Origin of the sequence: Chitinimonas sp. (assembly GCF_036568685.1) — a bacterium.
GTDB lineage: Bacteria > Pseudomonadota > Gammaproteobacteria > Burkholderiales > Chitinimonadaceae > Chitinimonas.
On sequence record NZ_DATCSC010000087.1, the window covers coordinates 1 to 57,671 of the forward strand.

Genomic DNA, 57,671 nt, shown 5'->3' on the forward strand with positions numbered 1-57,671 from the left:
CCTTGCGCGAGGTGCTGCCCGTCTCTGCAGCGGCCTACTATCGCCATCGCCCTATTCGAGGCTCCTCGCACTCACTGCTGCTGCTCAAGGAAGCCAGGCGAACAACGGCTTTTCGCTTCCATGGTTCAAAGCTATTGGACCTGGATGTAGAACCCGTGACGCTAAGTACCTCGGAGTCCGGAAAGCGCTTGCTGCGTCGGGTATTGCCAGATGAGGTGGCAACAAGCCACGTCTTCGAATGGACCTCCCAATCTGCCGAATCGGCCAAACTGAGCCCGGTGGTTTCACAAGTCTTGCCGCAGGCAGCGCACATCGCGGTGGATCGCCATGCCTGGAGCTGATATGAGACCGTTGAACCATCTACTCCGCCCGCGAGCCAGACATGGTGCTTGGATGTTGGTATTGCTGGGTATCAGCCTTGTGGGTGCAGGTTGGCTGCTTTGGCAAGCTTATGGCGTACATCTGCGCAACCAGAAGGCTGCAGAACAGAACGCTGTCTTATCGCAAAGGCTGGAGCGCGAAAAACACCTCGCCACCCTACCGGCACCGAGCGTCGACGCCAAGCATTGGGACGCCATCCAGTCTGAGCGCCGGTTTCCGTGGCCCAATCTGCTGCAGGCGATCGAACAAACCGCCAGCAAAGACATTGAGCTGCTCGAGTTTGTGCCGGATAAGTCGGGGCGCCAGCTAGTCCTGAAGGGTGAGGCCAAGGATCAGAAGGCTTTGGTGGTCTATCTGGAAGCACTCAATGAGCAGCCGGAATTACACGTTGTGCACCTGGCCCATCAGCAGACGCTGGTTCGGGACAGGCTGGAGACGGTGGAGTTTGAGATAAGAGCAAAACTGTAGGGCAGTCAGATCTTATCGGTGTGAAATATTAGGGTACTCGAGGAAATCGCAGTAGGAGCTAAATGCCCAGTCAGCTGGGGGTGATGCAGCGAATGATCACGTAACTCAGCAGGACGTTGCACTTTGTGCACACCACTCGCAGGCCCCAACAGGCGGCCTAATGTGTAGGTAGGCCTTTGTCATATCAGCATATCGTCATGCAGCTTTGCGGCCGAATGGATTGATGCATAATCCGCCGAATATTTCTGGCCGGTCCGGTACCACCCCCGCCGGATGGCCGCTTAACCGGCCGGCCTTTACGGTAGGCCGGCCTGCCAAGGCATGCATTTTGAAACGACTGTTCGCCCTGCTGAGCCCCAACACTGCCCGTACCAAGATCCTGTGGGTCTTTCTGGCGGTCAACCTGCTCGCCACTGCCGCCTATACGCTCTATATCTGGGACCTCAAGTCCACCAGCGTGCGCGAGGCGATCGATGCCAGGCTGGTGGCCGGCGTCAGCGCCGCGCCCAAGATGGTGGGCAAAGATTACCTGCAGGCGGCAACCGGTCCGTCGTCCATCGACCCGCAGCACTACCTCTCGCTGGTCCGCCTGCTCAATGACTACTGTCAGCGCACCGGCGTGCGCTACGTCTATATGTTTGCGGAAGTGAATGGCCAGCTGGTCTACCTGGCCGATACCGCCAACGAGAGCGAGATTGCGGCCGAGAACTACGGCCACTACTACCAGCTCTACGAGATCGCCCCGCACCCGGCGATTCTCGACACCCTGCATACCGGCCGTACCAACACCGCGGAGTATCGCGACCGTTTTGGCTATTTCCGTTCGGTCTTCCAGGCCCTCACCCGGCCTGACGGCAGCCGCATCGTGGTCGGCGCCGACGTGGACATCAGCTATGTGCAGGCCGAGCTGAACAAGGCATTGCAGCAGTCGTTGGGTATAGGTGCACTGATTTTCCTGATCGGTGTGGCTTGCTCCTTCTGGCTGGCGCGTATTCTCTCCGCCCCGCTCAGCCGGCTGGCCGAGGCGGTTGATAAGGTGGCGGCGGGCGACTACCAGACTCGCGTGGGCGTGGCCGGGCAGGACGAGCTGGCCCGCCTTGCCACGGCGCTCAACGCCATGAGCCAGGCGATCGCCGAGCGTGACCAGGAGAAAGACCGGCTGCTGGCTGAGCTGGAGCAGAACGAGGCGGTGCTGGAGGCGCGTGTGCGGGAGCGCACCCGTGAGCTGGCCGAGGCCAACGACGCGCTGCTGGCCCATGAGCTGGAACTGGAGGCAGCGCGCAGCCAGGCTGAGCAGGCTTCGCGAATGAAGTCGCTGTTCCTGGCCAATATGAGCCACGAGATCCGCACACCGATGAATGCCATCATCGGCATGTCGCACTTGGCGGCAATGACCGAGCTCAACAGCAAGCAGCGCGACTATGTAGACAAGATCCAGCGCTCGGCACGGCATTTACTGGGCATCATCAACGACATCCTGGACTTCTCCAAGGTCGAGGCAGGCAAGCTCAGTCTCGAAGCGACCCACTTCCCCCTGCAGAACGTGCTGGACCAGGTGGCCAACCTGGTGACCGAGCCCTGCGCCGCCAAGGGGCTGGCGCTGCACTTCGAGGTAGACAGCGCCCTGCCCTGCCATCTGCAGGGCGACCCGCTGCGCGTGGGCCAGGTGCTGATCAATTTCGCCAACAACGCGGTCAAGTTCACCGAGTGCGGCAGCATCCATGTACGGGCGAGCCTCTTGGCGCGCGAAGCAGACGGCGTGATGATCCATTTCGAAGTCGAAGATACGGGCATAGGCATGAGCGCCGAACAGCAGGCACAGCTGTTCCAGTCCTTCCAGCAGGCCGACGCCACTACCACTCGCCGCTATGGCGGCACCGGGCTGGGCTTGGCTATCTCCAAACAGTTGGCGCTCTTGATGGGCGGCGACGTGGGGGTACGCAGCGTGCCAGGCCAGGGCAGTACCTTCTGGTTCACCGCTCGGCTGGGCTATGGCGTGGCGCCACAGGCCAGCCACGACGTTCCGGCTGTGCGCGACTTCGGCCGCGTGGCCGGCCGCCGCGCCTTGTTGGTGGAAGACAACGAGATCAACCAGGAGATCGTGGCTCACCTGCTGCACAAGGCTGGCATGGAAGTCGCCATTGCCGGCGATGGCGAGATGGCGCTACAGATGCTGGCGCGCGAGCGTTATGACATTGTGCTTATGGATATGCAGATGCCGGTCATGGATGGCCTGACCGCCACCCGCTTGATCCGCGCCCAGCCCGGTCTTGCCAACCTGCCCATCGTGGCGCTGACCGCCAATGCCATGGCGGGCGACAGGGAGCGCTGCATGGAGGCTGGCGTGAGCGACCACCTGAGCAAGCCGGTGGAGCCGGACCAGCTCTTTGACATGCTGCGGCGCTGGGTGCCGGCCTGCGAGGGTGCGGCGTTGACCGGGCAGTAAGCGGTCCACGCGCAAGGCATATTCGTTGCGGGCTGGTTTGGGGCATAATTGACGGCTGTTTCCCGACTTCCCGCACGGATCAACCTCGTCATGCGCACTGCAGAAATTCGTCAGAAATTCCTCGGCTTCTTCGAAAGCAAGGGCCATCAGGTCGTGGCCTCCAGCCCGCTGGTGCCGGGCAACGACCCGACCATCATGTTCACCGTGGCGGGCATGGTGCAGTTCAAGGACGTGTTCCTGGGCTTCGAGAAGCGCGCCTACACCCGCGCCACCACCAGCCAGAAGTGTCTGCGTGCCGGCGGCAAGCATAACGATCTCGAGAACGTGGGCTATACCGCCCGCCACCATACTTTCTTCGAGATGCTGGGCAACTTCAGCTTCGGCGACTACTTCAAGCGCGACGCGATCACCTACGCCTGGGAGTTCCTGACCAGCCCCGAGTGGCTGGGCCTGCCCAAGGACAAGCTGATGGTGACGGTCTACGCCAGCGATGACGAGGCCTACCAGATCTGGAACGAAGTCGTCGGCGTGCCGGCCGACAAGATCGTCCGCATTGGCGACAACAAGGGCGCGCCCTACGCCAGCGACAACTTCTGGACCATGGGCGACACCGGTCCCTGTGGCCCTTGCACCGAGATCTTCTTTGACCACGGCCCGGAAGTGGCCGGCGGACCTCCCGGCTCGCCCGATGAGGATGGCGACCGCTTCATGGAGATCTGGAACAACGTGTTCATGCAGTTCAACCGGGACGAGACCGGCACGCTGCATCCGCTGCCCAAGCCCTCGGTCGATACCGGCATGGGCCTGGAGCGCCTCTCCACCGTGCTGCAGCACGTGAAGTCCAACTACGAGACCGACATCCTGGCCGGCCTGGTCCGCGCCGCCGCGCGTGAGACCGGTGTGCCCTACAGCCAGGACGTGCCGTCCTTGAAGGTGATCGCCGACCATATCCGCGCCTGTGCCTTCCTGGTTGCCGACGGCGTGCTGCCCTCGAACGAAGGCCGTGGCTATGTGCTGCGTCGCATCGTGCGCCGTGCCATCCGCCACGGCTACAAATTGGGCCAGAAAGGCCTGTTCTTCCACAAGCTGGTACCGGATCTGGCCGCGAGCATGGGCGACGCCTACCCGCAGCTGATCGAGGGCCAGGACCGTATCATGGCCGCACTGCGCGCCGAAGAAGAGCAATTCGCCCGTACTCTGGACAACGGCATGGCGCTGCTGGACAAATCGCTCGAAGGTGGCAAGAAGCTGCTGGACGGCAAAACGGCTTTCACCCTGCACAGCACCTATGGCTTCCCGATCGACCTGACCGCGGACATCTGCCGCGAGCGCGAAGTCGAGCTCGATACCGCCGGCTACGAGCGTGAGCTCGCAGAGGAACAAGAGCGCGGCCGTGCTGCCGGCAAGTTCAATGCCGCCGCCAATGTGGAATACGAAGGCAGCGACACCACCTTCGAAGGCTACGACAAGGCCGAGACCCAGGCCCGTGTGCTGGCCCTGTACAAGGACGGCGTGGCCGTCGAGATCCTGAGCGGTGGTGATGAAGGTGTGGTGGTGCTCGACAACACCGCCTTCTATGCCGAAGGCGGTGGCCAGGTGGGCGACACCGGCCACATCACCGCCGCAGGTGGCGAATTCCTGGTGACCGACACCCAGAAGGTCAAGGCCGCCGTATTCGGCCATCAGGGCAAGCTGGTGGCTGGCAGCCTCAAGGTAGGCGATACGGTCAAGGCCGTGATCGACACCAGCAAGCGCAGCGCAACCGCCCGTAACCATTCGGCCACCCACCTCCTGCACGCCGCCCTTCGCGCCGTGCTGGGTACCCATGTGCAGCAGAAGGGTTCGCTGGTGAACAGTGAGCGTACCCGCTTCGACTTCGCCCACACCCAGGCGGTTACTGCCGAAGAAATCGCCAAGATCGAGCAGCTGGTAAACCAGCAGATCGTCGCCAACACTGCGGTCAGCGCCAGCATCATGAAGCAGGACGACGCCCTCAAGGCCGGCGCCATGGCGCTGTTCGGTGAGAAGTACGGCGACGAAGTGCGCGTGCTGAAGATGGGCGAATTCTCGACCGAACTGTGCGGTGGTACCCACGTGCAGCGTACCGGTGATATCGGCTTCTTCAAGATCGTGGCCGAAGGTGGCGTGGCCGCCGGCATCCGCCGTGTCGAGGCCGTGACCGGCGAAGGCGCCCTGGCCTATGTGCAGGGCCTGGAGCACGAGGTCAAGACCGCGACCCATCTGGTGCAAGCCCAACCGGGTGATCTCGTTGGCAAACTGGAGAAGCTGCACGCCGAGCAGAAAGCACTGGAAAAAGAACTGGCCAAGCTCAAGGGCAAGCTCGCCGCCAGCGCAGGCGACAGTCTGGCCGACCAGGCAGAGGATGTGGGCGGCAGCAAGGTGCTGGCCGCCAACGTGGACGGTGCCGACGCCAACGCCCTGCGCGAGATGATGGACAAGCTCAAGGACAAGCTTGGCAACGCCGCCATCGTGCTGGCCTCGGTCAGTGACGGCAAGGTGGCCCTGGCTGCCGGCGTGACCGCCAACCTGACCGGCAAGGTCAAGGCTGGTGATCTGGTCAACTTTGTGGCCCAGCAGGTGGGCGGCAAGGGCGGTGGCCGCCCCGATATGGCCATGGCCGGCGGTACCAACCCGGCCGGTCTGCCTGCCGCGCTGGCCGGTGTGGCCGATTGGGTCAAGGGCAAACTGTAAGCTCAGTCCCTAGCGCCAAAACAAAGAGCCGACCATGAGGTCGGCTTTTTGTTGGATGCGCGAGTTGTTACAGCCACCCTACCCGCTTGAACTTCCACCATAGCGCCACATCCAGTACCACCATGCTCAGCAGCGCCACCGGGTAACCATAGGCAAACTTGAGCTCGGGCATATGCTCGAAGTTCATACCGTATACGCCGGCGATCATGGTGGGCACGGCAAACAAGGCGGCGTAGGCAGCCAGCTTCTTGCTCACGGCAGATTCGTCGAGCGAAATCATGGCCAGGCTGACCTGGATGGCAGCCGCCAGCATTTCTCGCACCGACTCGACCGACTTTACGATGCGCTCCAGGTGGTCATACACGTCGCGGTAGTATTCCTGCATGCCCACGCACACGCCGGGCACGCGGCCACCATAGAGGTGGGCGATCGCCTCCAGCAGCGGTACGGCGGCATGGCTCACCGTCACCAGCTTGCGCTTGAGGGCGTAGAGCTCCTCGATATTGAGGCGGGCGCTGTTGTTGGCCGAGAAGAGCCGCTCCTCGATGCCTTCCAACTCTCCCTCCAGGCGGTGGACGATCTCGAAGTAGCGGTCCACCACGGCATCCATCAGGGCATAGAGCACAAAGCCGGACCCGTGTTGCAGCAGGTGGGGCTCACGCTCCGCGCGGGCACGTACGTTCAGAAAGCCGATACGTGAACGGTTGCGCACCGAAAGCACGAAATTGGCACCAACGAAGATGGCGACCTCGCCCACCTCCAGTTCGCCGGCTTCATCCATGTCCAGCGCGTGCAGCACGCAGAACAGCATATTGCCGTACTCTTCCACCTTGGGTCGCTGGTGACCCTTGCGGGCATCTTCCACCGCCAGTTCGTGCAGGCCGAATTCCACCTGCATCTCTTGCAGTTCTTCCGGCGTCGCATCCTTGAGCGCCACCCAGACAAAGCAGTCGGGGTGGCTCACATACTCGCTGATGGCCTCTACCGGCAGATCGGCGATCTTGCTGCCGGCCTGATAGGCGGCGCAGTTGATCAACATGGTCCGTCTCCTTGTTATGCGTGGGCCGCTCGTAGTCCCGCAATTCACCCTACCGGCACCATAGCCGGGTAATATCTTCGAAAGCGCGCCAGCTCTGCAATAGCGGGCGCCGAAGATCGGGAAACAAGGTCATGAACTACACCCATATTTTCATGCAGCCCAGCAAAAAGATCGCGCTGGTGGCCCATGACAACATGAAAGCCAATCTGCTCGATTGGGCCAAGTACAATCGCGGCTCGCTCGCGAAGCACCACCTCTTTGCCACGGGTACCACCGGCGGCCTTCTGGAGCGGGAGCTGGGCATCAAGGTAAGCCGTTACCATAGCGGTCCCTTGGGTGGCGACCAGCAGATCGGCGCCGCCATTGCCGAGCAGGACATCGACTTCCTGATCTTCTTCTGGGACCCGCTGGAGCCCCAGCCTCACGACCCGGACGTGAAGGCCCTGCTGCGCATGGCCGTGGTCTGGAATATCCCCATGGCCTGCAACCGGGCCTCGGCCGACTTCCTGATCTCGTCCAGCCTGATGGACAAAGCCTACGAACGGCAGGTTCCGGACTACCAAACCAACCGGCCCGCCAGTGCCCGTACCGGCAATCCCTGACCTCTTTGCTCCGTAATGGATAGGACATCACACCATGCGACTCCGCCCCCTGCTGCTCACCCTTCCGCTGCTGCTTACCTTGCAGGCGGGTGCGGGTGATCTTGACCAGATCGCCACCAAGGACGCCAATGCCGGCCTCAAAGAGGCACTGACCCAGGCCGCCAGCGTCGCCGTGGGTAATCTGGGCAAGGCCGACGGCTTTCTGGGCAACGGCCAGGTAAAGATTCCTCTGCCAGACAGTCTGAAGAAGGCCGAGAAGCTGCTGCGCGTGGCCGGCCTGGGCCCGCAGGCGGATGAATTGGTGGTGAGCATGAACCGCGCGGCCGAGAGCGCCGTGCATGAAGCCAAGCCCATCCTGGTCGATTCGATCAAGAAAATGAGTCTGCAAGATGCCAAAGGCATTCTGACCGGAGGCGATACCGCCGCAACCGAGTACTTCCGCCGGACCACCAGCGAGGCCATCTCGGCCAAGTTCCGCCCCATCGTGCAGAAGGCCACCGCCAAGGTGAAGCTGGCCGAGAAATACAACGCCTATGCTGGCAAGGGCCTGGAGCTGGGGCTGGTGAAGAAGGAAGACGCCAATATCGATGACTACGTGACCCGCAAGGCGCTGGACGGCCTCTACTTGATGATCGCCGAGGAAGAAAAATCGATCCGAAAGGACCCACTGGGCCAGGCCAGCAAGCTCTTGCAGAAGGTGTTTGGCGCACTTTGATCAGATCGTGACAAGGGGCCAGACAAGCGCTCGCTCGTGCATCGCTTGTCTGGCTCTGGTATCATACATAATTGTTTGCTGAAATAGCCTGCCACGCCCCCTCAAGGAAGGGCATTGGCTGTCTCCGAACTTTTGCCCTGTCGATTTTCCCTCCAAAGAGGGATTGCCGCGGCGGGGACCTGCAATAGACTATGCCTCGCCCCTGCTGCGATACGGCCCTTAACATGACCGCCACACGCTCCACTCTGCCTGCTGACCAAACGCTCTCGGCTGAACGCCTTGAGCGCATCGATACGCTGACCGTTGAATTGCAGCACGCCATTACCGAATACCAGGCGGAGAAGAGCCAGTTGCAGCCACCGGCCGAGCCGGAGGCGCCACAGGCCGACAACTAAAGTCTGCCCGCTTTCCGCCCAAGCTGATCGCCGCATTGCCCAGACGCATGCGGCGATTTGTCTCTCTGGCGGCCACTATGCGGCCTGCAGCCTGGCCCTCAGTCCGTTCTTTGTCACACCAATTGCATCAAACCGTAAGACAGTCATCACGAAGCTTTCACAAGCGGCGACTAGCATGGCGCGGCCAAAAAATATGCCGTACCACCCGATCGCACCTAGGAGAGTAGAGAGATGTCCCAGACCCATGACGAATCCCGCCGCCGCCTGCTGAAGCTGATGTCCGGCGCCCCGCTGCTGCCGCTCGCCACCTACGGCAGCGCTTCGGCCCTGCTGGCTGCCTGTAGCGGCAGCGACGATGTCGTCGTCGCCCCGGCCAAGCCCTCCATCAGCTCGGTCAGCTTCTCGTCCATGGCTGCGCCCGACCTGAGCAACGCTGCCGCAATGGCTACCACCACCGTCAATTCCAGCCTGGTGGCGACCTACAGCGACGGTAGCAAGCAGACCTTCGCGCTGAAGTACGAGCCCTTCTTCCAGACCGGCGACCTCGTGCCCAACGGCAACGGCGGCACCATCCTTGCCGGCGGTTACTACGACATCAACAAACAGCCCATCATCGACAAGTCGGTGGCCGGCAAGGAACGTCCTTTCTATTCCGATTGCCCGGATGGCTCCTCCATCCTGACCCTGGCCAATGCCAACGTGCCTGGCATCAAGGGCAAGGCTGTGTTTGCCGTGGTGCAGTTCGAATACACCACCCGCGACCAGAGCCTGGCATCGACCTACGGCCAGCTCCCCTCGCCCATCGCCATCTTGACCCTGGACCAGGACCAGACCACCGGCAAGCTAAGCCTGGTGAAGTACCACAATGTGGACACCACCTCGGTCAACGGCCTGTGGATTACCTGTGGTGCCAGCCTCTCGCCTTGGGGCACCCACCTCTCGAGCGAAGAGTACGAGCCGGATGCGAACACCATCGCCACCAACACCCAGTTCCAGGCTTTCAGCCGCAACCTGTTCGGCGACGCCAGCAAGGCCAACCCCTACCACTACGGCCACCTGCCGGAAGTGACCGTCAACCCGGACGGTACCGGTTCGATCAAGAAGCACTTCTGCCTGGGTCGCATCTCGCACGAGCTGGTGCAGGTCATGCCGGACAAGCGCACCGTGCTGATGGGTGACGATGCCACCAACGGCGGCCTGTTCATGTTCATTGCCGACAAGGAAGCCGATCTCTCGGCCGGTACCCTGTACGTAGCCAAGTGGACCCAGACCTCGGGCACCGGCCCTGGCGCCGGCAACCTGAGCTGGATCAAGCTCGGCAGTGCCACTAGCGCCGAGATCAAGGCCCTGGCGGATACCCTCAAGGCCGCCGACATCATGGACATCAAGACCAGCGATCCGGCCGACACCAGCTTCACCAAGATCCCGTTCTCGGGCAAGAGCAACTGGGTGCGCGTCAAGCCGGGCATGGAGAAGGCTGCCGCCTTCCTGGAAACCCATCGCTACGCTGCATTGGCCGGTGGCAGCCTGGGCTTCACCAAGATGGAAGGCACCACCGTCAACGCCAAGGACAAGGTCGCCTACTCGGCCATGTCCTATATCCAGAGCACCATGCTGGACGGTTCGGGCGGCATCAAGGTGGAAGGCCCGCTGTCGGGTGCCGTGTACGCCCTGAACCTCAAGGGTGGCCAGAAGGACCTCGCCGGTAACGCCATCAACAGCGAATGGGTGCCGGTTGACATGGCCCCGCCTGCAGCACTGATCGGCGAAGACCTGAAGACCGCCGACGCGCTGGGCAACCTGTCCAATCCGGACAAGATCGCCAACCCGGACAACATCAAGTTCTCGGAAAAGCTGCGTACCCTGTTTATCGGTGAGGACAGTGGCCGCCACGTCAACAACTTCCTGTGGGCCTACAACGTAGATACCAAGGTGCTGTCGCGCATCCTGTCGGTGCCGGCTGGTGCCGAATCGACCGGCCTGCACGCTGTGGACGAGATCAACGGCTGGACCTACATCATGAGCAACTTCCAGCACCCCGGTGACTGGGAGAGCCCGCTGCACGACAAGGTCAAGCCCACGCTGGATTCGCTGGTCCGCGCCAACTTCAAGGATCGCTTCGGCGCCTCGGTTGGCTACCTGACCGGCCTGCCTGTCATCGGCTAAGCCCCCCTGGTATGCCGCCCCAGCTTGGAGCGGCAAGCCTTCCAACCCCCAGGGCCTTCTCGCCCGGGGGTTGTTCTTTTTGTCCCATCAGAACGTCGCTGCCATCTCGCTATCGCTTGTTTGGCCTCTATTGAGGTAGATTTGCGAGGTCATCCCCAAAGCAAGCAAGGAAATACTGTGACCGACACCCTTATCATCGAAGACATCCAGACCGGCGAAGGCGCCGAGGCCCAGGCTGGCCAGGAAGCCACCGTGCACTACACCGGCTGGCTGACCGATGGCACCAAGTTCGATTCCAGCAAGGATCGCGGCATTCCCTTCTCCTTCCCGCTGGGCGCCGGCCATGTCATCAAGGGCTGGGACCAGGGCGTGCAAGGCATGAAGGTCGGCGGCGTACGCAAGCTGACCATCCCGCCAGCCATGGGCTACGGTGCCCGCGGCGCAGGCGGCGTGATCCCCCCCAATGCCGTGCTGGTGTTCGAGGTGGAACTGCTGAGCATCGACTAAGCCCCATCTGGCGACCATCCGGTCGCCATTTTTTTGTTCGTTCCAATCACCGCCCACAATAACGAGGAGACACCTTATGGCGGAATTGCTCGAAGAAACGGCCCCGGCGCCGCTGAACCCGCGCGTGCGCGACCTGCCCTGGTACACGCCCTTTTCCTGGCTCAAGCTGGGCTGGGGCGATATGCGGGCCATGCCGCATGGCAGCCTCTTCTATGGCATCGCCTTCGTGGCCATGGGGTGGGCAATCAAGCTTTTGTTCGCCCATTCGCCGGAAGAAACCATCACCCTGATCACCACTTTCTTGCTGGCCGGGCCCTTCGCCTGCCTGGGGCTGTATGAAATCAGCCGCCTGCACGAGACGATCGAACGGGTGAGGCTGCTGCCCACCTTCACCGCCTTCCGCCACAACGTGGGCGGTATCGGCCTGTTTGCCCTGCTGTTGACCTTGCTGGTGGCGGGCTGGATGCGGGTATCGGTGGTGGTGTTCGCACTCTTCTTCACCGAGAACCTGCCGAGCCTGGACCTGATCCTGTCGCCGCGCTTCCTGACCGAAGAGAACCTGACCTTCCTGGTAGTCTGGCTGGGTTCGGGCACGGCCTTCGGTGCATTGGCTTTCGCGCTGTCGGTCGTTTCCATCCCGCTCATGTTGGACCGCGATACCGATACCTTTACCGCCCTCTTCGCCAGCGTACGGGTGGTACTGGCCAACCCCGTGTGCATGCTGGTCTGGAGCCTGTTGATCGTCAGTCTCGTACTGCTGGGCTTCGCGCTCTGGGGCTTGGGCATCATCATCACCGCGCCACTGGTCGGCCATGCCACCTGGCACGCCTACCGCGCCTTGATCGAGTAGTGCAACCCGCCGCCAGGTCCGACATGGACGGGCCTGGCGACGCTGTCTGATAATGTCGGCCTTCTTCTGCCACCCTGCCACCTCATGCTCAATATCGTCTTCCTCGACCGCGCCAGCCTGCCGGTGGCCGTGCGCCGCCCGAGCCTGCCCCATGCCTGGCATGAATACGATGCAACCGCGCCGCAAGACGTGGTGGCGCGCTGCCGGGAAGCCGACGTGGTGATCAGCAACAAGGTGGTGCTCAATGCCGAGGCGCTGGCTGCCCTACCCAAGCTGCGTCTGATTGCGGTGGCGGCAACCGGTGTAAACAACGTGGATCTGTCGGCAGCGCAGGCGCGCCAGTTGCCGGTCTGCAATATCCGTGGCTATGCCGAGCATGCGGTGCCCGAGCACGCGATGATGTTGATGCTGGCGCTGATGCGCAGCCTGCCAGCCTACCGCCGTGAACTGGCGGAGGGGGCCTGGCAGCAGTCACCACACTTTTGCCTGTTTGGCACGCCGATCCGCGACCTCAATGGCCGCACGCTCATGATCGTGGGTGCCGGCACCTTGGGGCAGCGTACGGCAGCACTGGCCCAAGCCTTTGGCATGCAGGTGCTGTTTGCGGAGCGCCGCAGCGCCACCGAGGCCCGCCCCGGTTACGTGCTGTTTGAGGAAGGCTTGCGCAGGGCGGACGTGATCAGTCTGCACTGCCCGCTGAACGATGAGACTCGGGGGCTGATCGGTGCCAAGGAGCTGGCCGCGATGAAGCCCGACGCAGTGCTGGTCAATACCGCCCGCGGCGGCATCGTGGATGAGGGGGCCTTGCTGGCGGCGCTGCAGTCTGGCCACCTGGGTGGTGCAGGCATGGACGTGCTGCGGGAAGAGCCGCCCAAGGCGGACAGCCCCTTGCTGGGCGTGCAGCTGGATAATCTGATCGTGACCCCGCACGTAGGCTGGGCCAGCTACGAAGCCATGAGCCGGTTGGGTGAGCAGCTGATTGGTAATATCGAGGCTTGGGCCAGGGGCGAGCCGCGCCACCTTGTCGGCTGAGCGCCGCTTACAAAGCCCTTCTGGCGTTGTTGCGCAAACTTGCCGTACTACTCGTACTGTCTGCGTTTGCGCGCCTAGCCAGAATCGCTTCGCTTGGCTTTGTTAGCGGCGCTGGGGCTTACTTGCTGACGGTTGGCTCGGACTTGAACTCGGCTACGCCGGTCGGTGGTGGCGGCGCGTTACGTAAACCGGCAAAGAAGGTATCCATCAACCATTCCGAACGATCGGCCAGGTTGAATTCGCGGTATTCCAGCCATTCACGGATACAACCGATCATAAAGCTGTTCAGCGCATAGGCGCCCAGGCCGCAGTCCACATGGCCAGGCAGTTGGCCCTGGGCCTTGGCGGCGCGCAACACCTCGGTCAGTTGCACCCGGCAGTGCTGGCCCCGTTCCTTCTCGGCCTGCAGCACGGTCTGCACCACGTCGTTGAGCTCAACGCGGAACATCAGGATCTCGAACACCCGCATGGTGCGCGGGTCTTCCGATACCTGCCGCAGAATACGGGCACCGTCGCGGCTCAAGCGGCCCAGCGGGTCGCTGCCGGGTTCCAGCACCGTGGCGTCCAGCATCGCCTGCATGGGCAGCGAGACACGGTCGCACATGGCCGAGAACAGATCGGTCTTGTTCTTGAAATGCCAATACAGTGCGCCGCGGGTCAGCCCCGCCTCGCGCGCAATATCGTCCAGCGTGGTCTGTGCCACGCCCTTGCTGCAGAAAACCCGTTCAGCTGCATCTAGCAGTTGTTCGCGGGTTTCCGCTGCTTGTTCCTTGGTTCGCCGTGCCATTTTGCGATTTTACGTTGTCCTGCGCAGTGAGGGTTTAATAACCCTTGCGTCAGCAGTGTTTACAAACATACGTGTATGTATCTAAAATCTCTGGCAACGTCAAATCCGGCAGGTTCCCGATCCCGGAGCCACTGCATTTTCTGACACAGAATCTCCCCATACTGGCGAGCTGTCACAAGGCTTTCTATGCTGGCAGTCTGCCCGGGACGATCAGGTCACCTGCCGGGCCACGCGCCCTACCCCCTTTTCTGTATCGCGAGGACTCATCCATGCCCGCCTCACGCCTCACCCCTGTCCGTACCCATGCCCTGCGCCTGGCTCCGGTCCTGATCCTCCCCGCCCTGCTGGCAGCTTGCGGCAAAGGCGAACAACACGGTGGCGGTGGTTTGCCACCGGCCCAGGTGACATTCCAGACCGTCACTCCGGGCGATGTACACGTCGACTTTGAATACCCCGGCCAGACCAATGGCTCGCGCGAGGTAGAAATCCGCGCCCGTGTGACCGGCATCATCGACAAGCGCCTTTATGAAGAAGGCGGCCATGTCAAAGCCGGCCAACCGCTGTTCCGCATCGACCCGGCGCCCTTTGCCGCGGCCGCTGCAGCAGCCGATGCCAATGTGACCACCGCCGAAGCACGCCTCAAGCAGGCCGAGCGTGATTTCAACCGGCTCAAGCCGCTGATCGAAGCCAAGGCCGTCAGCCAACAGGAATTCGACAACGCCGCCTCGGCTTACGACGTCGCCAAGGCAAGCCTGAAGGCCGCCCAGGCGCAAGCCCGTACCGCCAACATCGACCTCGGTTATACCGACGTCCGTGCGCCCATCAGCGGCATGGTCGGCCGAGCGCTCAAGGTTGAAGGCAGCCTGGCCAATGCCCAGGGCGACAGTCTTTTGGCCACCATGGCTCAGACCGACCCGATGGAAGTGAACTTTGCGCTGTCCGAGGCCGACCGCGCTCGCGTGCAGAGCGAAGTCGAGGCCGGCACCCTGAAGCTGCCCGAGAGCGGCTACACCGTGAAGCTCAAGACCAGCGCAGGTCAGGTCATCAAGGAAAACGGCAAGCTGAACTTCGGTGACTACAAGGCTGACGCCAACACCGGTGCCTACGCCAGCCGTGCCCTGTTCGCCAACCCCAAGAACGAGCTCACCCCGGGCATGTTCGTGCGCGTGATTCTGACCGGCGCCATCCGCCCGAACAGCATCGCGGTGCCGCAACGCGCCGTGCTGAGCAACGCCGACAGCAAGTTCGTCTACGTGGTGGGCAACAAGGACGGCAAGGCAGTCGCCATTCCCAAGCCAGTCGTACCGGGCGAATGGGTCAAGCTCGACGGTCCGGACCAGAACGGTTGGGTCATCAAGCAAGGCCTCGCCGCGGGTGACAAGGTGATTGTGGACGGCATGGCCCGCATCTTCTTCCCCTTCGCCCCCATCGTGCCCATGACGCCCGAGGAAGCCGCCAAGGCCGCTGCCGCCCCGCAAGGCGCACCGGCCGGCAAGTAAGGAGCATCGCTACATGTTCTCCCGTTTCTTTATCGACAGGCCCATCTTCGCCTTTGTGATCTCCATATTCATGGTGCTCGCGGGTCTGGCGGCGATGCGGACCCTGCCTATCGCGCAGTACCCCGAAATCGCGCCCCCGGTGGTCACGGTTCGGGCGTTCTACCCCGGTGCTTCGGCAGAAACCATCGCCGAAACCGTGGCAGCACCGCTCGAAAACGCCATTACCGGCGTGGAAGGCATGATGTATATGTCGTCCACCTCGACCTCCAACGGCGCGCTGGAAATTACCGCGACGTTTGAGATCGGCACCAATGCCGACCAGGCCGCGGTGAACATCAACAACCGTGTCAAACAGGCGGACGCCCGCCTGCCGGAAGAAGTACGCCGGCAAGGTGTGAGCGTGGAGAAAGGCTCTTCGGCCTTCCTGACGGTGACGGCGTTCTATTCGCCGGATGGCCGTTACTCCGACCTCTATACCTCCAACTACATCACCCTCAACGTCCTCGACAACATCAAGAAGATCCCCGGCACGACCAACGTGCAGATCTTCGGTGCCAAGGACTACGCCATGCGCATCTGGATCAGGCCGGATCGCATGACCCAGCTGAAGGTGACCGTACCCGAGGTGGCCGCCGCGCTGGCTGAGCAGAACGCCCAGTTTGCCGCCGGTAAGATCGGCCAGACGCCTAACGGTGGCAACCAGGAAATGGTCTACACCGTGACGGCCAAGGGCCGCCTGTCGACCGAGAAGGAGTTCGAGGATGTCATCATCCGCTCCAACCCGGATGGCAGTCAGCTGCGCCTGAAGGACATCGCACGGGTCGAGCTCGGTTCCAAGGATAACGATTTCAACGGTACCTACAACGGCAAGCCCGCGGTGCTGATGGGCGTGTTCCTGCAACCTGGTTCCAACGCCCTGGACGTGGGTGACGCGGTCAAGGCCGAGATCAAGCGACTGTCCGAGCGTTTCCCGCCCGGCATGACCTATTCCGTCGCCTACGACACCACGCGCTTTGTGAAGGTATCGATCAGTGAAGTGATCCATACCCTGGGCGAAGCCATGGTGCTCGTGTTCCTGGTGGTGTTCCTGTTCCTGCAGAACTGGCGTGCGACCCTGATCCCGACCCTGGCCGTACCGGTGTCGCTGATCGGTACCTTTGCCGGCCTGCACCTACTGGGCTACTCGATCAACACCCTGACCCTGTTCGGCATGGTGCTTGCCATCGGTATCGTGGTGGACGATGCGATCGTGGTGCTCGAGAACGTCGAGCGGATCATGCACGAGCAGCATCTGCCTGCTCGTGAAGCCGCCTTGCAGGCCATGAAGGAAGTGACCGGCCCGGTGATCGCTATCGTGCTGGTGCTGTGTGCCGTGTTCGTGCCCATCGCCTTCCTGGGTGGCCTGACCGGTGAGCTGTATCGCCAGTTCGCGGTGACGATCTCCATCGCCGTGGTGCTGTCGGGTATCGTGGCCCTGACCATGACGCCGGCGCTGTGCGTGCTCATGCTCAAGCGTGAACACAAGCAGACCGCCCGCTTCTTCCTCTGGTTCAACGACTGGTTCCATCGCATCACCGGGCACTACATCAGTGGCGTGACCTTCTTCATGAAGCGCTCGCTGCTGGGTATCTTCCTGTTCCTGGGCATGGTGGTGCTGACGGCTGGTCTGTTCAAGATCACCCCGACCTCGCTGGTACCGGATGAAGACCAGGGTTACTACATCAGTGCCATCTTCCTGCCGGACGGTGCTTCGCTGCAGCGCACCGACAAGGTAGTGGCCGAGGTCATCAAGGCCATCCAGTCCAACCCTGCCAACGAACACGTGCTGGCCTTCTCCGGCATGGACTTCATCGGCGGTGGCTTCAAGAACAACGCCGCCACCATCTTCGTGACCCAGAAGCACTGGGACGAGCGCAAGGTGACCACCCAGCAACTGGTGGGCGAGCTGTTTGGCAAGACCATGGGCATCAAGGAGGCGCTGGTACTGGCCTTCAACCCGCCGGCGATCTTTGGCCTGGGTAACACCGGTGGCTTCGAGGTCTATCTGCAGAACCGCGGTGAAGGTGGTGCCCGCAAGCTCGCCGAAGCCATGGGCCCGCTGATCGGTGCCTCGCATGCCGACCCGGTACTGGGTGGCGGTGGCGGCCTGCAGACCCTGTGGAAGCCGAATGCGCCGCAGCTGTATGTGAACGTGGACCGTGACCGTGCCAAGGCGCTGGGTGTGCCGCTCAACGACGCCTTCAACACCCTGGCCGGCACGCTCGGTACCTACTATGTGAACGACTTCAACAAGTACGGTCGCGCCTGGCAGGTACTGATGAGTGCGGAGGCCCCCTTCCGCAAGCGTCCTGAGGATATCGGCAACCTGTACGTGAAGAGCCAGCGTGGTGCCATGGTGCCGCTGTCGGCCTTCGCCAAGGTGGAATACACCGCCGGTCCCGATACGGTCGATCGCTACAACAACCTGCCGGCTGTGAAACTGCTGGGTAACGCTGGCCCGGGCTACTCGTCCGGCCAGGCAATCGCCGCGTTCGAAAAACTGGCGAAGATGCTGCCCAAGGATGTGGACTACGAATGGACCGGCTCGGCCTTCCAGGAAAAGCGCGTAACCAGCGCCTCGATCATCGCGCTGGCACTCGCTGCCGTGATGGTGTTCCTGATCCTGGCCGCCCAGTATGAGAAGTGGTCCCTGCCCTTCTCGGTGCTGCTGGCCATGCCCTTCGGTATCTTCGGCGCCCTGTTGGCGGTGAAGCTGCGCGGCTACACCAACGACGTGTACTTCCAGATCGGTCTGGTCACCTTGCTCGGCCTTGCCGCCAAGAACGCCATTCTGATCGTGGAGTTCGCGGTGATGAAGCACCACGAAGGCTACCCGGTTGCGGCAGCGGCGATCGAAGCGGCACGTCTGCGCTTCCGTCCCATCATCATGACCTCGATGGCTTTCATCCTGGGCGTGCTGCCGCTGGCGATCAGCCACGGAGCCGGCGCCGGTGCGCGGACTTCGGTGGGTACCGGTGTGGTGGGCGGCATGATGGCGGCGACCTTCCTGGCCATCTTCTTCGTACCGCTGTTCTACAAGCTGATTACCGCACTCAAACTGTCGACCACGCCGGATGAACTGGCACCGCCGAAGTCTGAGAGCGAATACGGCATCGTCGAGGGAGTCCATCACGATGAAAAGTAAGCTGTTCCAACCTACCCTGCTGGCACTGCTGGTGGCGGCCGGCCTGGCCGGTTGTGCCACCACGCCACCGCCCACCTTCGAATTGCCGGCGCACCAGACCGACAAGGCGCCGGCCGAACTGGCCGACTGGTGGAAGCGCTTTGAAGACCCGACGCTGAACGCGCTGGTCGACGAAGCCCTGGCGCACAACGCCGATATCATGACCGCGCTGCAGGACGTCAATCAGTCCCAGTCTGTGCTCTCGCAAGCACGTATTGCATTGTTGCCGGACGTCGACCTGAACCTGAATGGCACACGACGCAATCCCAGCGACGTGACCAGCCAGCCGGGCCAAGGTGGCACGACGACCGTCTACAAGGGCGGCGTGGCCATCTCTTATGAGGTGGACCTCTGGGGCCGCGTCTGGAAGGCCAAGGATGCTGCCTTGGCCAACCTGCTGGCCAGCCAGTATGCCCGGGAGACCACCCGCGCCGCTGTGGCCGCCCAGACCGCCAAGAGCTACTTCTCGCTCCTGGCCCTGGATGCCGACGAAGCGCTGCTGACCCAGACCCTGGCGACCCGCAACGAAGCCCTGGCCCTGCAGCAGAAGCGCTACAAGGCCGGTGCTTCGGGTGACTATGAGCTCAAGCTCGCCGAAGTCGAGCAGGCTGCGGTTGCCGCCAGCCTGCCCCGTACCGTGGCGGCACGCGAACAGGCAGAGGCCGCCCTGGCGGTGCTGCTGGGCCGCACCCCCAAGGAAGTGGTGGATGGCCACGTCAGCCGTGGCGCAGGCCTGGCCGAGCTGGCCAAAGCCCAGGAGATTCCGCCCGGCCTGCCGGCGGACCTCTTGACCCGGCGGCCGGACGTGCGTCGCGCCGAGGCGCAGCTGGCAGTCGCCGAAGCCAGCCTCAGCGAGACCAAACGACGCTATTTCCCGACCTTCTCGCTGACCGGCTTCCTGGGTGGCGAGAGCACCTCGCTGGGCTCGCTGTTCAACGCGCCGGCCAAGACCTGGAGCCTGGGCGCGGCATTGGCCCAGCCTATCGTCGGCCTGGCCCGCATTGGCGCCCAGGTAGATAGCGCGAAGGCCAGTCGCGACCAGGCAGAGATTGCCTACGCCCAGGCCGCGCGCGCTGCCTACGGCGATGCTCGTTCTGCCCTGGCCGGCCACCGTGCCGCTCGCGACGCGCTGATTGCCACCCAGCTGCGCGCAGACAGCCAGAGCCGCGTCAAGGAGCTGACCGAGAAGCGCTACCAGGCCGGGGTGAACAGCTATCTCGACCTGCTCAATGCCGAACGCGACCGGCTCTCGGCCGAGCGTGATCGCGTCAGCGCGCTGGAGCAGCGTCTGGATTCGCTGGTCACGGTGTATCAGGCGCTGGGCGGTGGCTGGAGTTCGGACAATCTGGTCAAGGCCGACTAGCCCCAGCTTTTGTAGTGGAGTAAATCAAAGCCGCACACCTCATGGTGTGCGGCTTTTTTCTTGCCATGGCGGTGATGGACTCAACTGGGGCCGCAGCCCCCGCCTAATTCAGAATGTCGCCGGATCGGATTGCGCTGACCGGCGCGGGCCTTAACGCATAAAGCCCAGATTGGCCTGCGGAAAGGCGGCGATATTGGGGAACACCTTGGGCAGATCCGTTGCCTGCACGCCCAGCCAACTGGCCAGGGTGGCGCCATACTGCTGTACCGCGGTAGTAGGCAGCCAGCGCCCTTCGTTGGTGACATCGTCCGCGCCACCCAACACCAGGCTGGGGAAACGGCCATAGGTCCCCCCTTTGACCGAGCCCCCCATGACAAAGTGGTGGGCACCCCAGGCATGGTCGCTGCCACCGCCTGAGGCGGGCTTGAGGGTACGGGCGAAGTCGGCCTGGGTGAAGGTGGTGACCTGGCTCAAGGCGCCAAGCTGGTTCAAGGCGTCGTAGAAGGACTTGAGCGCCGTACCGAGCTGCCCCAACAGCGTGGCCTGGCGGTTGAGCTGGTCGGTATGCGTGTCGTAGCCGCCGTGCGAAACGAAGAATATCTGCCGACCGGCACCGAGGGTTTGCCGCGCGCCGATTACGCGCGCGACCTGGTGCAGCTGCTGGGCAACGCTATTGTTCTGGCCGGCAAACAGGCTGGCTACGGGCGAGGTACCGGTCAGCACCGGCGCCAGGGCCGAGCTCGCTGCAATGGCTCGGTTCATGGTGCCGGCGGCTGCCTGGACCAGCTGATTGCCGGCATCGAGTCCGCGAAGCTGCGTCATGGCGCCAAACAAGGGGCTGCCGGTCGGGTTGGAACCGAAGCCATTGAGACCGATACCGCCGTTGGCGGGAATGGCCAGCGGTGTCGTGGCATTCCCTACGGCAAAGAGATTATTGCCGCCGGTAGAAATAATCAGGGGCAAGGCACCGTTGCTGCCGGCGAGGTCGGCAATGCGGCCGGCCCAACCGCTGCGGCTAGGGCCGCTGCTGACGGCCGACTGCCATTGCGCCTGCTGGTCGGAGTGGGAGAACAAACTCTCCGGCCGGTTGGCCGCGTTGGCATACTCGGCTTTGCTGATGGGCCGATTGAGCGTGCCCACGTTGAATTGCATGGCCAAGTGGCCGGCGTTCCAGATCGGCAGCAAAGGGGCGAGACCAGGATGCAGGCCGTAATTCACGCCTGGCAAGGCAATCAGACTGCTCTGTGCCAGGCCAAGCCCGCCTGTAGCAGGGTTGCCGCGCGCCTTCAGGTAGTCGGCGTAGCCGCTGGCATCCGTGGGGACGATGGTGTTGTTGCTGTCGTTTCCGCCAAACAGGAAGACACAGACCAGCGCCCGATAGTCGCTGCCCGCCAAGGGGGCTGCCAGGGCGTCGAGCCGGCTGATTTGTTCCAGCAGCGCCAGCGCGGCGGAGCTCTTCAGGAATTGTCTACGCGAGATCGTCATGGCTATGCCTTAGCGCTGTACCAGAAATTGTGGCGACGTCAGCGCCAGATAAAGTGCGGCCCGGGCCCGACCGTAGCTGTCGGTCGCGGCCACGCTGTCCACCCCTTGCTTGATTCCGGCGCGCACGTCGTCACGCAGGGCGCCGTGAAACAGCAAGAGGTTGATGCGATCGAGCAACTTGTTGCTGTCACCTCCCAAGGCCAGCCAGGGCGCCCAGTCGATGCGGGTACCGACCGCGCCGGGCACCGAGGCATCCGCAGCAATCCCGTTCTGGGCCAGGACCGCATTGACGAAATTGGCTCGGGCAAAGGCAGTCGTCGCGTCGTAGATACCGAACGGTGGCGCTTGCAGGCTGCTCTCCGGCAGGGGGTAATCGGGCGGGTAGTAGTTGAAGACCGAAGGCGGGCTGTAGACATCCTGCGCCATGGTCGCGCTCTGGGCGCGCAGGTAGACGCCATCTGAACTGCCACCTACGCTGCGCAGCAGATTGACGGCGAAGAGCGCGGGTTCCCGCAGCTTGCCGTAGCTCACCTCGTCATGCCGATCGCCGCGGGCCTCGCTGTCCAGCAAGATGGCGCGCAGCACGGCCTTCATATCGCCACGCACACCCTGACCATTATTGTTGAAGGCTGCGCTGACGCGGCTGACGTAGGCCGGGCTGGGATTGCTGGTAACCAGCTGCTGTATCAGCTGCCGACCAATGAAGGGACCGACATTGGGGTGGTTGAACAGGCTGTCTATGGCATCGCTCAGGTCCTTCTCCGCCCCCTGCCCGGCTGGCAGCTGGCGGCCGTCAAGCAACGTCTTGGCGGCGACGTCGTGATGGTCAGCAAAGGCCACCATGCGGCCTTCGTAGTTGCGGGGATTGGTCCATTTGCCGTTGACGCCCGGCCGCGGTGGGTAGGTCCAGCCGGTAAAGGCATGGGCAAAGCCTTCGACCACATCCTGGTCATAACTCGGGATAGGCTTGCCTTTGCCATCAAGCTGCTGGCTGCCATCCGGGTTCAACTTCCAGACACCGATGGAAAACAGCTGCATGACCTCGCGGCCGTAGTTTTCATTGGGCTCAGTGCCACGTGCCGGGTTGGGCTTGTCGTTGTTCACCATGTCGAGGTAGTCGCCCATCGCCGGGCTCAGGGTGACCTCGTACAAGATGTCGCGGAAGTTGCCGAAGGCCTGGTTCAGCAGAATGTTCTGGTAGGCCGCCATGGCATAAGGCTGGCCGATGTCGCGGCCCGAGATCACCAGAATCTGTGACAGTGCGAAGGCAACCCGCTGACGGAGCTGGTCCTTGCCGTTGATGGTGTTCTGGAAGAAGCGTTGCTGCAGGTAGAACGGCGTGTAGTTGTCCCGGAAGCAGTTGCTGGCCGAACCGGTGGGACAACCGACATTGGAATTGGCGTCAAGAAAGGCAAAGCCCTGGTAGCCCGTAGCAGGCTGTGCGAACTGGTCTTCCACAAAGCCGGCAATGCCCAGTTGCTTGACTGCAGCCAGGCTGGCATCGGTCGGACCAAAGCTGCTTTGCTCCAGCAAACGCAAAGCATCCGGTTCACTGACGCTGGCACCTGGCGGGGGGGGCGCTGGTGGCGGTGTGGTACCGGACGACGGGGTAGTGCTATCGCCGCCGCCACCGCCGCAAGCAGCGAGTGCAAGCGCGATCAGGGCGCTGCTGATTCCATGCCATTTCATTGCCCCGCCCACCTTTCCGATTTGATAACCGGGCTAGCTTACCGCAGGACAATGGAATATCAATGACAAATGAATAGTCAGAATGGCCGACAGGGCGAGCGGCGAGCATCAGCCCACCCGCTCATCCTTGCAAATCGGCGCATCAGGCACCTGCGATCGTCATGCGCTCCACCAGGATGGAACCCACTCGCTTGCTGCCACGTAGGTCGATGTCGGAGCCAATCGCAACGATATCCTGGAAAATCTGCTTCAGATTGCCAGCAATGGTGATCTCCTCCACCGGATGCACAATCTTGCCGTTTTCCACCCAGAAGCCGGCGGCGCCGCGTGAGTAGTCTCCGGTGATGCCGTTGACGCCCTGCCCCAGCAGCTCGGTCACAAAAAGGCCGGTACCCAGTTGCCGCAGCATGTCATCCAATCCGCCGGCCGTGGGCCGAACCAGCAGGTTATGGCTACCGCCGGCATTGCCGGTAGTGCTCATGCCCAGCTTGCGGGCGGAGTAGCTACCCAGGAACCAGCCGTTTAGGACCCCGTCGGTTACCAGTTCGCGGCGGACGCAGGCCACACCTTCAGCGTCGAAGCTGGAACTGGCCATACCACGGGCCAGGAAGGGGTCCTCGACAATCTGCACGATGGGCGAGAACACTGGCTTACCCAACGAGTCGAGCAGAAAGCTCGCCTTGCGATAGAGGCTGCCGCCCGAGGCGGCCGACACCATATGGCCAATCAGACCAGATGCCAGGGTCGGATCATAGAGCACACGGTATTCACCGGTTTTGATGCGGCGGGCGCCCAGCCGGGCAATGGCCCGCTCACCCGCCTTGCGGCCGATCACGACCGCGTCCTCCAGGTCGGCAGCGGCGCGCGCCACGCTATACCAGTAGTCGCGCTGCATGGCTTCGCCCTCTTGGGCGATGATGGAGGCAGAGATCGAGTGCCGTGAGCTGACGCTGGGGCCGATAAAGCCGTGCGAGTTACCGTATACCGATTGGCCGATATGGCTTGATACGGTGGCCCCCTCGGAATTGCTGATCCGGCTATCCACGTCGCGCGCCGCACTTTCGCAGCGCCGGGCCAGTTCAATAGCTTCTTCCACCGGCAGGGACCAAGGATGGAAGAGGTCCAGGTCCGGGAAGACCGTAGCCAGCCGCACCGGGTCAGCCAGGCCGGCGGCATCGTCCTCTGCCGTATAGCGGGCAATCGCCAGGGCCGCGCTGACCGTCTGGCTCAAGGCCTCGGCGGAGAAATCGGAAGTACTGGCGTGGCCTTTGCGTTGCCCCAGGTAGACCGTGATGCCCACGCCCTTGTCACGGTTGTATTCGATGGTCTCAACCTCACCCAATCGCACACTGACGTTCTGGCCTACACCTTCCGATACATCCACATCGCAACTGGTGGCGCCTTGCCGTTTGGCATCGGCAAGCACCTGCTCCACCAGGCTGCGCAGCGCAGGCTGGCTATAGGAAAAACCGGATTCGACGGATGAGTTCACAGGCATCTCGATGGTCTTGGCAAAGGTTGGACAGCGACGACAAGCCGGATCTGCACTTTCAGCATAATTCGGCGGCGGGGAAGTTGCCCGGCTGGGTAGGTGGCGCCGGGTCCGGTATCATAACAGTCCGTACTACAAAACCTGTTCCTGCCATGTCCCGCACGCCGCACTCCGACTCCGACTTTGCCGATGACTTCGACGGCGAAGAGATTGAATATGTTTCCAAGTCGCAAATGAAGCGCGAGATGGAGGCACTGCAGGACCTGGGCGTGCAGCTGATCAGCCTCTCCAAGCTCCAGCTCAAGAAGCTGGACCTGCCGGATGCCCTGCTGACTGCCATCAAGGACGCGCAGAAGATCACCTCCAACAGCGCCATCAAGCGGCAGCGCCAATACATTGGCAAGCTGATGCGCGACGTAGACCCCACCCCCATCCAGGCCCTGCTTGATAGCCTGAAGGGTGACAACGACCGGCAGAGCGCCTGGCTGCACCAGCTTGAGCGCAGCCGTGATGAATTATTGACCGACGACAAGGCGGTGGCCGCCCTGATCGCCGAGCATCCCAGCATCGATATCCAGCAGTTGCGCCAGTTGGTGCGCAATGCCCGTGCCGAACGCGCGGCGCAGAAACCGCCCAAGCACTACCGCAGCCTGTTCCAGTTCCTCAAGGAGATCTACCCGGAACCGGCCCTGACAGGCCAATCCGCAGCTGAGGACGACGCCGAGGAAGATGAGGATGAGTGAGGCTCTGCGCATCGGCCTGGTCTCGGTCAGCGACCGGGCCAGCAGTGGCGTTTACGAAGACAAGGGCTTGCCCGCGCTTAAAAGCTGGCTGGAGGAAGTACTGCAAACCCCGTTCACGGTGGTGGAGCGGTTGATCCCGGATGAGCAGCCCCTGATCGAAACCACACTCAAAGCCCTGGTGGACGAGGATGGCTGTGGTCTGGTGCTGACGACCGGCGGAACTGGCCCTGCCCCACGTGATGTGACGCCGGATGCCACACTGGCTGTGGCCGACCGTGAAATGCCGGGCTTTGGCGAGCAGATGCGGCAGATCAGCCTGCGTTTTGTACCGACCGCCATCCTGTCGCGGCAGGTCGGCGTGATCCGGAAGCAGGCGCTGATCCTTAATTTGCCGGGCCAGCCCAAGGCGATCAAGGAAACCCTGGAAGGCTTGCGTGACGCCGACGGCCAAGTGGTGGTGCCCGGCATCTTCGCAGCCGTGCCCTACTGCCTTGATTTGATCGGCGCCGCCTATATCGAAACCAACGAGCATCGCGTCAAGGCTTTCCGACCCAAGAAATAACATCGCGCACAGCGGCGGCCCGTCATCGGCCGCCCCATGTGCCAGCACGCTGCAGGCCGGGAAGTTGTTCGTCATCCGCCAACGATCGAGGAGATTCAAGGTGTACGAAACAGGTCTGGACAAGAACCCGGCAAACCATGCGCCGCTCAGCCCTTTGGGCTTTATCGAGCGGGCGGCGCAGGTCTACCCCGACCGTACTGCCATCGTGCATGGCACTTTGCGGCAGAGCTGGCAGCAAACCTACCGCCGCTGCCGGCAGCTCGCTTCTGCGCTGGCCAAGGCCGGCATCGCCAAGGGCCACACGGTTGCCGCCATGCTGCCCAACACGCCACCCATGGTCGAGGCGCACTTCGGTGTGCCCATGTCAGGTGCGGTGCTCAATACCCTCAATACCCGGCTCGATGCCGAGGCCATCGCCTTCATGCTGGACCACGGCGAGGCGCGCGCCGTGCTGGTGGACCGCGAGTTTGCTCCGGTCATCCGCCTGGCGCTGGCGCGCAGTAAGGTGCAGCCGCTGGTCATCGATGTGGACGACGTGCTGTACCAGGGCGACAACCATCCTATTGGATCGCTCGAATACGAGGCCTTTCTGGCCAGCGGCGACCCTGACTATGCCTGGTGCCCCCCGACGGATGAATGGGACGCCATCTGCCTCAATTACACCTCGGGCACCACCGGCAACCCCAAGGGCGTGGTCTACCACCATCGTGGCGCCTATACCAATGCCGTCAGCAATATTCTCGAATGGGACATGCCCAAGCACGCGGTCTATCTCTGGACCCTGCCGCTGTTCCACTGCAATGGCTGGTGTTTTGCCTGGACCGTCGCCGCACGTGCCGGAGTGAATGTCTGTCTGCGCAAGGTCGACGCCAAGGCCATCTTCGATCTGATCCGCCAAGAGCGGGTCACCCACTACTGTGGCGCCCCCATCGTGCACAACCTGCTCTGCAACGCGCCCAGCGAGCTCAAGGTCGGCATAGACCACCTGGTGCATGCCATGGTGGCCGGCGCGGCCCCGCCGGCGGCAATGATAGAGAGCATGGAGCAGATGGGCTTTGATCTGACCCATGTCTACGGCCTGACCGAGGTCTATGGCCCAGCCGCCGTCTGCGCCAAGCAGGCCGCTTGGAGCGAGCTGGATATTGGCGAGCGGGCCCGGCTCAATGCCCGCCAAGGGGTACGCTACCACCTGGAAGACGGTATTACCGTGCTTGATCCGGAGACCATGCAGGCAGTACCGCATGATGGCCAGACCATGGGCGAGATCATGTTCCGCGGCAATATCTGCATGAAGGGTTATCTCAAGAACGAAAAGGCCACCCGTGAGTGCTTTGCCGGCGGTTGGTTCCATACCGGCGATCTCGCAGTCGTCGATCCGGACGGCTACATTAAGATGAAGGATCGCAGCAAGGACATCATCATCTCCGGCGGCGAGAACATTTCCAGCGTGGAGGTAGAGGATGTGCTGTACCGCCACCCCGCCGTGCTGGCCGCCGCGGTGGTGGCCAAGGCCGATGAGAAGTGGGGGGAGACGCCTTGCGCCTTCGTGGAGCTGAAGGCTGGCAGCCAGGTGACAGCCGAGGAGATCATTGCCCACTGCAAGGCGCATATGGCCGGCTTCAAGGTGCCGCGTCATGTGGTCTTTGGCGAGCTGCCCAAGACGGCGACCGGCAAGATCCAGAAGTACGAGCTGCGCAAACGCACCGCGGAAGCCTGATCCATCCTTGCTACCGGCATGTTGTGGCGCGGCGGAGTCCGCGCCACTTTGCCTATTTCAAGGTATTTCTACCTGACTATATCGGCTGACCAGGGTTTACCAGACGCCCGGCCAGCCGCTACCATGCGCGGCCGCGCTGCTGCTGCAGCCCATAAAATCATCGATAAACCCGGAGTAGGAATGCATAAGTCGCTTCTCTCGCTCGCCTTGCTGGCGGCCCTTGCCGGCTGCGCCACCGAGCAATCCCGTACCCTCGAGGTCGCCAAGGTTGCGGCCTCCGCCACCCCCTACAAGGGCGCCCGGAGCCCGATCTCGGTCGGCAAGTTCGACAACCGATCGAGCTTTATGCGTGGCATCTTCACCGATGGCGTGGACCGCCTCGGTGGCCAGGCCAAGACCATCCTGATCACCCATCTCCAGCAGACCGGTCGCTTCAGCGTGCTGGACCGCGACAATATGAGCGAGACCGCCCAGGAAGCCTCGCTGGCCAAGAAGGCGCAGGCGATCAAGGCTGCCGACTATGTGGTGACCGGAGATGTCACCGAGTTCGGCCGCAAGGAAGTTGGCGACCAGCAGCTGTTCGGCATCCTTGGGCGTGGCAAGTCGCAAGTCGCCTACGCCAAGGTCGCCCTGAACGTGGTCAACGTACAGACCTCGGAAGTGGTCTACTCCGCCCAGGGTGCAGGGGAGTTCAGCCTGTCCAACCGCGAAGTGATCGGTTTTGGCGGCACCGCCGGCTACGACGCCACGCTGAATGGCAAGGTGCTGGACCTCGCCATCCGCGAGGCCGTGAACAACCTCACGGCGGGTATCGATTCCGGCGCATGGCGGCCGGCGCAGTAAGCACCTGTTATGAACGCAAGTCATTGATTGGAGGAGGGGGAAGCGCAGGCAGCAGGGCGACCCTGGCGCCACGTGGCAGTGGAACCTCATATAGTGGCGCTTTCCTGTTTTACCCCTCCCCTCCCGCAGCTTTGCACGCACAGGTTCTAGGCGCTAAAGCGCCAAGAACTCTGGCAGCCACCGCTGCGGGTAACCTCGCTGACGCTCGTCATTGCCTTGAATTAGCTTAAGCTTTTCAAGCACTTGAACTCATAACAAACTCCAGACCGATACAGGTATTTGAAACAATGAAATTTGTACTGACAACGCGCCGGGCACTCGCCGGCGTGGTGGCTTCGGCTGCGCTGCTGGGGGGCTGTGCAGCCCCCGCCAAGAGCATTTACGGCTGGGGTAGCTACCAGCAACAGGTTTACGACCATTTCCGCGGTGATGGTCGTAGCCCACAGGACCAACTGGCTTCGCTGCAGCAGGACCTGCAGACCATCCAATCCAAGGGAGAGGCTGTTCCACCGGGCTACCACGCCCACTTGGGCCTACTGTACGGCGAGCTGGGCCAGCCCGACCAGATGCGCCAGCAGCTGCTGGCCGAGAAGGAACTCTTCCCCGAGTCCGCGACATTTATGGACTTTCTGCTCAAGAAGATGCCGGCCAAGCAAGGAGAGGTACGATGAATTTTTCAGTCTGCAAGGGCATCCTGGCCGCCCTCTTCCTGATCGTACTCGCCAGTGGTTGCGCGACCGCGCCCAAGTCATACGACTACACGGCATTCAGGGAAGCCAAGCCGCGCTCTATCGTGGTCCTGCCGCCGCTTAACAGCTCGCCTGACGTCAAGGCGACCTACAGCATGCTGGCGCAGATGAGCTACCCGCTGGCGGAGTCCGGCTACTACGTGCTACCGGTCAGCCTGGTGGACGCGGCCTTCAAGGAAAATGGCCTCAGCAATGCCGCCGAAGTCCATGCGGTGCCTACCGCTAAGTTGCGCGAAATCTTCGGTGCCGACGCTGCGCTCTACGTCGAGGTGAAGGAATACGGCTCGAGCTACCGCATCATCAGCAGTGAAACCGCCGTGGCGGCCGAGGCGCGGCTGGTCGACCTGCGAACCGGCCAGACGCTGTGGACCGGCAGCGCCCGCTCCTCCAGCGCCGAGAACAACAACAATAACAACAACGGTCTTGCAGGCATGTTGATCGGCGCCCTGATCAACCAGATTGCCAACTCGGTGAGCGACAAGTCCCACACCTACGCCGGCATCACCAGCCAGCGCCTGCTCACCGCGGGCGGTGGCCAGGGTCGGTTGCTGTATGGCCCGCGCAATGCCAAGTACGGGCAAGACTGAGTAGCCCGTCCATCAAGAAAATGCCGCATGGGTAGCCTTGCGGCATTTTTTTTTGGCTACGCACACAGGCGTCACCATTCATCCCTCCAGGCGACTGGTCGTCGCATGCAGGCAGAAGCTTGAGAGGTGGCTCAGTAAGATGCCGCTTTTCCGAACCGCTCCTGCGCCATGAAACTGACCCGTCTCGCCGCCGCCTTGGCCGGCCTCCTGGCCTCGCAAGTCGTACCTGCTGCCAGCAATGGCTATTTCCGCTTCCCCACCTTGCAAGGCAATACCTTGGTATTTACGGCCGAGGGAGATCTGTGGAGCAGCGACGCGAGTGGCGGCACTGCCCGCCGCTTGACCAGCCATCCGGCCGAGGAGACCCGCGCCGCGCTATCCCCGGATGGCCAGTGGGTGGCCTTTTCAGCCAACTACGACGGGGCAACCGAGGTTTATGTGATGCCCCTGGCCGGCGGCTTGCCCAAGCGGGTCAGCTTCGAGAACACGCGCGCCTTTGCCTTGGGCTGGACGCCGCAGGGGGAGGTACTGTTCAGCGCCCAGCACAGCAGCGGGCCGAACTCCCTGCGCGTTGTCGCCGCAGTCAATCCGAACACGCTGGCCAAACGGGTATTCCCCTTGGCCGACGCCAACGATGCAGTGCTCGATGACAAAGGCGAAAACCTCTATTTCGTCCGCTTCGGCCTGGCCACCACCAATGACAATGCCCGCCACTACCGAGGCGGTGCCATGGCACAGCTGTGGCGCTATAACCTGAAATCCGGTGCCGAAGCGGAGCGCATCGGCCCGCGCGATGCCAATCTGCGCCGCCCGATGTGGTGGAACGGCCAATTGGTGGTGATCAGCGATGCCGATGGGCGCGACAATCTCTGGTCGCTACGTGACGACGGCAGCGATGCCCGCCAATTGACCCAACATCGCGATTTCGATGTACGTTCCGCCAGTCTGAATCAAGGCAAGATAGCCTACCAGTTGGGCGCGGATCTGCATGTACTCGACCTCGCCAGCCTGTCGGACAGGGCACTGGACATCCGTTTGAGCTCGGACTTCGACCAGCAACGTACCCGCTGGCTGGACAAGCCGCTGCGCTATATGAGCAGCAGCGAGCTATCACCCGATGGCGAGCGGGTTGCCGTTACCGCCCGCGGCCAGGTCACCCTGGCCGGTGTCGGCCCCATCCGTCGCATCGATATTGCCCAACCTGCAGGTAGCCGCCTGGCAGCTGCCACACTCAGCCCCGATGGCAAGTGGCTCTACGCGATCTGCGATGCCAGCGGCGAGGAGGAGGTCTGGCGCTTCCCGGCCGACGGCAGTAGCGGCGGCAAGGCGCTGACCCATGATGGCACCACCCAGCGCTGGAACGTGCTGCCTTCGCCCGATGGGCGCTGGCTGGCCCATAGCGACAAACGTGGCCGACTTTGGCTGCTGGAGCTTGCCAGCGGGCATAACGAGCTGATCGATGATGGCGGCGCCGTCGGGAACGAGGAGTACGACGCCCTGCGCTGGTCCCCGGACAGCCGCGCCATTGCCCTGGTCCGTCAGACCAGTGCGCGCCAGCTGTCCCGGATCGGTCTCTATTCCCTGGATCGCAAGCACCTCACTTGGCTGACCAGCGACAAGTACCAATCCGGTTCGCCAACCTTCAGCCCGGATGGCAAATGGTTGTGGTTCCTCTCCGAGCGTAACTTCCAGGCCCCCGGTGGTGGTCCTTGGGGCGACCGCAACACCGGCGCGCACTTCAGCCAGCGCAGCAAGCTATACGCGCTGGCCCTGCAGCCCGGCAACCGCTTCCCGTTCCAGGCCAAGGATGAACTGCAGGCCGGCAAAGCGGCCGAGGACAAGGCCGAGGCGAAGGAAGACAAGAAGGAAGAGAAGAAAGCCGACAAGCAGGAGAGCAAGAAGGATGACAAGCCCAAGCTGCCTGCCATTGTGTTCGACGGTTTGGCTGAGCGTCTGTATGAAGTACCAGGTGTCGCCGGCAATTTCCTGGACCTCAAGAGCGATGCCAAACGCCTGTATCTGCTGGAACACGATGGTGGCAAACGCGATCTGAAGACCCTGGCCATTGAAAATGGTCCAGCCAAGCTCGAATTATTCGCCTCGGAAGTCAACCAGTTCGCCTTGTCACAGGATGGCAAGAAGCTGTTCTACCGCAAGGCAGGCAACGATGGCGGCGATATGTGGATCGTGGAGGCCGGCGCCAAGGCACCAGCGGATCTCGGCAAGTCGGCGGTGCGAATCGGCGACTGGGGCATCCAGGTCCGGCCGCGCGAGGAATGGCGGCAGATGTTTGCCGACGCCTGGCGCATGCATCGCGATTCGCTCTATGACCGCAATATGCGCGGCGTGGATTGGTCTGCCGTGCGCACCCACTATGCACCACTGGTAGAGCGCGTCACCGACCGCAGCGAGCTGGATGACGTACTGGGACAGATGGTGGCTGAGGTCGGCTCACTGCATTCGCAAGTGGCGGCAGGCGACATGCGCCGCAGCCCGGAGAGCGTTGCCGTGGCAGGCTTGGGTGCCGACCTGCAACGCACCGCCAATGGCTGGAAGGTAAGCTACATCTATCACACCGAGCGCGAACTACCGGGTGAGCGCTCGCCGCTACAGTCACCGGGTGTGGATGTGCAGGTCGGTGACGTGATCGTGGCGGTGAATGGTCGCAGCACCCGCGAGGCCCGCGATATCTCCGACCTCCTGCTCAACCAGGCCGGCCAGCAGGTACTGCTGGAGATCAAGCGCGGGGATGCCCCCAGCCGCAAGGTCGTGGTCGTGGCGGTCAACGCCCAGCGCCAGGCCGCATTGCGCTACACCGACTGGGAGCAGACCCGAAAGGAGGCGGTGGAGAAGGCTGGCCAGGGCAAGCTGGGCTACCTGCACCTGCGCGCCATGGGTGGCGACGATATGGCTGGCTTCGTACGCGAGTTCTATGGCCAATATGACCGCGATGGGTTGATCATCGACGTGCGGCGCAACAACGGCGGCAATATCGACAGCTGGATCATCGAAAAGCTGCTAAGGCGGGCTTGGGCCTACTGGGCGCCCCCAGCCGGTGGCTCCTACACCAATATGCAGCAGACCTTCCGCGGCCATCTGGTGGTGTTGACCGATGCCCTGACCTATTCCGACGGGGAAACCTTCGCCGCCGGCATCAAGGCCCTCAAGCTGGGCCCCTTGATTGGTAGCCGCACCGCCGGTGCAGGTGTCTGGTTATCGGACCGCAACAACCTGGTCGACAACGGCCGTGCCAGGGTCGCCGAGAACCCGCAGTTCGGCGTGGATGGCAGCTGGCTGATCGAGGGTGTGGGGGTGGTACCCGATATCGAGGTGGAGAATCCACCCCACGCCACCTTCCTGGGCCAGGACAAGCAGCTGGAAACGGCGATTGCCTGGTTACAGCGTAAATTGGCAACCGAACCGGTGCCACCACTTCAACCTGCCGCTATCCCCCCCTTGAAATAGGCGGCGACCTCACGACCTTCCCTTGTCGGCAGCGCCGACAAGGGGGTCAGAATTCAAGCCGGAACAGATCGTCTCCCAGGTCATCGGCCAGTTCGATGGCGATTTCCGGATGGTGCAGCAAGTGCATGCCATAGCGGAAGTCGATCAGATCCTCATGGATCAGGACTTCGAACAAGGCGCGGCTGGCGCGGATCAGGCGGGGTTGGAATTGGGGCTGGGCGATCGCCTGCTGCAGGATCTGGATCATGGGTACGGATTGTTTGTACAAGCGTGCAGTATTTTACCATCAATCTCGCCATCCCTAGCGCAAATCGCGGAGGCTGGCCGGCTTGCGCCAAGGGCCGATTGATTGGAACATGCTCGGGCTCAAGCTCCCCTCTCCCGCTGAGCAACCCTCTTGTCCTCCGCCGGATTTGCCATGACCGAACCTTGTCGCTGCCGTTGGGCCAACCCGAAGAACCCGCGCTACCTTGCCTACCATGACGAGGAATGGGGCGTTCCCTGTCACGATGATCGGGCCCTGTTCGAAATGCTCAATCTCGAGGGGGCGCAGGCCGGCCTGAGTTGGGAAACCATCCTGAACAAACGCGAGTCCTATCGACTCGCCTTCGATGGTTGGGACGCTGAATGCATCGCCCGCTATGACGAGGCCAAGGTGGCCAGTCTGTTGCAGGACCCCGGCATCGTCCGCAACCGCCTCAAGGTGGCGGCAGCGATCGGCAATGCGCAAGCCTATCTGCGCCTGCGCGAGCGCGGGGAGAGCCTCGACTCCCTGCTCTGGCGCTATGTGGATGGCAAACCACTGCAGAATATGCTGCAACCGGGCCAGGGAGCGCCCGCCAAGACCGCCCTCTCGGACCGCATCTCCAAGGATCTGAGCAAGCTCGGTTTCAAATTCGTCGGCTCGACCATCATCTACGCCTTTATGCAGGCCGCCGGCCTGGTCAACGACCATGCGGTGGACTGCTTCCGCCATCAAACCGTGAAAGAACTCTGCTGATGAGCGCATTGCTCGAACATATCGAAATAGAAACCCGCCCTGCACCGCAATGGAGCGTGATCTGGATGCATGGCCTGGGTGCCGATGGCAATGACTTTGTACCGGTAGTGCCGGAGCTTGGTCTGGAAAGTGAGGTTGGCGTGCGCTTCCTCTTCCCCCACGCGCCCATGATCCCGGTGACCTGCAACAATGGCTACGTGATGCGGGCCTGGTACGACATCCTGGAGATCGGCAGCATCAACCGGCGGGTGGACGAAGCCGGTATCCGCGCAAACCGCGAGGCCATCCGGGCCATGATCCGGCGTGAAAACGAGCGCGGCATTCCAACCGAGCGCATCATTCTGGCCGGCTTCTCGCAAGGGGGCGCCATGGCCTACAGTGCGGGCCTGACCCATCCCGAGCGGCTGGGCGGCATTATCGCCTTGTCCACCTACATCCCCTCGCAGGCGCTGATTGACGCTGAGCTGAGCCAAGCCAACGCCGCCACGCCCATCTTCGCGGCGCACGGTGTGCAAGACCCCATCGTGCCCTTCGTGTTGGGCGAATCCGCGGCGCAGTGGGCGAGCAGCCAGGGCCACCCGGTACAGTGGCAAGGCTATCGCATGCCGCATTCAGTCTGCATGGAGGAGATCGAAGCGATCGGTCTTTGGATCAAGGCTCGGATCAACGCTTGAACCTGCTGCACCGGCAACAAAAAGCCGACCCATCCGAGGTCGGCTTTTTGTTGCCCGAAAATCCCCGCGTCAAGCATCGCGACGCAAGAGCTCAACAATGGTCCAGATCCAGTCCGGCCCCTTCTCCAGGGTCTCACCTATGCGCACCATAAAGGATTTATCGCGTGCCAGTACCTGGTAGAGTCGCCCCGGCGCATAGTCGGCGGAGTGCAGCAGCAGGCTGTTGGCACGCCGTCCCTCACCAAAATACGGGATGTAGAGCCCGTTCTTGCGCATCACAAGGCCCACCGTGTCGATCCCGTCTACCGCCATTGGGGCGTGACGCTCGTCCTCCAGCGACTTCATGCTGGCCGATACCGGCGTGCCGGTGAGTATCTGTACGCCGGCGTAGAGCTGGTCGGCATCAATGCGATTCAGCCGACGGATCACGGCAATATGCCAGTTTTCATGGTCGTTATTACGCAGTGCCAGCAGTACGCCCAGGCGCACCCAGTCGTGCCCCTCTACCGGTAGCAAGGCACCGAAACCGCCTTCGGACTGGTTTTCGACGACCCATTCGTCGTGCTCTATGGACTTCGCCTTGTTTACATAGGCATGGTTGCGCGATTGCGCCTGTGCCAGTTTCTGCTTGGTCCGGTCGGTCACATAGCCATAGAGTTTCATGTCCATGACTTCGTCGTTGTCGGGAGCATTGCGCGCCGAGGCACGCTGCATGGCCCGTTCATCGTCAAAGCGCACAGCCGAGAAGATGGCAGTCAGCCCCGAGGTCACCTGGATCAGCTTGCTGACCTTGGTCCGCTCGTTGCGGCTGGATTGTTGATTGCGTTCGCGCGACCAGAGTATCTCCAGCTGGCGCAGGAAATCGAGGCAGGCCGGCATCCGCGCATCGTCGCCCAAGCCCAGGCGGGCGGGCGAATCACCTGCTTCAAGCTGTCCAATGATCTTGCCCATCTCGGCCAGCAGGTCACCCACACCCCAGAAGCGCATCATGTCGCCTTCGACCGCCTCATGGATCTTTGCCGGGCCGGAGGGTTCTGCCAGATTCACACAGAACTGGTGAATCCCGTCGCGGTACTTGCGTTCTATTTGAACCTGCCGCGACCAGCCGATCAGCCAACGGTCTGCCCAGTCATACTGGCGCAGGTTGAAATTACCGTTGTTGAGGGTAGCCAGCATCTGGATACGGATGAACTCGTCTGCGCACGAGGTGGGCTGCATGTCCAGCTCGGGGTAGAGCGGGAATGCCTGGCTGTCGATGCCACTGACTTCTGCCAGGCGGTAGAGCTGGTTTGCCGCTGCCCAAAGGGTTGAGGGCGGATTCTGGAAGCGAAAGTAGTGCCACTTCACCTGGATGCCGACGTAATGCGTGGCACGCGCCAGCATCAGGGCAGTGGCCTGCTGAAAGCCCGCCTCCTCTTCCGGCCTGGGATCCTCCAGGCGGACGAAGGGGTGGTAGGCGGCCAGCATGGCGCGGGCAAAGCCAACAATATCGCTCCATAGCTTCTCCTCGATCGCCTTGCCGGCGCGAGGGTTCTGGATGTATTGCTGCCGTACCTGATCGAAGGTGGATTGAATCTTCTCATCGATCACAAACAAGGCTTGCAGAGTCGAAAGCGCCAGAGGGCGGCGTTCCAATGACTTGATCGCCAGCTCGTGCACGGCCGCCAATTGCCCTGCGATATCCTGTTCTTGTTTGAGGTCGCGCACCCATTGCGCCGCGGTACGAGCGTCAGCCAGCGGGTCGCTTTCCCGCTTGACCATACCGGTTAGGGAGCCAAACAATCCGCGCATCAGCCAGCCACCGGCGTTGTGGTCAGCAACCAGGATTCCGCCTGCTGACCATCTTCAAAGACCTGCACATCGCTATCCACGAACAAACGGGCCACCCAGGTTGCCCAGGTCGTCCACTGGTCTGCAGTTACGACAGCGATATGTCCAAAATCGGCGGCATGCTCGCGGGAGAAGCGGATCTCCTCCCAAACCACATCCAGCGTGTAGCTCAACATCTCGGTCAGGTCGAGCATCAGGTTGGGCCGACCGTGGAATTTGAGTTCGTAGAGGACGTTTTCCTCGAACTCCTTGTAGTCCGCCAAGGTAAATTCGCCGGCAACCGTTGCCAGCACGCAATGGGCTTTATGTTCGATGGCTATCATCCCGGCATCCCTCTTGTTTGGGCAGGCGTCCGGGCCGCTGGTCGGCCCGGATGCGACCTCAGGCTATGACTTTGTTATAGCCGAGCCGTTCACCTTGTTCCCAGCATAGCGGAGAGCGAGGTGCACGGGCCGCTACGCGGCAAATCGCCGTGATTAATACCACAAGCCGGCATGGCAACGCCAATCGGACACCTGGGCGCGATAGGCAATGTAGCTACATATCACGCCCGACCCTCAATGTATGCGCATGCCCATGCGCTCCCAGATTGGCAAATGGCCCCAACCTGGCCAACTGAGCCAGACCATGAAGGCCTGCCCCGCCAGATTGCCCTCAGGTACGAAGCCCCAGTAACGGCCATCGCTGCTGTTATCCCGGTTGTCGCCCAGTACCAGATAGTGGCCTTGCGGCACCCGGCAACGAAAACCGGACACGTCATACTGGCATTGCCGCTGGTAGGGGAAGTGATCAACCTGGAAAAGATCGATTACCGGCTTGTCAGGTTCGATCAAGGTCTGATGGCTGACTTTGCCGAACGACTCCCGCTGAAGTACAGCCTGGGTCAACTGACCTTGCTCATTGCCATAGCGATACTGGCCTATGGGCTGGCTGTCCATGCGCACACCGTTCACCATCAAGTGCTTGTTGCGGTACTCCACCAGGTCACCCGGCAACCCGATCATCCGCTTGATCAGATTGGTCCGGGGATCCTTGGGGTGGCGGAACACGACGACCTCCCCTCGTGCCGGCCCGGCCCGACGTAGCAAGGGCTGGTCGACAAAGGGAATACGCAAGCCGTAGGCGAGCTTGTTGACCAGGATAAAGTCACCAACCACGAGACCGGGACGCATGGAGCTGGAAGGTATTTGCATGGGCTCAACCAGAAAGGTCTTGCCTACACCAATCAGCCCAAGTACCAGCGCATTGGCATAGCCAAAGGCCGCCCAGCTCGGCAATGCCCGTTCATTGCCCTTTGCGCGGTAGCCCCGCAACCGGGCGAACAGGGCGAGCACGGCCGGTGCCAGCATGATCAGAAAAAACAGGTCGCTAGGATTGGCCCACAGGGACAACACGCCCCAGGCGCCTACCAGCAGCAGGAAATAGCCCCACAGGGCCTGCCCCGGCATTTGGTCGGCATCATGTACCGGCGGGGTGGCGCGGGCACGCCAGATCAGCAAGGGGCCCGCAAACAGTGCGGCAAAGGCAAGCAAGGTCCAATTCATGGCTTATCCGTGTAACGCTGGAAGACAGCGATGCAGTGCATGCTAGCGACTATCGCTGACTTGGCGACGTGCTAGGCGACGAGCCACGTGACGGCCGGGATGAACGACTAGCCCATCCAGCTCAAACGCGCTCCAGGACGACAAAGGCAACCACGGCGCTACGTTCATCACTCAGCGACAGATGGGCATGCCGAATATTGCGCTCGTCCAGATAGGCGGCTATCGCGGCATCGAAAGCGAGGCCCGGCCTGCCCAACGCATCATGCGTAATGGTGATGCCTGCCAGCGACAGAGGGGGACGGATACCGGTACCCACCGCCTTGGCAAAGGCCTCCTTGGCTGCCCAGCGCTTGGCCAGGAAGCGGGCAGGATCGGTGGCGGATGCGAACTCGGCCTGTTCATCCTTGGCCAGCAGCCTGTTCAGAAAGCGTACGCCATGGCGCTGATAGGCCTCCGCCATGCGCGCGATATCGATCAGATCGGTCCCGATGCCGTAGATCACCATCCACCTCAGAGCTTGTGCAGGTCACGCAATATCTTGCGGGTATGCAAAGGCGTGTCGCCCAAGAGACCGGCCAGCAGCACCCGCATCAGCTGCTTGGCCTGCAGCCCGGTCTGCACCTGGCTATAGTCGCCGGCAGCCATCCCCAGCAGGCTGCGCCCACTGATTCTGACGCCGCTCTCCCGCGGATTCCCCGAACTCGGTAGTATGCCCTGCCCCTGGTAATAGCAATATTCGCCATCGACCGCGACGGGTCGACCCTTGGCATCACGCCCCAATTCAAAGCCATAACCAAGCTCGTTCAACAGAGCCAGCTCGAAACTACGCAAGATAGGCTCAACCTCCTGCGGGCAGGCCGATAAGGCGCGTGCAGCACGGCCATAGGCCTCGAACAGACCGCCGACCGGATCTTCCCTTGGCAGCAGCTTGAGCAGCAGTTCGTTGAGGTAGAAACCACAGATCAGTGGCAGACCAGCCAGTTGCGGTACCCCACCTTGCCAATCAGCGGCATGCAGGGTCTTGAGATCACCGGCACCGAACCAGGACAACAACAGCGGCTGGAAAGCCAAAAGATTGCCACGCAGGCTGGAGGTAGGCCGACGAGCACCCCGAGCCACGAGCGCCATACGCCCGTGGTCACGACTCAGCACCTCAATGATGAGGCTGGTTTCCTTATAGGGGTAGCTATGCAGCAACCAAGCGGGCGCGTCCTCGACGCGCTGCTTGCTGCGGGCAAATGTCGCTGCCATCGACCACTATTCCTGGCCTACCAAGCGCCGCCCTGCCGGGCAGCGTGGGGTGCCTGGCCTCATTCGTAGCCGAACTGGCGGACCAGTCGGGTATCGTCAGCCCAGCCACTCTTGACCTTGACGAAGACTTCGAGATAGACCCGGCAGTCGAACATCTTTTCCATATCGGTGCGGGCCTGGGTGGAGATTTCCTTCAGCTTTTCACCACCGTCACCAATGATGATCGCCTTCTGCGCCTCCCGGTCCACCAGGATGGCAGCGAAAATACGGCGAAGATTGCCTTCTTCCTCGTACTTTTCAATCTCCACGGTGGTGGAATAAGGCAGCTCATCGCCCACCAGGCGGAAAATCTTCTCGCGGATCAACTCCGAAGCAAGGAAGCGTTCGCTACGGTCCGTGACCTGATCTTCCTCGTACATGGGCTCGCCTTCAGGCAGCAAAGGCTTCACCGCGTCGACCAGCACATCGACCTTCATGACCTTCTTGGCCGATACCGGCACAATGGCGTGGAAGGGGAACTGGGCCGCCATGCGCTGAATAAATGGCAGCAGCTGGTTCTTGTCCTTGAGCAGGTCAGCCTTGTTCAGCACCAGAATGACCGGACGGTTTTTGGGCAACAGCTTCATGACCTGTACGTCGCGATCATCAAACTTGCTGGCCTCAATGACGAACAGGACCACATCCACATCGGACAAGGTCGTCGTCACGCCGCGGTTCATCGCCTCATTCAAGGCGCTCTTGTACTTGGTCTGAAAGCCCGGGGTATCGACAAAAATGAACTGCGCGTCGGCATCGGTGCGAATGCCGGTGATACGGTGCCGCGTGGTCTGTGCCTTGCGCGACACAATGCTGATCTTCTGCCCGATCAAACGGTTCAGCAGGGTGGACTTGCCCACATTGGGGCGCCCCACGATGGCGATAAAGCCGGTACGGAAAACTGCGTCGGTCATGGCTTGTTCGCCTTCTTGGTAGTGGGGAGTTCAGCCAGCGCGCGGGTCGCAGCATCCTGCTCTGCCGCCCGGCGGCTAGCACCGGCACCTTGGGTTGCCAGATCAAGCTCGGCGACCCGGCATTCCACGACGAAATGCTGGTCGTGCGCCTCGCCCTGCTGACTCAATATACGATACTGCGGCAGACCCAGCCGGCGAGCTTGCAGCCACTCCTGCAACTTGGTCTTGCTGTCCTTGCCATGGGTTTCCGGGTCCAGCGCCGCAATCTTGGGCGCGATCAGGCGTTCCACGGTGCGGCTGGCAGCGACGAAATCGGCATCCAGGCACACCGCAGCAAAGATGGCCTCGAGCGTGTCAGCAAGGATGGAGGGGCGCTGATAGCCGCCGCTGCGTGCCTCGCCCTCCCCCAGGAACAGGTGATCGCTCAACTGCAGGCTCTGGGCGAGTTCTGCCAGCGTTTCCTTTTTGACCAAGCTGGCCCGCAAGCGCGACAGCTCCCCTTCACTGCGCTCAGGGAAGGCGTCGAACAAGAGTCTTGCAACCGATGCATTGAGTATGCTGTCGCCAAGAAACTCCAGGCGCTCGTTATGGGGAATCCCGTAGCTGCGATGCGTCAATGCTTGGCGGAGCAGGCTGGGGTTCCGGAAGCGGTAGGCCAGCGCCGCCTCCAGACGTGCAGGATCCAGTGCCACTTACTTGCTGCCGCGGTTGCGCGCTTCCGCCTGGAAGTCGAAGACGAGGCTGGCGTTAGCAACCAGCGGTACTACAGCTTGGTAACTGACGGAAATGTTTGTACCGGCCTGGTCTTGGACGATATCGAGATCTGAGCTCCTCACGGAGTGAATGTTCTCGATATTGGCACGTTTGTCGAACGATTCCCGAATGTCGGAGACCGGCGCCCCACCTTGTTCACGAGCAAGGGTATTGAGCACCTTCTTCAAGCCGAAGTACTCGGTATATACCGGTACAAGTTTAAGGCCAAGGATCAATCCCATGCCTAGGATGATGGCCCAAGCCAGCATATTGATCATGCTGAGTCCGCGTTGTTTTTGCATCTTCTTCCCCAATGATTTGCGTTGTCGCCACGAGCAGCGTCGGCTCGCGCCATTCTAGGCAGGCGGAAGGGCTTTGCAAGCCCCTCCAGTCCAAGGACCGCCGGCCAAATCTCTTGCTGGGGCAGGCGGCATGGTGGCGTCTTATTGAATATGCGTGCCAATACGGCCGAATTCCGGCCAATGGCCCCAACCCGGCCAGCTCATCCAGATCATGAAGGCGCGACCGGTCAGGTGGTCATCCGGCACGAAGCCCCAGTAGCGGCCATCGTTGCTGTTGTCGCGGTTGTCGCCCAGCATCAGGTATTGGCCTTGCGGTACTGCGCAGGCAAAGCCCGTTTCATCGTACTGGCAGTTTTCCAGATAGCGGAAGGGAATCACACCTGCTGGATTCAGCGTCGGCTTGCCCATCTCATTGAGGGTCTGGTGCGTCTTGTCGCCGAAGGTTTCCTTCATTACAACAGCCGCAATTTCATTGCCTTGCGCTTCAAAATAACGGTAGTCACCGACCGGAATACTGTCGATATGCTGGCCATTCACCGTCAGTTGTTTGTTCCGATATTCGACCTTGTCACCCGGCAAGCCAATAACGCGCTTGATGTAGTTGGTCTTGGTGTCGAGCGGGTAACGGAACACGACCACATCGCCACGCTCCGGCTTGCCAGTAGGGATGATGGGCTGGTTCAGGAAGGGAATGCGTACGCCGTAGGCCGACTTGTTGATCAGGATGAAGTCACCGACTACGAGCCCAGGGCGCATGGAGCTGGACGGAATCTGCATCGGCTCGATCACGAAGGTCTTGCCGAGGCCGATCAGCGCCAGTACCAGGGCGTTGGAAAAACCAAATGCTGCCCAGCTCGGCAGCGGGCGCTCGTTACCTTTGGCCTTGTAACCACGCAGGCGGGCAATCAAGGCCAGCACTGCCGCAACCATCATCACCACAAAGAACAGATCGCTCGGGTTGGCGTACACCGACAACACACCCCAGGCGCCGACCAGCAGCAGAAAGTAACCCCACAGCGCGCCTTCGCTCATCTGCTCGGCGTCGTAGACCGGTTGGGCAGTGCGACTATTGCGCCAGATCAGGAAGGGGCCGACGGCCAGGGCGGCGAAGGCAAGCAAGGTCCAGTTCATGCGGGCTTTCTTGGCTGTTCTTGATATTGGTTGAGAGAAGCCGGCACCCGGCCGGCCATGAATTGCGACATCGCGCCGGCAACATGCCGCCGCGACGATATCACTTGTCGCTCACCTGCAGGATGGCGAGGAAGGCTTCCTGCGGAATCTCGACGTTGCCGACCTGCTTCATGCGCTTCTTACCGGCCTTCTGCTTCTCAAGCAGTTTGCGCTTACGCGAGATATCACCGCCGTAGCACTTGGCCAGCACGTCCTTGCGCATGGCCTTGACCGTCTCGCGCGCAATGATGTGTGCGCCGATGGCAGCCTGGATGGCAATATCGAACATCTGACGCGGAATGAGTTCGCGCATCTTGCTGACCAACTCCCGGCCACGATAGATGCTGTTGGCACGGTGCACGATCAGGCTCAGGGCGTCCACGCGCTCGCCGTTTACCAGCACGTCGAGCTTCACCAGGTCGTCAGCCTTGAATTCCTTGAAGTCGTAATCCAGCGAGGCATAACCACGCGATACCGACTTCAGCCGATCGAAGAAGTCCATCACCACTTCGGCCATGGGCAACTCGTAGGTCAACATGACCTGCCGGCCCATATACTGCATGTTCTTCTGCACCCCACGCTTCTGGTTGCACAGTGTCATCACGGTACCGACATAGTCCTGCGGCACCAGAATGGTGGCGGTGATGATGGGCTCGCGAATCTCTTCAATCTTGGAGAGTTCGGGCAGGCGCGAAGGGTTCTCGATCTCGATCACCTCCCCGTCCTTCATGAGCAGCTGGTACACCACGGTCGGCGCCGTAGTGATCAGGTCCATGTCGAATTCGCGCTCAAGGCGCTCCTGCACAATCTCAAGGTGCAAGAGACCCAGGAAACCACAGCGGAAGCCGAACCCCAGTGCCTGCGAGACTTCCGGCTCGAAGTGCAGCGAGGCATCGTTCAGCTTCAGCTTCTCGAGGCTGTCCCGCAGGGCATCGTAGTCATGGCTCTCAACCGGGTAGAGGCCGGCGAACACCTGCGATTTCACTTCCTTGAAGCCCGGCAGCGGCTCCTCGGCAGCCGGCTTTACCAGGGTGATGGTATCGCCCACCTTGGCACTGGCCAATTCCTTGATGCCGGCGATCACAAAGCCCACCTCACCGGCGCGCAACACGTCGCGCTGCACCGACTTGGGCGTGAACACGCCAACCTGCTCACACAGATGCTGGGCCTTGGTCGACATGAACAGGAGCTTGTCCTTGGGACGAACCTCACCATCCACCACGCGCACCAGCATCACCACGCCGACATAATTGTCGAACCAGGAATCGATGATCAGGGCCTTGAGCGGACCGTCTGCATTGCCACCCGGCGCAGGGATCTTGGCAACCACGGCCTCCAGAATGTCTTCGATACCGATGCCATTCTTGGCAGAAGCACGGACCGCGTCGGTCGCTTCGATGCCGACGATGTCCTCGATCTCCTCGATCACACGCTCGGGCTCAGCGGCCGGCAGGTCAATCTTGTTGAGCACGGCCACGACTTCAACGCCCTGTTCGATCGCGGTGTAACAGTTGGCCACCGTTTGGGCTTCGACGCCCTGGGAGGCATCCACCACCAACAGCGCGCCCTCGCAGGCGGCGAGGCTACGGCTTACTTCGTAGCTGAAGTCCACATGCCCCGGGGTGTCGATCAGGTTGAGGTTGTAGACCTGCCCATCACGCGCCTTGTAGTGCAAGGCAGCAGTCTGCGCCTTGATGGTGATTCCTCGCTCCTTCTCGATGTCCATGGAGTCGAGGACCTGCTCGCTCATCTCGCGCAGCTCAAGGCCGCCGCAGTATTGGATGAAGCGATCAGCCAGCGTGGACTTGCCATGGTCGATGTGGGCGATGATCGAGAAATTGCGGATGTGATTCATAGACTTCGGGGCAGACTACTGAAAACGACATGAAAAATGGGCACGTTGCTGCGTGCCCACGTTGCTGCCAACCGACCAGACCAGCCCGGCAATGGCGCGTCCCACAGGGATTAACGTCATATTTTACCGGATTCGGGCCAGATAAGCATCCAGCGCGCGCCGATTCAGGTGGTAGAAGCAGATGATTTCATCGCCATCCCCCGTCAGCACCGGCACCATTTCGTTGTACTTGCGCTCGATCACATCGTCGTCGTCGATGTCCAGCCAGATCACGTCCAGATTAAGATCCGGCGCCAGCAGACGCAGTTCTTCCCGCATCTGCTGGCAAAGGCTGCAATATTCGCGCCCGTAGAGCGTCAGCAGAACCTGCTCACTCATCCGCCTTGGCACCCTTTTCCGGCAACTTCAGGCTGATGAACAGCGAGGCCTCGCCACGACGAACGCGCAGCGGTACCGAGCTGCCGGCCCTGGCCTTGGAGAGCGCCTCATCGAGGTGAGCAAAGGACTTCAGATCCTCGCCGCCGATTCCGACGATCACGTCACCCTGCTGGATGCCGGCATTGGCCGCCGCCCCTTGGGCCTGGGTCACCTGCAAGCCGAACTTGAGACCGAGTTGCTTGAGCGCACGGGCATCGAGCTCACGCACAGTCAGGCCAGATTTGTTGACGCCAGTCTCGCTCTTCTGCTCGTTCTTGCGCTCGCGCTGTGCAGAACGACCGTCGGCAGGCTGCTCCAGCTCCGCCACGGTCACATTGAGCGTCTTCACCGCCTTGTCGCGCCAGATCTCGACCGGCACGGTGCTGCCCGGCTTGGTCGCACCAACAATGCGCGGCAGATCGGACGACTCGGCAACTTCCGCACCATTGAACTTCAAGATCACGTCGCCTGCCTTGAACCCTGCCTTGGCAGCCGGTGCATCGGCCTCGACATTGCTCACCAGGGCACCCTTCTTGGTCTTGAGACCAAAGTCGCGCGCCAGATCATCGCTCAAGCCCTGGATGCCGACACCAATGCGGCCGCGAATCACCTTGCCCTTGCTCTTGAGCTGCTCGGAGATCTGGATGGCGGTGTCGATCGGGATCGCGAAGGACAGGCCCATATAGCCGCCGGAACGGCTGAATATCTGAGAGTTGATACCTACCACTTCGCCGCGGACATTGAACAGCGGACCGCCCGAGTTGCCGGGATTGACCGCCGCATCGGTCTGGATAAAGGGCACAAAGTTCTCGTCCGGCAGGTTGCGGCCCTTGGCACTGACAATACCGGCAGTCACGCTATTGTCGAGCCCGAAAGGCGAGCCGATGGCTACTACCCACTCGCCGACCTTGAGCCTCTCGCTGGAACCCAGGTCGACGGTAGGCAGCCCCTTGGCCTCGATCTTCAGCAGGGCCACGTCGGTACGGGCATCGGAGCCGATCACCTTGGCCTTGAACTCGCGCTTGTCGATCAGCTTGACGGTGATCTCGTCGGCATCAGCCACCACATGGGCATTGGTCAACACAAAACCATCGGCGTCGATGATAAAGCCCGAGCCCAGCGACTGTGCCTTCTCTTCGCGCGGCTGGTTAGGCTGCTGGCCTCGCGGCACCGGCAAACCAAAGCGACGGAAGAATTCAAACGGGTCCTCATCACCCAGATCAGGTTGATTCCGGTTAGCGCGTATGGTCTGGGTGGTGCTGATATTCACCACGGCACGGCCCTCGCGCTCAACCAGGGCGCTGAAATCCGGCAGCCCCGCCACCAGCGGCGCAGCGGTAGCCGCTACGGCAGGCGCGACGGCAACGGTTTTTGCCGCCGCCTCTACATTGGCTGCCTCGGTGCAGGCAGCCAGGCCACCAGCAATCAACAAAGCGGTCAACAAGCTGTGTTTCATACGAACGATCCTTTTGTCGTAGACAGTCTGGAATATGAACCGTTGGGAAAATAGGGGTGAAGTCGCCAAATCCCAATACCCAACCTTGGATGAATTGCGTGGCGCCTAGTTCCCGGACAGGCGGCAGCACAGAGCGACACGCCATGGCGGGCCATCAGGCTTAGCGGGGCGAGAATGATTGGGCGAACAACTGCACCGTGCGCAAGGGCACCTCACCCAGGGCCGTGATGCGCCAACCATCAACTTGTCTGGAAAAGAAGCTGATATTGGACGAGCCCTGTGCCAGCGGCAAGGTGACGGGGCCATTGCCAGCCGGCTCGATAAAGATCGACACCGTGACCATGCCATCGCTGTAGAGGAAATGCTGCACCAGTTGCCGCTTTCCAGGCATGGCGCTACGCGCCTCCTTCACCAGTCGGAAACCATTGGGCAGGTTGCTGGTATCGAACTGAGCCAAGTCCGTCGCCGGCATCGGCGCGCTGTTCGACGCTCGGCCAGGCGGGTCCGCCGGCAATGCACGACTGGCAAGCACCGACTTCAGGGCCCGCTTGTCGATCGGACCACCAATCTCCAACTGGGTGAACGAGAACTGTTCCAGCGCACCACCCCCTTCTGGGCTGTACATGGTGCTCTTGAGCATCAGGCCGGAATTGGGCTCAACACAGAGTTTGTGCGGGTGGCGCAACTTGTCCTTGGGCTCCAGCAGTATGGATTGGCAGTCATAGCCTGCCACCCGCTCGGTATTGAGCCGTTTGAAATTGTAGTTGGCCAGGACGTCGATGATCTGGTCGGGGATGATGCCAGGGAAGAATTTATTGGCCGCCCGCCGATCGAGCACCATGGGCTTCGCATCAGGCATATAGCCGGTGATCTGGTCATTGAGACGCACGAACTCGCGCGGCACGCCGTCTAGCGACTCACGACGCTCCTGCTCGCCGCCGGCGTCAAAGGCATGGACAAGGCGAAAGGTCTCCAGCATATCGGTATGCTGGTACAGATAGACCCCGCTGTAATTGAGCACACGAGCCGCCGCACCCATCTTACGTAGCAGATTGGCGGACTCGGGAGTGGTAAGGAGATCGGCCGCCTGCGCCGAGACGGCAAGGAGCAGGCCGCACAGACCCAGGCGCAGTGACATAGCAGGCTTCGCGGATCGCAAGATGAGTGGAGGACTCAGAATATGATCAACGGCCAGCAGCAGCGCGCTCAGCCTCAGCACCGGTCAGGATAACCGCCCGATGACTGAAGCCGGGGTTGCCCAGCATGGTCTGGTGAGCCACCAGATAGGGATTGAGCTCGTCGGCAACGGGCTGAGCCGCCTGATTGGCCGCAACCGGCAGACTGGGCGCCGTGACCAGCTGCGTGGCTGCAGGCGCATTGCCACCCGGCATGCCACCCACCACGTACCAGGCAGTTGCACTGACCAGCGCCACCGAGGCAGCCATAGACAACGCCACCCAGCGCCGACCGGGCACAAAGCCACGTCGTCGCAAGGCATTGGGTGCCAGAATGGCCGGTTCCGCGTCGAGCCGTGCCGAGAAATTGGCCAGGAAATCGCCGGACAGTACGTCCCGCTGATTCATGGCATCGCCGATCATGTGGTAATCACGCCACGCGTCACTGAAATCATCCTGATCCATAGAGGCGATCAGTTGCTCCAGTTCGTGGTCGTCCCACTCGCCGTCCATCAAGGCCGATAGTTTTTCCTGCATTTTCTGCACCTGTCTACCCTGGAGTCCTTTTTACCAACGCCGGTCTTTGCCAGCTGATTCGATCATGGGACGCAAACGGGTGGCGATCGCCTCCCGTGCGCGGAAGATACGCGAACGCACCGTTCCGATCGGACAATTCATTACTGCGGCAATGTCTTCATACGACAAGCCTTCCATTTCGCGCAAGGTAATTGCGGTACGCAACTCCTCGGGCAAGGCTTCGACGGCCTGATTCACCGTGGTCACGATCTGACGGTTCATCAGCTCGGTCTCCGGTGTATTCATGTCCGGCAGCTGGGAAGCCGTATCCAGCGTGTCGCCGTCTTCGTCCTCGTACTCTGTCGACAGCACCGGGCGGCGACCAAGCGAAGCAAGGTAATTCTTGGCCGTATTGATGGCAATACGATACAGCCAGGTATAGAACGCGCTTTCCCCACGGAAAGCAGGCAGCGCGCGATAAGCCTTGATAAAGGCCTCCTGCGTCACGTCCTCAATCTCGGCCTGGTCGCGGATCATACGGCTCAGGAGCCGGCCGATCTTGCGATGGTACTTGGTGACAAGCAGCTCAAAAGCCTTCTTGTCGCCGCGCTGCACGCGCAGTACCAATTCCTGGTCGATATCCCGCTCACTCGACATAGTTGCTGTTTTCCCCTCGCTGACGGCTGCTGCCTTCGGCTTTGCCGTCTCAACCGGGGAAACATGCGACTGCGTCTCGGCATTTTCAAGCGTACGCGCAGTCTTGCGCTTCGTCTTGGGCTCGATCCCCCAGGCATCAAGCAGGTTTGCGGGCTGAAGTGTAATGGTTTCCATCTTGAATGGGGCCTTTCCGCTATCCCTCCCTTGCGGGCACACAGCAGTGACACCCCCTGCCGGCAATAAGTTCCAACAATTTTGCGCCGCAAGTTGTGGCGAGTGCTTTGGTATAGTGGCGGCACACGCCTTCAGAACCTTCCGCAATGCAACATTTCGACGTTTTGATACTGGGCAGCGGCCTCGCCGGCATGACCCAAGCCCTGCAATTGGCTGATCAACGCCAGGTGGCCATCGTCACCAAGCGGCAATTGACCGATGGCGCCAGCCAGTGGGCGCAAGGTGGCATTGCCGCCGTGCTGGACCAAACCGACAGTATCGCCGAGCACGTCGCCGATACGCAGATCGCCGGCGCCGGCTTGTGTGATGAGACCGCCACCCGCTTTATCCTCGACCATGCGCGAGAAGCCATCGAATGGTTGATTGAGCTCGGCGTCCCTTTCACGCCGGATGCCGCCCACGAAACCGGCTTTCACCTGACCCGCGAAGGCGGCCACTCCCATCGCCGCATCATCCATGCAGCCGATGCCACCGGTGCGGCGGTCATTGCCACCCTGGCCGCCAGGGTCAAGGCCCACCCCAATATCACCATTCTGGAAGACCATATCGGCATCGACCTGATCGTCGGCCGCAAGTTGGGCCAACCCGAGCTGGGCTGCCTGGGGGCTTATGTGCTCGACAAGGCGACCGACCAGGTGAAGACCCTGCTGGCCGACCATACCGTGCTGGCCACGGGTGGTGCCGGCAAGGTATACCTCTACACCACCAATCCCGACACTGCGACCGGCGACGGCATAGCCATGGGCTGGCGCGCAGGCTGCCGGGTGGCAAACATGGAGTTCATCCAGTTCCATCCGACCTGCCTCTATCATCCGCACGCCATGAGCTTCCTGATCTCAGAGGCAGTCCGAGGAGAAGGCGGCCAGCTCAAGCTGCCGGATGGTCATCGCTTCATGCCGGAGCACGACTCGCGGGAGGAGCTAGCCCCGCGCGACATCACCGCACGTGCCATCGACTTCGAGATGAAGAAGTACGGCCTCGACTGTGTCTATTTGGATATCAGCCACCAGCCGGCGGAATTTGTCCGAGAACACTTTCCCACGATCTACCAACGCTGCCTGGAGCTGGGGATAGACATCACCCGCCAACCCATCCCGGTGGTACCGGCGGCCCACTACACCTGCGGTGGGTTGGTCACCGACCTGGCAGGCCGAACCGACGTACCCAATCTGTACGCGATCGGCGAGACTGCCTGTACCGGCCTGCATGGCGCCAACCGCCTTGCCAGCAACTCGCTGCTAGAGGCCCTGGTCCTGGGCCGCAGCTCGGCCCAGGACATTCTCTCGGCTGCGCCGGCAAAGCGTCTCGAAGTACCCGCCTGGGACGAGAGCCGGGTCGTGGATGCGGATGAAGAAGTTGTGATTGCCCATAACTGGGACGAACTGCGGCGCTTTATGTGGGACTATGTCGGCATAGTCCGTACAGATAAGCGCCTGGAACGGGCCGCAAACCGGATTGCCCTGCTGCGACGTGAGATCGACGAGTTCTACCGCAATTTCAAGGTCAGCAATGACCTGATCGAGCTGCGCAATCTGGTCGATACCGCTGACTTGATCGTCCGCTCGGCCCAGCAACGCAAGGAAAGCCGGGGCCTGCACTTCAGTCGCGACTACCCGGAGACACTTCCGGCAGCAGCACCGACCATACTGCCCCCTGCCTTTGGGCAGTAGACCCCGTCAGGGAGCGGCCTGTCTGCTTGTCGGCCGCTCCAGGCCCCACCGCAACCAAACACGCAGCCTGCGCAATGCATCGGGTGCCGTGCTGTCGGGCCATAGCAGCAAACGTCGCTTGCGGCCATCCTCTGCCCGCAACGGCAGTACGACCAGGCCCAGGGTGCAATAGACACCTTCCCCCAACGCATATTCGGTTGCCAGCCCGCCCTCTTCCAGCAGCCAGTTGCCATCGGCAAGCAGCTTGAGCCTGCTGCCTTGGCTTTGTCGCCAATGACGGGCGGCCAGAAGCAGGGCCAGCAATATGGCACCGCTAAGGCAAGCAGCCAACCAGGCTGACAAGTTGGCGAGCCAAGGCATAGGCAGCGCCATCAGGTACAAAGCCAGGGTAGCCACGCTGGCCATTCTGGAAGGGCGTAGCTGCAGTTGCAGGGGCGGAACGGATTTCATGGTGATGAATGGCAAACAGGGCAGCTTGGCTGCCCTGTTCATTGATCACAACTACTCGATCTGGATGCTGCCGGCGACACCGACCACCACTTGGCTGTCGCCACCTTCCATGGGCGGCGGTGCCGCGTCCGCCATCATGGCCTTGGCCGCGAACAGGCGCTGGCGCGGTACAGGCTGCGGATAGTTGCCGCTGGTATTGACGCTGATATTGACCAGCTTGTAGCTCTTGCCGCCAATACTCTTCTTGACCACGTCGGCGCGACTCCGGAAGGCCTTGACCGCCTCGTCGATCAGCTCGGTCTCAACCTTTTCACGTGCTGCGGCAGACACACCGAAGCTCACGCCGTCGAGTTGCAGGGTGTTCTGCAGCTTGCCCACCAGCTCGGCCAGTGCCTTGAAGTCGGCAGACTCGAGGCGGATCTCCGCCCTACCCCGCCAACCATCGGCCTTGTTCTTGTTGTTGTAGACCGGGTAGACGCTGTTATTGCCCGTGGCGCTCTTGACCGTCGGATAACCCTTGGCAACCTTCAGCGCATCGGCAGCACTGCGATTGAGCTTGTCCGACAGGACGGCGGCATTGGCATCGCTGAATTCCACATAGAGCGTAGCCAGCGCGAGGTCGTTCTGGACTTCGCGACGTGCCTCGGCCTGCAGGCTAACAACGTTGTACTGGGGCTGGGGCAGCTCGGTGGCCAGGGCGGAGCCGGCCAGGGCTGCCAGCAGGGTCAAGCGGGCGATTTGCTTCATGGTTTCCTCTCTCGGTTACGACGACGCCAGTCTCGCGGCTCGGTGCTGAACCCTTCGTGAATCAATGCAGGCCGTGGTCCGCGGTCGGGCTGTTATGGATGTCCTGATCAACACTGTCCATGAGCACGGTGTGGATCTCCACCTCGAACCATTCCCAAAAGGTCTTGAGGTTGCGGGATTTCGGCCAGAGCTTGCTATCCTGGGCCCAAGAGGCCAATTCCATCTCGAACACCCTGTCGGCCATATCGTCGATATAGGCAACCCCGTCTTCCTGTTCATTCACTTCCGGGATCATCAGCACGGTGCAATCGCTACGGATATCGTCCAGGCTCAGCGTGACCTCATTGTCGGGCAAGCCATTGAGCCAATCGAGAAAAGGCTTCTTGGGCTTGATCACGGCGATCGAACGATCAACAAAATACATAGTGCTCTCCATGAATACGGCCCGCTGAGCATAGCATGGCTATGCAAGCCGGCTATGAAGCGCGGGTGCCATCGCATAGAATCGGAACAGACCATACAAACCGAGACAGGATCCTGGCATGTTCGACCAACGCACCTCTGGCCGCCGGCTGGTTCGCTGGAAAGCGGCGGTGATTCCGCTGAACCAGCCCGACCGCATCATCCAGAGCAGTGCGACTGAGGTCGCGCAGAAAGGGATCTCGTTGTTCTGCAAAGAGCAACTGTTCCCACACATCACCTATCGCATCATCCTGCAAATTCCGGATGCCATGCATATCAGCGTGTCTTACGTGGAAGTCGAGGGCAAGCCGATCTACTCCTCGCTGGTTGGCTCCATGGGTGAATTCCGGACCGGGATGAAGCTGACCAACGTCAGCAACGAATACCGCACCAAGCTCGACGCCCTACTGCGTGGCATGGGCTGAACCCGGATTGGCGGCGCGATAGCTGCCGAATTGCTCGGCACATTGCGCCAGCAGTGCGAGAAAATCATCGTATGTCGCAGCGTCCAGCGCCCCGGCTCGGGCAGCCTGCTCTATCGCCTGGGCCTGCATGACGCCGGGCATCGCCCCTAGAGCCCCCAAACTACCCTTGAAGAGATGGGCCAGCTCAGCCAGGCCAGCCATATCGCCGCTTGCCCAGACCGCCTGCAATGCAGCCTGCCGCCCAGGCCACTCCTCCAGATACTGGTCGAGCAGTGTTGCCAGCAAACCGGCATTGCCGCCACAGATCAGTAGCGCTTGGCCGGCATCGAACAACATTGCATCCGATGCCGTCCCCGCCATGACCGGCGAGTATTCCGCAACACCGTACAGGAGCTGCCGCAAGCGCTCGACCTTGATTGGCTTGCTGAGAAAGTCGTCCATGCCGGCGGCAAGGCAGCGTGCCTTATCTTCAGGTAGCACATTGGCCGTCATGGCAACGATGGGTAGGCGCCCTCGCTCGCCCAGGGCTCGGATTGCCAACGTGGCGCTCAGCCCATCCATTTCCGGCATCTGCATATCCATCAGCACGAGGTCGTAGCCTTCCCGCTCTACATAAGCCAGCGCCTCCTTGCCGTTGTTCGCCAGGGTCACCTGATGCCCATCCTGCTCCAGCAGAGCCAGGGCAAGTGTCTGGTTCATCGGGTTATCCTCTGCCAGCAAGATACGTAGCGGGCGGACCGGATGGTGCCCCTGCGTTGCCGTCTCTTGCGGTGGCGCGCTCGGTCGCAGCGGGATTTCGAAGCAGAAGCGGCTACCCACGCCTGGCTGACTAAGAACACCGATATACCCCTGCATGGCTTCGACAATGCGGCGCGTAATGGTCAAGCCCAAGCCCGATCCACCGTGACGCCGGCTGGTACTGTCATCTCCCTGAGCAAAGGGCTCGAAGATCATATCCAGCTTGTCCGCCTCAATGCCGATGCCGGTGTCGGCAACCACGACGTTCAATCTGGGAGCGGTGCCGCCCTCCTCCAGCCAGTCGACCTGCAAGCTCACACTGCCTCGCGCGGTGAACTTGATGGCATTGCCCGCCAGATTGAGCAGCACCTGCCGCAGGCGCCCCTCGTCAGCCTCCACATATCTTGGCACCGCCGGTGCCAATTGCAGCGCCAGCTGCAAACCCGTTTGCTCGGCGCTATAGCGCAACAGCTCGGTGGTACGGTGCAACAGCGCATGCAGATCGCACACCGTCGGCAAAATGGTCAGGCGCCCCGCTTCGATGCGGGAGAAGTCCAGGATATCGTCGACCAGCTCCACAAGGCCCGCCGCGGAGAAATGCACCAATTCCAGGCGCTGCCGCTGCTGTGGCGGCATCTCGCCATCCAGCAACAGGCCGGTCATACCCGTGATGACATTGAGCGGCGTACGTATCTCATGGCTCATATTGGCCAGGAATTGGCTCTTGGCCCGGCTGGCGGCCTCTGCTTCATCTTTGGCATCGCGCAGCTGCCGCTCAATCAGCCGGCGGAACGACAGGTCATACCAGGCCATCAACAAGAGCTTGCGGTCTCCCACGCTAACTGGCGAAAGCGTGATCTCGACCAGCAGCTCGCTGCCGTCGGTACGCAGGAAAAGCCACTCGAAACGTTGCCAACCTCGCCGACCGGCCTCCTCCAGCAAGGCAGCGGCCTGCTGGCGGGAGTCGCTGCCATCAGGCTGCCGCTCCGGGTAGAAGCGGGCCGGGTCGGTGTCGATCAACTGGCGACGGCTGGCCAAACGCAGCGCCAAGGCAGCCGCCCGGTTACAGTCAACCACTCGGGCGATGGCCGGATCGAACAGCAGCAAGGGATTGGCCGCCTGTTCGAACAGCACGCGAAACTTCTGCTCCGACTGAACCCGTTCGGTCACATCCTGGGCGGTCAACAGCATGGCCTTCTCGCCGGTGACTGGATCGAGCACCCTATGCAGACTGTAGGCATACCAGCGCGGCTTGGGTCGGGCACTGAATTGCCGCTCTCCCTGGTCAGCACCGAACTCTATGGCATTTCGCCAGACCTGTTCGGCCTCTGCCTTGTTATCGAGCAGATCGGCAAAGCCGCCACTTTCCAGCTGGCCAAGGATAGGAAAGGCGCGCAAGGCAAATGGATTTTGCATCAGCACCCGCCCCTGCAGATCGAACATCACCACCGCCAGGGAAAAGTGCAGCACAGCCTCGACACCACGCAGCGCCAATGGGTCGATCGTCGCCGGGGCCTGAAGCTGGGCCTGCAGGCACAGCCCTGCCTGGCCATCTGGCAATACCAGTTGCGCCACCTGTAAGCGCAGATCCCGATCTGCCAAGCCTTGGCACAACTGGCCAGCGATGGTCAGCCCTTCGCCCTGCCCAGCCTCTTGCCAGAGGCTCAATAAGTCCTCCTGCGCCAAGCGTAGCCCCTCGCCGACGACCAGATCCGACAGCTCCCCCGGCTCGGCGCCCCACGCAGAAATTGCAGCGGCATTAGCCCAGCGCACCCGCCCAGTTGCTACCTCACAGGCCCAGACGGGCACGCTCAACCAGTCGTAGTGCTCAAGATCGGTCCAGGCCAATTGCCGCACACTTGCCTCCTAGCCCTCCACAGGCTTGTTTGCCTTACCAGCCGGCTTGCCTGTTACGGCCGTCTGCTTGGCCTGGCTCGGTTTACGGCGGCTACGCTTGGCGGTAGCTGGCACCGCTGCCTCGGGTTGAGCAGATTTGGGCGTCGCTGTAGGTACAGCTGGTTCAGCAACCGCTTTCGCAGCGGGCTGCTCGGCCGGCGCACCGACCTTGGGCAGGAACAAGGCCGGTACCTGCGTCTTGCGCTTACCAGGTTTGGGCGCAGGTGCCACTGCGGCCTCCGCGAGGGCCGCTACCTGGGACAACCTGGAAGCTTCAGCCACAGGCTTGGCAGCCTGGGTTGCCTTGGCTGGTGCAGGCGACGTCAAGATGGCGGCAGGAACAGCTGTACTGCGCTTGCCCCTCGGACGTTTGGGTACGACGCTTCCTGTGGGCTGAACAACGGCTGGCGCGCTTGGCGCTGCAGGGGCCGCAACCCCTTGCTTTGCCGGGCGCTTGGCGACCGGTTTGGTAACTGCAGGCGCGGTAATGGCAGCAGCCTTAGGAGCGTTCTGGCCTTTGGCCTTGGCTTGTGTCTTGGGTTGTCCCCTGGGCTGTTCTGTCGCTTGCGAGCCCCGCCCCGGCCGGACTGGCGTCACCACCGAGGGAGGAGGCGTTTGCGGCGCCGATGTTGCGACCTTTGCCTTGCTACGCGCCGGCTTGGCGTCGGACTTACCTTGTGCCAGCAGCACAAAATCGATCTTGCTGGTCTCAAGATCCACACGGGCCACCTTGATGGTCAGGCGGTCCGTCAGGCCGTAAACCTTGCCAGAGTGCTCGCCACGCAAGGAGTGGCTAGCCTCGTCATACTTGAAGTAATCGGTGCCCAACTCGGAGATGTGTACCAGCCCCTCCACGAAGAGCTGGTCCAGCGAGACAAACAAGCCAAAGCTCGTGACCGCGGAGATGCTGCCCTCGAAGACTTCGCCGATACGATCACGCATGAAGTAGCACTTGAGCCAGTTCTCCACGTCGCGGGTCGCCTCATCGGCACGCCGTTCGGTCTGGGAACAATGGGCACCGATCTCCTCCCACTTGCCTGGCTTGTACTTCTCACCCTTCAACACGGCCTTGATCGAGCGATGTACCAGAAGGTCGGGATAGCGCCGAATCGGCGAGGTGAAGTGGGTATAGGCCTCGTAGGCCAGCCCGAAGTGGCCTGCCTGCTCCGGGCTATAGACCGCCTGCTGCATCGAACGTAGCAGCATGGTCTGTAACAGGCCAACATCCGGCCGACCCTTGATCTGTTCCATGACCTTGGCGTAGTCCTTGGCATGCGGCTCGTCACCACCTTCGAGGGTCAGCCCATGCTCGTTCAGGAAGCGCCGCAGGTTCTCTAGCTTGCGCTCGGTCGGCCCCTCGTGAATACGATACAACGAGGTGTGCTTGTTGCGGCCCAGATAATCGGCGGCGCAGACATTGGCCGCCAGCATACATTCTTCAATCAAGCGATGGGCATCGTTGCGACTGACCGGAACAATGCGCTCGATCTTGCCGGCCTCATTGAACACCATCTGGGTCTCAGTGGTCTCGAAGTCGATCGCCCCACGCTCGCCGCGCGCCTTGAGCAGCACCTGGAACAAGGCATAGAGGTCTTGCAGATGCCCGACCAGCCCCTTGTTGCGTGCCTTGGCGGCCTTGCCCTTGGGGTTTTGCAGTATCTCCCAGGCCTCGGTATAGGTGAGGCGTGCCTTGGAGAGCATCACCGCCGGATAGAACTGGTATTTCTTGAGCTTGCCGCCGGGGCCGACCTTGATGTCGCACACCATGCAGCAGCGCTCCACATCCGGATTGAGCGAGCAGATGCCATTGGATAGGGCCTCTGGCAGCATAGGGATGACCCGGCGCGGGAAGTAGACCGAATTGCCACGCTCATAGCCAGTCTGATCAAGCGCATCGCCCGGCCGCACATAGTGGCTGACGTCGGCAATCGCCACGACCAAGCGCCAGCCTTTGCCGTCTTTCTCGGCGTAGACGGCGTCGT

51 protein-coding genes (1 of these 51 running past the window's edge) are annotated in these 57,671 nt (G+C 61.7%); 25 read left to right on the forward strand and 26 right to left on the reverse strand.

The window, feature by feature from the left end:
* The 4 genes from VIM95_RS12720 to alaS form a co-directional block, all read left to right on the forward strand.
* Window positions 1-341, forward strand: a 341-nt coding sequence (locus VIM95_RS12720) for a hypothetical protein (protein ID WP_331986195.1), incomplete at its 5' end; no start/stop codon positions are given.
* Between the two features lie 61 nt (window positions 342-402).
* Window positions 403-849 carry a PilN domain-containing protein gene (locus VIM95_RS12725; protein WP_331986197.1) on the forward strand — a complete coding sequence of 149 codons (447 nt, stop codon included), beginning with the start codon at window positions 403-405 and terminating at the stop codon, window positions 847-849.
* A 328-nt stretch (window positions 850-1,177) separates the two neighbouring features.
* Window positions 1,178-3,295, forward strand: coding sequence for a response regulator (locus tag VIM95_RS12730; protein ID WP_331986198.1), 2,118 nt, complete (start codon window positions 1,178-1,180; stop codon window positions 3,293-3,295).
* Window positions 3,296-3,385: 90 nt separating this feature from the next.
* The gene (gene alaS, locus VIM95_RS12735) at window positions 3,386-6,007 is read left to right on the forward strand and encodes an alanine--tRNA ligase (RefSeq protein ID WP_331986199.1); all 2,622 of its coding nucleotides are present in this window, start codon (window positions 3,386-3,388) and stop codon (window positions 6,005-6,007) included.
* A 67-nt stretch (window positions 6,008-6,074) separates the two neighbouring features.
* Here the strand turns inward: alaS and corA are convergent, their stop codons facing one another.
* The gene (corA, locus tag VIM95_RS12740) at window positions 6,075-7,046 is read right to left on the reverse strand and encodes a magnesium/cobalt transporter CorA (protein ID WP_331986200.1); all 972 of its coding nucleotides are present in this window, start codon (window positions 7,044-7,046) and stop codon (window positions 6,075-6,077) included.
* 131 nt (window positions 7,047-7,177) lie between these two features.
* Here corA and VIM95_RS12745 point away from each other — a divergent pair, with 131 nt between their 5' ends.
* The 7 genes from VIM95_RS12745 to VIM95_RS12775 all read left to right on the forward strand — a co-directional run bounded on the left by VIM95_RS12745 (window position 7,178) and on the right by VIM95_RS12775 (window position 13,313).
* Window positions 7,178-7,648, forward strand: a complete 471-nt coding sequence (locus VIM95_RS12745) for a methylglyoxal synthase (protein ID WP_331986201.1) — start codon at window positions 7,178-7,180, stop codon at window positions 7,646-7,648.
* 34 nt (window positions 7,649-7,682) lie between these two features.
* Window positions 7,683-8,363 (forward strand): DUF4197 domain-containing protein, encoded by a 681-nt coding sequence (locus VIM95_RS12750; RefSeq protein ID WP_331986202.1) that lies wholly within the window; start codon window positions 7,683-7,685, stop codon window positions 8,361-8,363.
* A gap of 224 nt (window positions 8,364-8,587) precedes the next feature.
* Window positions 8,588-8,758, forward strand: a complete 171-nt coding sequence (locus VIM95_RS12755) for a hypothetical protein (RefSeq protein ID WP_331986203.1) — start codon at window positions 8,588-8,590, stop codon at window positions 8,756-8,758.
* Between the two features lie 231 nt (window positions 8,759-8,989).
* On the forward strand, window positions 8,990-10,924 hold the full coding sequence (locus tag VIM95_RS12760) for a PhoX family protein (protein WP_331986204.1): 1,935 nt from the start codon (window positions 8,990-8,992) through the stop codon (window positions 10,922-10,924).
* Window positions 10,925-11,101: 177 nt separating this feature from the next.
* Entirely contained in the window at window positions 11,102-11,431 is a 330-nt protein-coding gene (locus tag VIM95_RS12765) for an FKBP-type peptidyl-prolyl cis-trans isomerase (protein ID WP_331986206.1), read from the forward strand.
* A gap of 76 nt (window positions 11,432-11,507) precedes the next feature.
* On the forward strand, window positions 11,508-12,281 hold the full coding sequence (locus VIM95_RS12770; RefSeq protein WP_331986208.1) for a DUF2189 domain-containing protein: 774 nt from the start codon (window positions 11,508-11,510) through the stop codon (window positions 12,279-12,281).
* Between the two features lie 84 nt (window positions 12,282-12,365).
* Window positions 12,366-13,313, forward strand: a complete 948-nt coding sequence (locus VIM95_RS12775; protein ID WP_331986210.1) for a D-2-hydroxyacid dehydrogenase — start codon at window positions 12,366-12,368, stop codon at window positions 13,311-13,313.
* 118 nt (window positions 13,314-13,431) lie between these two features.
* On the opposite strand, the gene VIM95_RS12780 is transcribed toward VIM95_RS12775, so the two are convergent.
* Complete coding sequence (locus VIM95_RS12780) at window positions 13,432-14,100, reverse strand: TetR family transcriptional regulator (protein WP_331986212.1); 669 nt, start codon at window positions 14,098-14,100, stop codon at window positions 13,432-13,434.
* A gap of 269 nt (window positions 14,101-14,369) precedes the next feature.
* Here VIM95_RS12780 and VIM95_RS12785 point away from each other — a divergent pair, with 269 nt between their 5' ends.
* From VIM95_RS12785 to VIM95_RS12795, 3 genes are read left to right on the forward strand one after another with little or no spacing between them, the layout of a single operon-like run.
* On the forward strand, window positions 14,370-15,599 hold the full coding sequence (locus tag VIM95_RS12785) for an efflux RND transporter periplasmic adaptor subunit (RefSeq protein ID WP_331986214.1): 1,230 nt from the start codon (window positions 14,370-14,372) through the stop codon (window positions 15,597-15,599).
* Between the two features lie 13 nt (window positions 15,600-15,612).
* Complete coding sequence (locus VIM95_RS12790; protein ID WP_331986216.1) at window positions 15,613-18,783, forward strand: multidrug efflux RND transporter permease subunit; 3,171 nt, start codon at window positions 15,613-15,615, stop codon at window positions 18,781-18,783.
* Window positions 18,773-20,185 carry a TolC family protein gene (locus VIM95_RS12795; protein WP_331986218.1) on the forward strand — a complete coding sequence of 471 codons (1,413 nt, stop codon included), beginning with the start codon at window positions 18,773-18,775 and terminating at the stop codon, window positions 20,183-20,185. Before VIM95_RS12790 ends, VIM95_RS12795 begins: the two co-directional genes overlap by 11 nt.
* Window positions 20,186-20,335: 150 nt before the next feature.
* On the opposite strand, the gene VIM95_RS12800 is transcribed toward VIM95_RS12795, so the two are convergent.
* The 3 genes from VIM95_RS12800 to pmbA form a co-directional block, all read right to left on the reverse strand.
* Complete coding sequence (locus VIM95_RS12800) at window positions 20,336-21,670, reverse strand: DUF1501 domain-containing protein (RefSeq protein WP_331986220.1); 1,335 nt, start codon at window positions 21,668-21,670, stop codon at window positions 20,336-20,338.
* 9 nt (window positions 21,671-21,679) lie between these two features.
* Entirely contained in the window at window positions 21,680-23,359 is a 1,680-nt protein-coding gene (locus VIM95_RS12805) for a DUF1800 domain-containing protein (RefSeq protein ID WP_331986222.1), read from the reverse strand.
* A 142-nt stretch (window positions 23,360-23,501) separates the two neighbouring features.
* Window positions 23,502-24,851 carry a metalloprotease PmbA gene (gene pmbA / locus VIM95_RS12810; RefSeq protein WP_414648527.1) on the reverse strand — a complete coding sequence of 450 codons (1,350 nt, stop codon included), beginning with the start codon at window positions 24,849-24,851 and terminating at the stop codon, window positions 23,502-23,504.
* A 152-nt stretch (window positions 24,852-25,003) separates the two neighbouring features.
* Here pmbA and yjgA point away from each other — a divergent pair, with 152 nt between their 5' ends.
* From yjgA to VIM95_RS12845, 7 genes are all read left to right on the forward strand, one after another.
* Complete coding sequence (gene yjgA, locus VIM95_RS12815) at window positions 25,004-25,594, forward strand: ribosome biogenesis factor YjgA (RefSeq protein ID WP_331986226.1); 591 nt, start codon at window positions 25,004-25,006, stop codon at window positions 25,592-25,594.
* Window positions 25,581-26,156: a molybdopterin adenylyltransferase gene (gene mog, locus VIM95_RS12820; RefSeq protein ID WP_331986228.1), complete on the forward strand. Its 576-nt coding sequence runs from the start codon at window positions 25,581-25,583 to the stop codon at window positions 26,154-26,156. The genes yjgA and mog overlap by 14 nt, the downstream gene beginning before the upstream one ends.
* Before the next feature lie 100 nt (window positions 26,157-26,256).
* Window positions 26,257-27,873 (forward strand): acyl-CoA synthetase, encoded by a 1,617-nt coding sequence (locus tag VIM95_RS12825; RefSeq protein WP_331986230.1) that lies wholly within the window; start codon window positions 26,257-26,259, stop codon window positions 27,871-27,873.
* A gap of 180 nt (window positions 27,874-28,053) precedes the next feature.
* Window positions 28,054-28,716, forward strand: coding sequence for a CsgG/HfaB family protein (locus tag VIM95_RS12830; protein ID WP_331986232.1), 663 nt, complete (start codon window positions 28,054-28,056; stop codon window positions 28,714-28,716).
* 287 nt (window positions 28,717-29,003) lie between these two features.
* Window positions 29,004-29,387, forward strand: a complete 384-nt coding sequence (locus VIM95_RS12835; RefSeq protein WP_331986234.1) for a DUF4810 domain-containing protein — start codon at window positions 29,004-29,006, stop codon at window positions 29,385-29,387.
* The gene (locus VIM95_RS12840) at window positions 29,384-30,052 is read left to right on the forward strand and encodes a DUF799 domain-containing protein (RefSeq protein WP_331986236.1); all 669 of its coding nucleotides are present in this window, start codon (window positions 29,384-29,386) and stop codon (window positions 30,050-30,052) included. The genes VIM95_RS12835 and VIM95_RS12840 overlap by 4 nt, the downstream gene beginning before the upstream one ends.
* Before the next feature lie 168 nt (window positions 30,053-30,220).
* The gene (locus VIM95_RS12845; protein ID WP_331986238.1) at window positions 30,221-33,517 is read left to right on the forward strand and encodes a S41 family peptidase; all 3,297 of its coding nucleotides are present in this window, start codon (window positions 30,221-30,223) and stop codon (window positions 33,515-33,517) included.
* 46 nt (window positions 33,518-33,563) lie between these two features.
* Here VIM95_RS12845 and VIM95_RS12850 read toward each other — a convergent pair whose 3' ends face one another.
* Window positions 33,564-33,764 carry a hypothetical protein gene (locus VIM95_RS12850; RefSeq protein WP_331986240.1) on the reverse strand — a complete coding sequence of 67 codons (201 nt, stop codon included), beginning with the start codon at window positions 33,762-33,764 and terminating at the stop codon, window positions 33,564-33,566.
* Between the two features lie 171 nt (window positions 33,765-33,935).
* Between VIM95_RS12850 and VIM95_RS12855 the strand changes: the two genes are divergently transcribed.
* Window positions 33,936-34,517, forward strand: coding sequence for a DNA-3-methyladenine glycosylase I (locus VIM95_RS12855; protein WP_331986242.1), 582 nt, complete (start codon window positions 33,936-33,938; stop codon window positions 34,515-34,517).
* On the forward strand, window positions 34,517-35,191 hold the full coding sequence (locus VIM95_RS12860) for an alpha/beta hydrolase (RefSeq protein ID WP_331986244.1): 675 nt from the start codon (window positions 34,517-34,519) through the stop codon (window positions 35,189-35,191). The genes VIM95_RS12855 and VIM95_RS12860 overlap by 1 nt, the downstream gene beginning before the upstream one ends.
* Before the next feature lie 69 nt (window positions 35,192-35,260).
* On the opposite strand, the gene VIM95_RS12865 is transcribed toward VIM95_RS12860, so the two are convergent.
* The 15 genes from VIM95_RS12865 to rpoE all read right to left on the reverse strand — a co-directional run bounded on the left by VIM95_RS12865 (window position 35,261) and on the right by rpoE (window position 49,067).
* The gene (locus VIM95_RS12865; RefSeq protein ID WP_331986246.1) at window positions 35,261-36,982 is read right to left on the reverse strand and encodes a hypothetical protein; all 1,722 of its coding nucleotides are present in this window, start codon (window positions 36,980-36,982) and stop codon (window positions 35,261-35,263) included.
* On the reverse strand, window positions 36,982-37,344 hold the full coding sequence (locus VIM95_RS12870) for an STAS/SEC14 domain-containing protein (protein ID WP_331986248.1): 363 nt from the start codon (window positions 37,342-37,344) through the stop codon (window positions 36,982-36,984). Before VIM95_RS12870 ends, VIM95_RS12865 begins: the two co-directional genes overlap by 1 nt.
* A gap of 234 nt (window positions 37,345-37,578) precedes the next feature.
* Window positions 37,579-38,565 carry a signal peptidase I gene (gene lepB, locus VIM95_RS12875; RefSeq protein WP_331986250.1) on the reverse strand — a complete coding sequence of 329 codons (987 nt, stop codon included), beginning with the start codon at window positions 38,563-38,565 and terminating at the stop codon, window positions 37,579-37,581.
* Between the two features lie 121 nt (window positions 38,566-38,686).
* On the reverse strand, window positions 38,687-39,070 hold the full coding sequence (gene acpS / locus VIM95_RS12880; RefSeq protein WP_331986252.1) for a holo-ACP synthase: 384 nt from the start codon (window positions 39,068-39,070) through the stop codon (window positions 38,687-38,689).
* Window positions 39,071-39,075: 5 nt separating this feature from the next.
* Window positions 39,076-39,816 (reverse strand): DNA repair protein RecO, encoded by a 741-nt coding sequence (gene recO / locus VIM95_RS12885; RefSeq protein WP_331986254.1) that lies wholly within the window; start codon window positions 39,814-39,816, stop codon window positions 39,076-39,078.
* Window positions 39,817-39,875: 59 nt separating this feature from the next.
* On the reverse strand, window positions 39,876-40,766 hold the full coding sequence (era, locus tag VIM95_RS12890) for a GTPase Era (protein ID WP_331986256.1): 891 nt from the start codon (window positions 40,764-40,766) through the stop codon (window positions 39,876-39,878).
* Complete coding sequence (gene rnc, locus VIM95_RS12895; protein WP_331986258.1) at window positions 40,763-41,458, reverse strand: ribonuclease III; 696 nt, start codon at window positions 41,456-41,458, stop codon at window positions 40,763-40,765. The genes era and rnc overlap by 4 nt, the downstream gene beginning before the upstream one ends.
* Window positions 41,459-41,797 (reverse strand): DUF4845 domain-containing protein, encoded by a 339-nt coding sequence (locus VIM95_RS12900; RefSeq protein WP_331986260.1) that lies wholly within the window; start codon window positions 41,795-41,797, stop codon window positions 41,459-41,461.
* A 165-nt stretch (window positions 41,798-41,962) separates the two neighbouring features.
* Window positions 41,963-42,952, reverse strand: coding sequence for a signal peptidase I (gene lepB, locus VIM95_RS12905; RefSeq protein WP_331986262.1), 990 nt, complete (start codon window positions 42,950-42,952; stop codon window positions 41,963-41,965).
* 100 nt (window positions 42,953-43,052) lie between these two features.
* A complete protein-coding gene (gene lepA / locus VIM95_RS12910; RefSeq protein ID WP_331986263.1) occupies window positions 43,053-44,846 on the reverse strand; it encodes a translation elongation factor 4 in 1,794 nt (597 codons plus the stop codon).
* Between the two features lie 123 nt (window positions 44,847-44,969).
* Window positions 44,970-45,224 (reverse strand): glutaredoxin family protein, encoded by a 255-nt coding sequence (locus tag VIM95_RS12915; RefSeq protein ID WP_331986264.1) that lies wholly within the window; start codon window positions 45,222-45,224, stop codon window positions 44,970-44,972.
* Complete coding sequence (locus VIM95_RS12920; protein WP_331986266.1) at window positions 45,217-46,719, reverse strand: DegQ family serine endoprotease; 1,503 nt, start codon at window positions 46,717-46,719, stop codon at window positions 45,217-45,219. Before VIM95_RS12920 ends, VIM95_RS12915 begins: the two co-directional genes overlap by 8 nt.
* 160 nt (window positions 46,720-46,879) lie before the next feature.
* Window positions 46,880-47,857, reverse strand: coding sequence for a MucB/RseB C-terminal domain-containing protein (locus tag VIM95_RS12925; RefSeq protein WP_331986268.1), 978 nt, complete (start codon window positions 47,855-47,857; stop codon window positions 46,880-46,882).
* Window positions 47,858-47,903: 46 nt separating this feature from the next.
* Window positions 47,904-48,431, reverse strand: a complete 528-nt coding sequence (locus VIM95_RS12930; protein WP_331986270.1) for a sigma-E factor negative regulatory protein — start codon at window positions 48,429-48,431, stop codon at window positions 47,904-47,906.
* Between the two features lie 30 nt (window positions 48,432-48,461).
* Complete coding sequence (gene rpoE / locus VIM95_RS12935) at window positions 48,462-49,067, reverse strand: RNA polymerase sigma factor RpoE (protein ID WP_331986313.1); 606 nt, start codon at window positions 49,065-49,067, stop codon at window positions 48,462-48,464.
* Between the two features lie 320 nt (window positions 49,068-49,387).
* Between rpoE and nadB the strand changes: the two genes are divergently transcribed.
* Complete coding sequence (nadB, locus tag VIM95_RS12940) at window positions 49,388-50,971, forward strand: L-aspartate oxidase (RefSeq protein ID WP_331986272.1); 1,584 nt, start codon at window positions 49,388-49,390, stop codon at window positions 50,969-50,971.
* A 6-nt stretch (window positions 50,972-50,977) separates the two neighbouring features.
* Here the strand turns inward: nadB and VIM95_RS12945 are convergent, their stop codons facing one another.
* The 3 genes from VIM95_RS12945 to VIM95_RS12955 all read right to left on the reverse strand — a co-directional run bounded on the left by VIM95_RS12945 (window position 50,978) and on the right by VIM95_RS12955 (window position 52,592).
* On the reverse strand, window positions 50,978-51,421 hold the full coding sequence (locus VIM95_RS12945) for a protein YgfX (protein ID WP_331986274.1): 444 nt from the start codon (window positions 51,419-51,421) through the stop codon (window positions 50,978-50,980).
* 51 nt (window positions 51,422-51,472) lie between these two features.
* Entirely contained in the window at window positions 51,473-52,168 is a 696-nt protein-coding gene (locus VIM95_RS12950; protein WP_331986276.1) for an SIMPL domain-containing protein, read from the reverse strand.
* A gap of 61 nt (window positions 52,169-52,229) precedes the next feature.
* Complete coding sequence (locus tag VIM95_RS12955) at window positions 52,230-52,592, reverse strand: hypothetical protein (protein WP_331986278.1); 363 nt, start codon at window positions 52,590-52,592, stop codon at window positions 52,230-52,232.
* Between the two features lie 118 nt (window positions 52,593-52,710).
* On the opposite strand from VIM95_RS12955, the gene VIM95_RS12960 reads away from it, so the two are divergent.
* On the forward strand, window positions 52,711-53,055 hold the full coding sequence (locus VIM95_RS12960; protein ID WP_331986280.1) for a hypothetical protein: 345 nt from the start codon (window positions 52,711-52,713) through the stop codon (window positions 53,053-53,055).
* On the opposite strand, the gene VIM95_RS12965 is transcribed toward VIM95_RS12960, so the two are convergent.
* Window positions 53,035-55,650 (reverse strand): hybrid sensor histidine kinase/response regulator, encoded by a 2,616-nt coding sequence (locus tag VIM95_RS12965; protein ID WP_331986282.1) that lies wholly within the window; start codon window positions 55,648-55,650, stop codon window positions 53,035-53,037. The genes VIM95_RS12960 and VIM95_RS12965 overlap by 21 nt on opposite strands.
* A gap of 9 nt (window positions 55,651-55,659) precedes the next feature.
* Window positions 55,660-57,671, reverse strand: the 3' portion of a protein-coding gene (gene rnr / locus VIM95_RS12970) for a ribonuclease R (protein ID WP_414648528.1). Its footprint extends 907 nt past the window's final position; 2,012 of the gene's 2,919 nt are visible here — the last part of the coding sequence; its start codon lies beyond the right edge, outside the window — the gene reads right to left on this strand; it ends in the stop codon at window positions 55,660-55,662.

Coding starts and splice junctions, on each gene's coding strand:
- VIM95_RS12755 (WP_331986203.1), top strand. CDS start 8,588: ATGACCGCCACACGCTCCACTCTGCCTGCTGACCAAACGCTCTCGGCT.
- VIM95_RS12830 (WP_331986232.1), top strand. CDS start 28,054: ATGCATAAGTCGCTTCTCTCGCTCGCCTTGCTGGCGGCCCTTGCCGGC.
- yjgA (WP_331986226.1), top strand. CDS start 25,004: ATGTCCCGCACGCCGCACTCCGACTCCGACTTTGCCGATGACTTCGAC.
- lepB (WP_331986250.1), bottom strand. CDS start 38,565: ATGAATTGGACCTTGCTTGCCTTTGCCGCACTGTTTGCGGGCCCCTTG.
- VIM95_RS12785 (WP_331986214.1), top strand. CDS start 14,370: ATGCCCGCCTCACGCCTCACCCCTGTCCGTACCCATGCCCTGCGCCTG.
- VIM95_RS12860 (WP_331986244.1), top strand. CDS start 34,517: ATGAGCGCATTGCTCGAACATATCGAAATAGAAACCCGCCCTGCACCG.
- acpS (WP_331986252.1), bottom strand. CDS start 39,070: ATGGTGATCTACGGCATCGGGACCGATCTGATCGATATCGCGCGCATG.
- VIM95_RS12760 (WP_331986204.1), top strand. CDS start 8,990: ATGTCCCAGACCCATGACGAATCCCGCCGCCGCCTGCTGAAGCTGATG.
- VIM95_RS12795 (WP_331986218.1), top strand. CDS start 18,773: ATGAAAAGTAAGCTGTTCCAACCTACCCTGCTGGCACTGCTGGTGGCG.
- VIM95_RS12920 (WP_331986266.1), bottom strand. CDS start 46,719: ATGAAACACAGCTTGTTGACCGCTTTGTTGATTGCTGGTGGCCTGGCT.
- VIM95_RS12845 (WP_331986238.1), top strand. CDS start 30,221: ATGAAACTGACCCGTCTCGCCGCCGCCTTGGCCGGCCTCCTGGCCTCG.
- VIM95_RS12840 (WP_331986236.1), top strand. CDS start 29,384: ATGAATTTTTCAGTCTGCAAGGGCATCCTGGCCGCCCTCTTCCTGATC.
- recO (WP_331986254.1), bottom strand. CDS start 39,816: ATGGCAGCGACATTTGCCCGCAGCAAGCAGCGCGTCGAGGACGCGCCC.
- VIM95_RS12745 (WP_331986201.1), top strand. CDS start 7,178: ATGAACTACACCCATATTTTCATGCAGCCCAGCAAAAAGATCGCGCTG.
- VIM95_RS12945 (WP_331986274.1), bottom strand. CDS start 51,421: ATGAAATCCGTTCCGCCCCTGCAACTGCAGCTACGCCCTTCCAGAATG.
- VIM95_RS12900 (WP_331986260.1), bottom strand. CDS start 41,797: ATGATCAATATGCTGGCTTGGGCCATCATCCTAGGCATGGGATTGATC.
- VIM95_RS12780 (WP_331986212.1), bottom strand. CDS start 14,100: ATGGCACGGCGAACCAAGGAACAAGCAGCGGAAACCCGCGAACAACTG.
- alaS (WP_331986199.1), top strand. CDS start 3,386: ATGCGCACTGCAGAAATTCGTCAGAAATTCCTCGGCTTCTTCGAAAGC.
- VIM95_RS12925 (WP_331986268.1), bottom strand. CDS start 47,857: ATGTCACTGCGCCTGGGTCTGTGCGGCCTGCTCCTTGCCGTCTCGGCG.
- lepA (WP_331986263.1), bottom strand. CDS start 44,846: ATGAATCACATCCGCAATTTCTCGATCATCGCCCACATCGACCATGGC.
- corA (WP_331986200.1), bottom strand. CDS start 7,046: ATGTTGATCAACTGCGCCGCCTATCAGGCCGGCAGCAAGATCGCCGAT.
- VIM95_RS12955 (WP_331986278.1), bottom strand. CDS start 52,592: ATGTATTTTGTTGATCGTTCGATCGCCGTGATCAAGCCCAAGAAGCCT.
- VIM95_RS12960 (WP_331986280.1), top strand. CDS start 52,711: ATGTTCGACCAACGCACCTCTGGCCGCCGGCTGGTTCGCTGGAAAGCG.
- VIM95_RS12835 (WP_331986234.1), top strand. CDS start 29,004: ATGAAATTTGTACTGACAACGCGCCGGGCACTCGCCGGCGTGGTGGCT.
- VIM95_RS12850 (WP_331986240.1), bottom strand. CDS start 33,764: ATGATCCAGATCCTGCAGCAGGCGATCGCCCAGCCCCAATTCCAACCC.
- VIM95_RS12750 (WP_331986202.1), top strand. CDS start 7,683: ATGCGACTCCGCCCCCTGCTGCTCACCCTTCCGCTGCTGCTTACCTTG.
- VIM95_RS12790 (WP_331986216.1), top strand. CDS start 15,613: ATGTTCTCCCGTTTCTTTATCGACAGGCCCATCTTCGCCTTTGTGATC.
- VIM95_RS12770 (WP_331986208.1), top strand. CDS start 11,508: ATGGCGGAATTGCTCGAAGAAACGGCCCCGGCGCCGCTGAACCCGCGC.
- VIM95_RS12915 (WP_331986264.1), bottom strand. CDS start 45,224: ATGAGTGAGCAGGTTCTGCTGACGCTCTACGGGCGCGAATATTGCAGC.
- VIM95_RS12950 (WP_331986276.1), bottom strand. CDS start 52,168: ATGAAGCAAATCGCCCGCTTGACCCTGCTGGCAGCCCTGGCCGGCTCC.
- VIM95_RS12930 (WP_331986270.1), bottom strand. CDS start 48,431: ATGCAGGAAAAACTATCGGCCTTGATGGACGGCGAGTGGGACGACCAC.
- VIM95_RS12775 (WP_331986210.1), top strand. CDS start 12,366: ATGCTCAATATCGTCTTCCTCGACCGCGCCAGCCTGCCGGTGGCCGTG.
- lepB (WP_331986262.1), bottom strand. CDS start 42,952: ATGAACTGGACCTTGCTTGCCTTCGCCGCCCTGGCCGTCGGCCCCTTC.
- VIM95_RS12870 (WP_331986248.1), bottom strand. CDS start 37,344: ATGATAGCCATCGAACATAAAGCCCATTGCGTGCTGGCAACGGTTGCC.
- rpoE (WP_331986313.1), bottom strand. CDS start 49,067: ATGTCGAGTGAGCGGGATATCGACCAGGAATTGGTACTGCGCGTGCAG.
- VIM95_RS12865 (WP_331986246.1), bottom strand. CDS start 36,982: ATGCGCGGATTGTTTGGCTCCCTAACCGGTATGGTCAAGCGGGAAAGC.
- VIM95_RS12855 (WP_331986242.1), top strand. CDS start 33,936: ATGACCGAACCTTGTCGCTGCCGTTGGGCCAACCCGAAGAACCCGCGC.
- nadB (WP_331986272.1), top strand. CDS start 49,388: ATGCAACATTTCGACGTTTTGATACTGGGCAGCGGCCTCGCCGGCATG.
- mog (WP_331986228.1), top strand. CDS start 25,581: ATGAGGATGAGTGAGGCTCTGCGCATCGGCCTGGTCTCGGTCAGCGAC.
- era (WP_331986256.1), bottom strand. CDS start 40,766: ATGACCGACGCAGTTTTCCGTACCGGCTTTATCGCCATCGTGGGGCGC.
- VIM95_RS12805 (WP_331986222.1), bottom strand. CDS start 23,359: ATGAAATGGCATGGAATCAGCAGCGCCCTGATCGCGCTTGCACTCGCT.
- VIM95_RS12800 (WP_331986220.1), bottom strand. CDS start 21,670: ATGACGATCTCGCGTAGACAATTCCTGAAGAGCTCCGCCGCGCTGGCG.